General features: G+C 47.4%; 58 protein-coding genes and 1 pseudogene (2 of these 59 cut by a window edge). 22 read left to right on the forward strand and 37 right to left on the reverse strand.

From position 1 onward, the window contains the following. A protein-coding gene (locus tag AC2VDX_RS02435) for an NAD(P)H-quinone oxidoreductase subunit 5 (RefSeq protein ID WP_378178636.1) crosses the window boundary here: on the forward strand, window positions 1–174 show its end. It extends 1,899 nt beyond the left edge of the window; 174 of the gene's 2,073 nt are visible here — the last part of the coding sequence; the start codon falls outside the window, past its left edge; its stop codon occupies window positions 172–174. Window positions 175–317: 143 nt separating this feature from the next. Then, a complete protein-coding gene (locus AC2VDX_RS02440) occupies window positions 318–1,919 on the forward strand; it encodes an NAD(P)H-quinone oxidoreductase subunit 4 (protein WP_378178633.1) in 1,602 nt (533 codons plus the stop codon). A 191-nt stretch (window positions 1,920–2,110) separates the two neighbouring features. Here the strand turns inward: AC2VDX_RS02440 and AC2VDX_RS02445 are convergent, their stop codons facing one another. From AC2VDX_RS02445 to acsF, 3 genes are all read right to left on the reverse strand, one after another. Beyond that, window positions 2,111–4,306, reverse strand: coding sequence for an ATP-binding protein (locus tag AC2VDX_RS02445; protein ID WP_378178630.1), 2,196 nt, complete (start codon window positions 4,304–4,306; stop codon window positions 2,111–2,113). 95 nt (window positions 4,307–4,401) lie between these two features. Next, on the reverse strand, window positions 4,402–5,073 hold the full coding sequence (locus AC2VDX_RS02450; protein ID WP_378178906.1) for a hypothetical protein: 672 nt from the start codon (window positions 5,071–5,073) through the stop codon (window positions 4,402–4,404). 243 nt (window positions 5,074–5,316) lie between these two features. Next, window positions 5,317–6,393, reverse strand: coding sequence for a magnesium-protoporphyrin IX monomethyl ester (oxidative) cyclase (gene acsF / locus AC2VDX_RS02455; RefSeq protein ID WP_378178627.1), 1,077 nt, complete (start codon window positions 6,391–6,393; stop codon window positions 5,317–5,319). Window positions 6,394–6,626: 233 nt separating this feature from the next. Here acsF and AC2VDX_RS02460 point away from each other — a divergent pair, with 233 nt between their 5' ends. Beyond that, window positions 6,627–7,103 (forward strand): TM2 domain-containing protein, encoded by a 477-nt coding sequence (locus AC2VDX_RS02460; protein ID WP_378178624.1) that lies wholly within the window; start codon window positions 6,627–6,629, stop codon window positions 7,101–7,103. Between the two features lie 56 nt (window positions 7,104–7,159). Here AC2VDX_RS02460 and AC2VDX_RS02465 read toward each other — a convergent pair whose 3' ends face one another. From AC2VDX_RS02465 to AC2VDX_RS02485, 5 genes are all read right to left on the reverse strand, one after another. Beyond that, window positions 7,160–7,915, reverse strand: coding sequence for a DUF2996 domain-containing protein (locus AC2VDX_RS02465; protein ID WP_378178621.1), 756 nt, complete (start codon window positions 7,913–7,915; stop codon window positions 7,160–7,162). A 111-nt stretch (window positions 7,916–8,026) separates the two neighbouring features. Then, the gene (locus AC2VDX_RS02470; RefSeq protein WP_378178618.1) at window positions 8,027–8,302 is read right to left on the reverse strand and encodes a MoaD/ThiS family protein; all 276 of its coding nucleotides are present in this window, start codon (window positions 8,300–8,302) and stop codon (window positions 8,027–8,029) included. A 100-nt stretch (window positions 8,303–8,402) separates the two neighbouring features. Then, window positions 8,403–9,695 (reverse strand): threonine synthase, encoded by a 1,293-nt coding sequence (gene thrC, locus AC2VDX_RS02475; RefSeq protein WP_378178615.1) that lies wholly within the window; start codon window positions 9,693–9,695, stop codon window positions 8,403–8,405. 251 nt (window positions 9,696–9,946) lie between these two features. After that, entirely contained in the window at window positions 9,947–10,207 is a 261-nt protein-coding gene (locus AC2VDX_RS02480) for a MoaD/ThiS family protein (RefSeq protein ID WP_378178612.1), read from the reverse strand. Between the two features lie 32 nt (window positions 10,208–10,239). After that, complete coding sequence (locus tag AC2VDX_RS02485; RefSeq protein WP_378178609.1) at window positions 10,240–10,689, reverse strand: late competence development ComFB family protein; 450 nt, start codon at window positions 10,687–10,689, stop codon at window positions 10,240–10,242. On the opposite strand from AC2VDX_RS02485, the gene AC2VDX_RS02490 reads away from it, so the two are divergent. From AC2VDX_RS02490 to AC2VDX_RS02500, 3 genes are all read left to right on the forward strand, one after another. Then, window positions 10,684–10,977, forward strand: coding sequence for a hypothetical protein (locus tag AC2VDX_RS02490; protein WP_378178606.1), 294 nt, complete (start codon window positions 10,684–10,686; stop codon window positions 10,975–10,977). The genes AC2VDX_RS02485 and AC2VDX_RS02490 overlap by 6 nt on opposite strands. Window positions 10,978–11,096: 119 nt before the next feature. Then, window positions 11,097–12,311 (forward strand): NB-ARC domain-containing protein, encoded by a 1,215-nt coding sequence (locus tag AC2VDX_RS02495; protein ID WP_378178603.1) that lies wholly within the window; start codon window positions 11,097–11,099, stop codon window positions 12,309–12,311. A 185-nt stretch (window positions 12,312–12,496) separates the two neighbouring features. After that, complete coding sequence (locus AC2VDX_RS02500; RefSeq protein WP_378178600.1) at window positions 12,497–14,974, forward strand: bifunctional serine/threonine-protein kinase/ABC transporter substrate-binding protein; 2,478 nt, start codon at window positions 12,497–12,499, stop codon at window positions 14,972–14,974. 19 nt (window positions 14,975–14,993) lie between these two features. Here the strand turns inward: AC2VDX_RS02500 and AC2VDX_RS02505 are convergent, their stop codons facing one another. The 3 genes from AC2VDX_RS02505 to AC2VDX_RS02515 form a co-directional block, all read right to left on the reverse strand. Beyond that, window positions 14,994–15,599, reverse strand: coding sequence for a J domain-containing protein (locus AC2VDX_RS02505; protein WP_378178903.1), 606 nt, complete (start codon window positions 15,597–15,599; stop codon window positions 14,994–14,996). Window positions 15,600–15,774: 175 nt separating this feature from the next. Continuing rightward, window positions 15,775–16,371, reverse strand: a complete 597-nt coding sequence (locus AC2VDX_RS02510) for an ATP-dependent Clp protease proteolytic subunit (RefSeq protein WP_378178597.1) — start codon at window positions 16,369–16,371, stop codon at window positions 15,775–15,777. Window positions 16,372–16,484: 113 nt separating this feature from the next. Next, window positions 16,485–17,147, reverse strand: coding sequence for an ATP-dependent Clp protease proteolytic subunit (locus AC2VDX_RS02515; RefSeq protein WP_378178594.1), 663 nt, complete (start codon window positions 17,145–17,147; stop codon window positions 16,485–16,487). A 152-nt stretch (window positions 17,148–17,299) separates the two neighbouring features. Here AC2VDX_RS02515 and AC2VDX_RS02520 point away from each other — a divergent pair, with 152 nt between their 5' ends. Both AC2VDX_RS02520 and AC2VDX_RS02525 read left to right on the forward strand, forming a co-directional pair. Beyond that, window positions 17,300–17,557, forward strand: coding sequence for a hypothetical protein (locus AC2VDX_RS02520; RefSeq protein ID WP_486928085.1), 258 nt, complete (start codon window positions 17,300–17,302; stop codon window positions 17,555–17,557). Between the two features lie 56 nt (window positions 17,558–17,613). Beyond that, window positions 17,614–18,855 carry a vWA domain-containing protein gene (locus tag AC2VDX_RS02525; protein ID WP_378178591.1) on the forward strand — a complete coding sequence of 414 codons (1,242 nt, stop codon included), beginning with the start codon at window positions 17,614–17,616 and terminating at the stop codon, window positions 18,853–18,855. 134 nt (window positions 18,856–18,989) lie between these two features. On the opposite strand, the gene AC2VDX_RS02530 is transcribed toward AC2VDX_RS02525, so the two are convergent. Further along, window positions 18,990–20,069 carry a PIN/TRAM domain-containing protein gene (locus AC2VDX_RS02530; RefSeq protein ID WP_378178588.1) on the reverse strand — a complete coding sequence of 360 codons (1,080 nt, stop codon included), beginning with the start codon at window positions 20,067–20,069 and terminating at the stop codon, window positions 18,990–18,992. A gap of 366 nt (window positions 20,070–20,435) precedes the next feature. On the opposite strand from AC2VDX_RS02530, the gene hemW reads away from it, so the two are divergent. The 3 genes from hemW (at window position 20,436) to AC2VDX_RS02545 (ending at window position 23,421) form a co-directional block, all read left to right on the forward strand. Continuing rightward, entirely contained in the window at window positions 20,436–21,698 is a 1,263-nt protein-coding gene (gene hemW / locus AC2VDX_RS02535; protein WP_378178585.1) for a radical SAM family heme chaperone HemW, read from the forward strand. A gap of 237 nt (window positions 21,699–21,935) precedes the next feature. Further along, window positions 21,936–22,664 (forward strand): rhomboid family intramembrane serine protease, encoded by a 729-nt coding sequence (locus AC2VDX_RS02540; protein WP_378178582.1) that lies wholly within the window; start codon window positions 21,936–21,938, stop codon window positions 22,662–22,664. 550 nt (window positions 22,665–23,214) lie between these two features. Next, a complete protein-coding gene (locus tag AC2VDX_RS02545) occupies window positions 23,215–23,421 on the forward strand; it encodes a hypothetical protein (protein WP_378178579.1) in 207 nt (68 codons plus the stop codon). A gap of 335 nt (window positions 23,422–23,756) precedes the next feature. Here AC2VDX_RS02545 and AC2VDX_RS02550 read toward each other — a convergent pair whose 3' ends face one another. After that, window positions 23,757–24,185 carry a hypothetical protein gene (locus AC2VDX_RS02550; RefSeq protein WP_378178576.1) on the reverse strand — a complete coding sequence of 143 codons (429 nt, stop codon included), beginning with the start codon at window positions 24,183–24,185 and terminating at the stop codon, window positions 23,757–23,759. 869 nt (window positions 24,186–25,054) lie between these two features. On the opposite strand from AC2VDX_RS02550, the gene AC2VDX_RS02555 reads away from it, so the two are divergent. The 4 genes from AC2VDX_RS02555 (at window position 25,055) to AC2VDX_RS02570 (ending at window position 30,777) form a co-directional block, all read left to right on the forward strand. Continuing rightward, window positions 25,055–25,231 (forward strand): hypothetical protein, encoded by a 177-nt coding sequence (locus AC2VDX_RS02555; RefSeq protein ID WP_378178574.1) that lies wholly within the window; start codon window positions 25,055–25,057, stop codon window positions 25,229–25,231. 461 nt (window positions 25,232–25,692) lie between these two features. Further along, window positions 25,693–27,465 (forward strand): S8 family peptidase, encoded by a 1,773-nt coding sequence (locus tag AC2VDX_RS02560; protein WP_378178900.1) that lies wholly within the window; start codon window positions 25,693–25,695, stop codon window positions 27,463–27,465. Continuing rightward, window positions 27,462–27,692, forward strand: coding sequence for a hypothetical protein (locus AC2VDX_RS02565; protein WP_378178571.1), 231 nt, complete (start codon window positions 27,462–27,464; stop codon window positions 27,690–27,692). The genes AC2VDX_RS02560 and AC2VDX_RS02565 overlap by 4 nt, the downstream gene beginning before the upstream one ends. A gap of 526 nt (window positions 27,693–28,218) precedes the next feature. After that, window positions 28,219–30,777: a CHAT domain-containing protein gene (locus tag AC2VDX_RS02570; RefSeq protein WP_378178568.1), complete on the forward strand. Its 2,559-nt coding sequence runs from the start codon at window positions 28,219–28,221 to the stop codon at window positions 30,775–30,777. 117 nt (window positions 30,778–30,894) lie between these two features. Here the strand turns inward: AC2VDX_RS02570 and AC2VDX_RS02575 are convergent, their stop codons facing one another. After that, complete coding sequence (locus tag AC2VDX_RS02575; protein WP_378178565.1) at window positions 30,895–31,572, reverse strand: hypothetical protein; 678 nt, start codon at window positions 31,570–31,572, stop codon at window positions 30,895–30,897. A gap of 368 nt (window positions 31,573–31,940) precedes the next feature. Between AC2VDX_RS02575 and speA the strand changes: the two genes are divergently transcribed. Further along, window positions 31,941–33,998: a biosynthetic arginine decarboxylase gene (gene speA / locus AC2VDX_RS02580; RefSeq protein WP_378178562.1), complete on the forward strand. Its 2,058-nt coding sequence runs from the start codon at window positions 31,941–31,943 to the stop codon at window positions 33,996–33,998. A gap of 79 nt (window positions 33,999–34,077) precedes the next feature. Here speA and AC2VDX_RS02585 read toward each other — a convergent pair whose 3' ends face one another. From AC2VDX_RS02585 to AC2VDX_RS02600, 4 genes are all read right to left on the reverse strand, one after another. Beyond that, window positions 34,078–35,247, reverse strand: coding sequence for a nucleotidyltransferase family protein (locus AC2VDX_RS02585; protein ID WP_378178559.1), 1,170 nt, complete (start codon window positions 35,245–35,247; stop codon window positions 34,078–34,080). Window positions 35,248–35,449: 202 nt separating this feature from the next. Further along, window positions 35,450–36,259, reverse strand: a complete 810-nt coding sequence (locus tag AC2VDX_RS02590) for a segregation/condensation protein A (protein WP_378178896.1) — start codon at window positions 36,257–36,259, stop codon at window positions 35,450–35,452. 26 nt (window positions 36,260–36,285) lie between these two features. Then, window positions 36,286–36,705 (reverse strand): lipopolysaccharide assembly protein LapA domain-containing protein, encoded by a 420-nt coding sequence (locus AC2VDX_RS02595; protein WP_378178556.1) that lies wholly within the window; start codon window positions 36,703–36,705, stop codon window positions 36,286–36,288. 386 nt (window positions 36,706–37,091) lie between these two features. Further along, window positions 37,092–38,177, reverse strand: coding sequence for an AI-2E family transporter (locus tag AC2VDX_RS02600; RefSeq protein ID WP_378178553.1), 1,086 nt, complete (start codon window positions 38,175–38,177; stop codon window positions 37,092–37,094). A 198-nt stretch (window positions 38,178–38,375) separates the two neighbouring features. Here AC2VDX_RS02600 and pdxH point away from each other — a divergent pair, with 198 nt between their 5' ends. Further along, complete coding sequence (pdxH, locus tag AC2VDX_RS02605; RefSeq protein ID WP_378178550.1) at window positions 38,376–39,020, forward strand: pyridoxamine 5'-phosphate oxidase; 645 nt, start codon at window positions 38,376–38,378, stop codon at window positions 39,018–39,020. A 284-nt stretch (window positions 39,021–39,304) separates the two neighbouring features. On the opposite strand, the gene AC2VDX_RS02610 is transcribed toward pdxH, so the two are convergent. From AC2VDX_RS02610 to AC2VDX_RS02625, 4 genes are read right to left on the reverse strand one after another with little or no spacing between them, the layout of a single operon-like run. Further along, window positions 39,305–39,637, reverse strand: a complete 333-nt coding sequence (locus AC2VDX_RS02610; RefSeq protein WP_378178548.1) for a hypothetical protein — start codon at window positions 39,635–39,637, stop codon at window positions 39,305–39,307. Beyond that, on the reverse strand, window positions 39,637–39,996 hold the full coding sequence (locus tag AC2VDX_RS02615; protein WP_378178545.1) for a hypothetical protein: 360 nt from the start codon (window positions 39,994–39,996) through the stop codon (window positions 39,637–39,639). The genes AC2VDX_RS02610 and AC2VDX_RS02615 overlap by 1 nt, the downstream gene beginning before the upstream one ends. 1 nt (window position 39,997) lies before the next feature. Then, entirely contained in the window at window positions 39,998–41,212 is a 1,215-nt protein-coding gene (locus AC2VDX_RS02620; RefSeq protein WP_378178542.1) for an NRAMP family divalent metal transporter, read from the reverse strand. After that, complete coding sequence (locus AC2VDX_RS02625; protein ID WP_378178539.1) at window positions 41,209–41,664, reverse strand: hypothetical protein; 456 nt, start codon at window positions 41,662–41,664, stop codon at window positions 41,209–41,211. The genes AC2VDX_RS02620 and AC2VDX_RS02625 overlap by 4 nt, the downstream gene beginning before the upstream one ends. Window positions 41,665–42,351: 687 nt before the next feature. On the opposite strand from AC2VDX_RS02625, the gene AC2VDX_RS02630 reads away from it, so the two are divergent. After that, a complete protein-coding gene (locus AC2VDX_RS02630; protein WP_378178536.1) occupies window positions 42,352–42,855 on the forward strand; it encodes a hypothetical protein in 504 nt (167 codons plus the stop codon). A gap of 151 nt (window positions 42,856–43,006) precedes the next feature. Then, entirely contained in the window at window positions 43,007–43,279 is a 273-nt protein-coding gene (locus tag AC2VDX_RS02635; protein ID WP_378178533.1) for a translation initiation factor, read from the forward strand. An 84-nt stretch (window positions 43,280–43,363) separates the two neighbouring features. Here AC2VDX_RS02635 and AC2VDX_RS02640 read toward each other — a convergent pair whose 3' ends face one another. From AC2VDX_RS02640 to AC2VDX_RS02655, 4 genes are all read right to left on the reverse strand, one after another. Further along, a complete protein-coding gene (locus tag AC2VDX_RS02640; protein WP_378178530.1) occupies window positions 43,364–44,032 on the reverse strand; it encodes an HAD family hydrolase in 669 nt (222 codons plus the stop codon). A 128-nt stretch (window positions 44,033–44,160) separates the two neighbouring features. Beyond that, window positions 44,161–44,496 (reverse strand): hypothetical protein, encoded by a 336-nt coding sequence (locus AC2VDX_RS02645; protein WP_378178527.1) that lies wholly within the window; start codon window positions 44,494–44,496, stop codon window positions 44,161–44,163. A gap of 16 nt (window positions 44,497–44,512) precedes the next feature. After that, entirely contained in the window at window positions 44,513–46,189 is a 1,677-nt protein-coding gene (locus AC2VDX_RS02650) for a hypothetical protein (protein WP_378178524.1), read from the reverse strand. A gap of 248 nt (window positions 46,190–46,437) precedes the next feature. Then, complete coding sequence (locus AC2VDX_RS02655; RefSeq protein ID WP_378178521.1) at window positions 46,438–46,632, reverse strand: hypothetical protein; 195 nt, start codon at window positions 46,630–46,632, stop codon at window positions 46,438–46,440. Window positions 46,633–47,194: 562 nt separating this feature from the next. On the opposite strand from AC2VDX_RS02655, the gene AC2VDX_RS02660 reads away from it, so the two are divergent. Further along, entirely contained in the window at window positions 47,195–47,539 is a 345-nt protein-coding gene (locus tag AC2VDX_RS02660; protein ID WP_378178518.1) for a helix-turn-helix domain-containing protein, read from the forward strand. A gap of 106 nt (window positions 47,540–47,645) precedes the next feature. On the opposite strand, the gene AC2VDX_RS02665 is transcribed toward AC2VDX_RS02660, so the two are convergent. Beyond that, window positions 47,646–47,897 (reverse strand): hypothetical protein, encoded by a 252-nt coding sequence (locus AC2VDX_RS02665; RefSeq protein WP_378178515.1) that lies wholly within the window; start codon window positions 47,895–47,897, stop codon window positions 47,646–47,648. Window positions 47,898–47,904: 7 nt separating this feature from the next. Then, entirely contained in the window at window positions 47,905–48,135 is a 231-nt protein-coding gene (locus tag AC2VDX_RS02670) for a hypothetical protein (protein ID WP_378178512.1), read from the reverse strand. A gap of 293 nt (window positions 48,136–48,428) precedes the next feature. On the opposite strand from AC2VDX_RS02670, the gene AC2VDX_RS02675 reads away from it, so the two are divergent. Beyond that, the gene (locus AC2VDX_RS02675; RefSeq protein ID WP_486928086.1) at window positions 48,429–48,695 is read left to right on the forward strand and encodes a helix-turn-helix transcriptional regulator; all 267 of its coding nucleotides are present in this window, start codon (window positions 48,429–48,431) and stop codon (window positions 48,693–48,695) included. A 153-nt stretch (window positions 48,696–48,848) separates the two neighbouring features. Here the strand turns inward: AC2VDX_RS02675 and AC2VDX_RS02680 are convergent, their stop codons facing one another. Further along, window positions 48,849–49,055, reverse strand: a complete 207-nt coding sequence (locus AC2VDX_RS02680; RefSeq protein ID WP_378178506.1) for a hypothetical protein — start codon at window positions 49,053–49,055, stop codon at window positions 48,849–48,851. A 224-nt stretch (window positions 49,056–49,279) separates the two neighbouring features. Then, complete coding sequence (locus AC2VDX_RS02685; protein WP_378178503.1) at window positions 49,280–49,462, reverse strand: response regulator; 183 nt, start codon at window positions 49,460–49,462, stop codon at window positions 49,280–49,282. Window positions 49,463–49,735: 273 nt separating this feature from the next. Between AC2VDX_RS02685 and AC2VDX_RS02690 the strand changes: the two genes are divergently transcribed. After that, a complete protein-coding gene (locus AC2VDX_RS02690) occupies window positions 49,736–50,623 on the forward strand; it encodes a hypothetical protein (protein ID WP_486928087.1) in 888 nt (295 codons plus the stop codon). Between the two features lie 288 nt (window positions 50,624–50,911). On the opposite strand, the gene AC2VDX_RS02695 is transcribed toward AC2VDX_RS02690, so the two are convergent. The 7 genes and pseudogenes from AC2VDX_RS02695 to AC2VDX_RS02725 all read right to left on the reverse strand — a co-directional run. Further along, a complete protein-coding gene (locus AC2VDX_RS02695; RefSeq protein ID WP_378178497.1) occupies window positions 50,912–51,253 on the reverse strand; it encodes a cupin domain-containing protein in 342 nt (113 codons plus the stop codon). A gap of 40 nt (window positions 51,254–51,293) precedes the next feature. Then, window positions 51,294–52,081: pseudogene (locus tag AC2VDX_RS02700) on the reverse strand (SMP-30/gluconolactonase/LRE family protein); the annotation flags it as partial. A 79-nt stretch (window positions 52,082–52,160) separates the two neighbouring features. Then, the gene (locus AC2VDX_RS02705) at window positions 52,161–52,301 is read right to left on the reverse strand and encodes a hypothetical protein (RefSeq protein WP_378178494.1); all 141 of its coding nucleotides are present in this window, start codon (window positions 52,299–52,301) and stop codon (window positions 52,161–52,163) included. Between the two features lie 62 nt (window positions 52,302–52,363). Beyond that, window positions 52,364–52,546, reverse strand: coding sequence for a hypothetical protein (locus AC2VDX_RS02710; protein ID WP_378178491.1), 183 nt, complete (start codon window positions 52,544–52,546; stop codon window positions 52,364–52,366). 9 nt (window positions 52,547–52,555) lie between these two features. After that, window positions 52,556–53,725, reverse strand: a complete 1,170-nt coding sequence (locus AC2VDX_RS02715) for a zinc-dependent alcohol dehydrogenase (RefSeq protein ID WP_378178488.1) — start codon at window positions 53,723–53,725, stop codon at window positions 52,556–52,558. A 249-nt stretch (window positions 53,726–53,974) separates the two neighbouring features. Next, window positions 53,975–54,412: a hypothetical protein gene (locus tag AC2VDX_RS02720; RefSeq protein WP_378178485.1), complete on the reverse strand. Its 438-nt coding sequence runs from the start codon at window positions 54,410–54,412 to the stop codon at window positions 53,975–53,977. Window positions 54,413–54,478: 66 nt separating this feature from the next. Then, window positions 54,479–55,390: the 3' portion of a zinc-dependent alcohol dehydrogenase gene (locus tag AC2VDX_RS02725; RefSeq protein WP_378178482.1), read on the reverse strand. It continues 258 nt past the right edge of the window; the window shows 912 of its 1,170 coding nt (coding positions 259–1,170); its start codon lies beyond the right edge, outside the window; it ends in the stop codon at window positions 54,479–54,481.

Genomic DNA, 55,390 nt, shown 5'->3' on the forward strand with positions numbered 1-55,390 from the left:
CAAGTCATGGAAGTAGATTTCCGGGTGGTCGATGGCGCAGTCAACTTGACCGGCTTGGCGACGCTGTTGAGTGGTGAAAGTCTGAAATACTTTGAAACAGGTCGCGTCCAATTCTATGCTCTGATTGTATTTGGGGCGGTGCTAGTGGGCGTGGTTGTCTTTGGTGTGACTTAAATTTAGAAACCGTTCGCTGCGTGTTTCTACCCGCTGTCAACAAAAGATAAAAGGAAAAAGTTTTCAGCTTTTTCCTTTTTCCTTTTTAAGTACACTTACTCATAGCTGACAGCTAAACCTTATTGCTCACGATTTGATATCTCATGAATACAGCTAATTTTCCTTGGCTGACTTTTATCATCCTGTTCCCCATCGCGGCATCGCTGTTGATTCCGTTGGTGCCAGATAAAGATGGTAAGACGGTACGCTGGTACGCCCTAATTATTGGGCTGATTGATTTCGTGGTGATGGTTTATGCCTTCTATACTCAGTACGACTTTTCTAATCCCGGTCTGCAACTGGTGGAAAGTTACTCCTGGGTGCCCCAAATCGACTTAAAGTGGTCGGTGGGCGTGGATGGCTTGTCAATGCCGCTGGTATTGCTCACCGGCTTCATCACTACGCTGGCGACTTTGGCGGCGTGGCCCGTGACGTTTAAGCCGAAGCTGTTTTACTTTTTGCTCCTAGCGATGTACGGCGGTCAGATTGCCGTGTTTGCCGGTCAGGATATGCTGTTGTTTTTCCTGGTGTGGGAACTGGAACTGATTCCGGTGTACCTGCTGCTGGCAATTTGGGGCGGTAAGAAGCGTTTGTACGCGGCTACCAAGTTCATTCTTTATACGGCTGGCGGATCGCTGTTCATTTTAGTAGCCGCCTTGGCGATGGCGTTCTACGGCGATACCGTGACGTTTGATATGAGAGCGATCGCTGCCAAGGATTACCCTCTAACTTTCCAACTCTGGATCTATGCTGGGTTCCTGATTGCCTACGGCGTCAAACTGCCGATTATTCCCCTGCATACCTGGCTACCAGATGCTCACGGCGAAGCGACTGCGCCAGTGCATATGTTGCTGGCGGGAATTCTCCTGAAAATGGGCGGTTATGCTCTGATTCGGATGAATGCCCAGATGCTACCGGACGCTCATGCAGTGTTCGCGCCCGTTTTGGTGATTTTGGGCGTTACCAACATCATCTACGCCGCCCTGACCTCTTTTGCCCAGCGTAACCTGAAACGGAAAATCGCTTATTCCTCGATTTCCCACATGGGATTTGTGCTGATTGGGATTGCCACATTTACTGACCTGGGTTTGAGCGGTGCGGTGCTGCAAATGGTTTCCCACGGTTTGATTGGGGCAAGCTTGTTCTTCCTCGTGGGAGCCACTTACGACCGCACCCACACCCTGATGCTGGATGAAATGGGCGGCATCGGGCTGAGGATGAAAAAGATGTTTGCCATGTGGACTACTTGTGCCCTAGCGTCATTAGCATTGCCAGGGATGAGCGGATTTGTGGCAGAGTTGATGGTGTTTGTCGGCTTTGCGACCAGCGATGCTTATAACCCCACTTTCAAGGTGGTGGTGGTCTTTCTAGCCGCTGTTGGCGTGATTCTGACTCCCATTTACTTACTCTCGATGCTGCGGGAAATTTGCTACGGCCCGGAGAACAAGGAATTAGTGGAACACGAAGCCTTGATCGATGCGGAACCGCGAGAGGTGTTTATCATCGCCTGTCTGTTGGTGCCGATTATTGGTATTGGCTTGTATCCCAAAATTCTGACTGAGATTTACGACGCAACCACTTTGCAGCTGACGGCGCGACTGCGAGATTCAGTACCGACGCTGGCGAGTGGGCGACAGGTTCCGACACAGGCACAGGCGGATATTCCCCTGTTGTCATTGCGGGCACCAGAAATTGGCGATCGCTAGAAAATTAAAAGAGGAGGACTTACGCAGAGATCCCCCTAACCCCCGATAAATTGGGGGGAACCGGAAAAGTCCCCCAATTCATCGGGGGATGCAAGGGGGATCTGTGCGTAAGTCTAATCAATAATCCTTTTCGGGGCGGAATTAAATGTCCGCCCTTTTTGTTAATAATTAGTAATTAATTGGCGATTAGATCAAATTTGTGATTGCGGATGTAGGGGAATTTCTATCACAAATTCTGCCCCTTGACCGGGCGCTGAAATACATTTGAGTTGACCGCCGTGTTTTTCGACCACAATTTGGTAGCTAATCGACAAACCAAGCCCTGTGCCAATGCCAACTGGCTTGGTTGTGAAGAAAGGCTCGAAAAGTCGCTTTCTGACTTCCTCTGTCATTCCTGGCCCATTGTCGGCAATTTTGATCGCTACTCGGTTACTTGTAAGCACTTCGGTACGAATCCGAATCATGCAGGCGTTGGCTTTGATTTGTTCAAGCGATCGCTTTTTGTTGTACTCATCCAAAGCATCAATTGCATTGGTGAGAAGATTCATAAATACTTGGTTGAGCTGTCCCGGATAGCACTCTACTTCGGGTAGGTTGCTATATTCTTTGATTAGCTGGATAGGGGGATGCTCCGGTTTGGATTTGAGGCGATTTTGCAGAATTAGGAGCGTACTTTCGATACCTTCATGGATATCTACTTGTTTCATCTCGGCTTCGTCAAGGCGAGAGAAATTGCGTAAGCTACGCACAATCTCACAAATGCGCTCTGCCCCCACATTCATTGAAGAAAGTAATTTAGGCAAGTCTTCGATCAGAAAATCTAGGTCAATCGCAGCAATTTCGTCTTGAATTTCTGGCGTTGGATGAGGATATTGCTGTTGATACAGTTGTAGTAAACCAAGAATGTCTTGAGTGTATTCGTTCGCAGGGGCTAAATTGCCATAGATGAAGTTAACGGAATTATTGATTTCATGCGCTACTCCAGCAACTAGCTGACCCAAACTGGACATTTTTTCACTTTGAACGAGTTGGGACTGGGTAAGTTGGAGTTCCTGAAGTGTGGTTTCGAGCCGGGTGGCGTGCGCTTGAGCGATCGCAGCGGCTTCAAGAGTTTGAGTATAAAGTTCTGCTTGGTTAATGGCGATCGCGATTTGGTCACAAACCGCCGAGAGCAGTTCCACTTCATCGTCATGCCAAGTTCGGGGACTACTAAATTGACCGCAGGCAACTACACCGAGTTCACCCGTGCGAGTCATTATCGGAAAATTTAGTATAGAAGCGTACCCCAGCGATCGGAAGAATTGCCATGAATCGGGGTCGGTTAAAGCTTCAACATTATCCAAATGGATGATTTCTCGGTTTAAGAGTTGTCTGGCTGGGAAACTGGTTGGTTCCGCCGGATAGGAACCCAAAAAGCTAGGCAAATTGTCTACCTTCGCTTCATGCAATACATCCCAAATTGCCGACTCACCATCGGGACGATACCACATGAAAAGGCACTGCTCAATTTGCAGCAATCTGCGGATTTCCTGCACAGCTGTTTCCAGAATGGTATTGAGATCCAGCGAACTGCGAATTTGGCTAGCAAGACGGTTGAGTAGTTCTTCTCGCTGCGCTAGTTCTCGAAACCGAGTTTCTGATTGCCGCAAGGCTTCCTCAACCTGCTTGAGAGCGCTGATATTACTTGCTGTGCCGATAATTCGATAGATGCGACCCGCAGCATCCCGCAGTGGAGTTAAAGTGGTTAGCCAATAAGTGTCTACACCCTGCAAGGGAATGCAATCCTCATAGAAAGTACATTCCCCAGCGACGAGACATTTTGTATATCTCTGGTGCAAAGAATTACCCAAATCTGAACCAAATAGTTCTTGGGGAGTCTTGCCCTTAGCTTGGGCACTACTGATGCCAGTAACGAGCGCTATGGGTGGATTCCAGCTAAGGTAGCGAAAAACTCCTTGTGCGTCCACATCTAAAACAAAGATGGCGTTTTCCACGCCTTCGTAGATGGAATGGAAAAATTCCTCACTCTGGATCATCTCTGCCGACAGGATCAATCCACCCCTTTCACCGCTAGGGTGCTTCCAAGGATGCAGGCTCCACTTTACCGGCACGCAGGAACCGTCAGGGCAAACAAAGCTACTTTCCTGCGACTCCCCTAAACTCGCCCCAGTTAAAACTAGCTCAGCCTTGTGCCGCCATTGGTCGGGAAGGTGAGGAAAGACTTCGTAATGCGATCGCCCAATGATATTTTGGTCATCTAGCCCGTAATCGATTAGCCACTGACGAGAAGCGAGCAAGTAGCGCATCTGGCGATCGCACATCGCTACAGCAGCGGGTGTGTGTTGCAAAAATAGCCCGAACAGCTCTAAATTGTCTGAGGCGTTCATAGGTCGGCAAAGGCTCTTTTTGTAATGGCATTCTATATTGAGATATTTTTAAGGTTAAATGTCGTAAATATTGAAATATCCAATTATCCAAACATTCAAGGCATCCACTCTAGTACGATGCCAACCCGGCTATCTTTGTGTTGTCTGGCATTTTGCTTCTCAATGTCTGTCGATAAGCGCAGGTTACGGGTAAAGGCATAGCCTACCGAAAGCTTTGTGATACCGACTTCTTCATTCGTTGCTGGAGCAACCCAACTCTGAGTTAAGGAGATATCGGCTGCACCAGTGCGAGATAAAACTAACATCAGCCTAGCACCGACATTTAAGCCATTTGTTGAGTATCGGTCAGTTTCTAAATGCCGATAGCCCACGAGGGGGGCGATGTTGACGTAGCCGCCCAAGGGAAGTACATAGTAACGTAAATCTGCTCCATAAGCCTCGCGCTGACTATTGAACGCAGTCTGATAATCGCCGCTGACGGTTAAGCCGGTGCGACCAATAAACACGTCCTCCACACCAATATTGGCTCCCCCAGCTTGCCCAGATGAAGGAAACTGGGAGTAGCCGAGGCGCACCCTAGTCCGAAAGCTGGGGTCATTGCGAATTTCTTCTAACACATTCGGCACGTCTCGCCGCCAACGCTGCAAAACGGGACTATTTTCAATCATTTCTGGACTTAAATCCAACTCGCTAGCCTCTGGCTTGGGCGTTCCTGGCGGCTGGGTTTGAGTCTGGGTTTGAGCCTGGGTAGGCGAGATCCCCACCATTAAGCAAATGCTGATTGTTACTAGCCAGATGGGTCGTTGAAGGGTGTTTTGAGATAAATTCATTTCCAGCAAAAATCTTGAAGTTTCAACGCAGAGGTACGCAAAGGGAACAGCAGAGGTACGCAAAGGAAGATGGATCGTGACTCCTTTGCGTAAACCTCTGCGATCGCTTGGGTTTCAATTTCTAAAAAAAGTGGCTCTGCTTAGTGCAGAACCACTTTAGTTGAGGGAAGATGCTCAAAATTAGCGGGCTTTACCTTGCACAGAAGTCATATCAATCGGCTTGATTAGGTACAGGCGCACCAGCTGCCAAGCATTAGAAGCATAAAGGGGTAGCTTCTGGAAGAATTGCCGGAATTTGGGGGTGTTGGAGTTAGCGATCGCACTCAGCTTCTCATTATTGTTGATGCACACGTCTAGGCGCTCGTAAAATTCTGGTTTCTCTACATCCAGAATTACTGGGAATACCCGTCCTGCGGTTTCATTGGTTTTCTGAATTACGTGAATGTCATAATCCCGTGCATTCAGACCGAGTGTTGCATAGAATTTGGAACGCTGGATGTCGTTGAGATACATCGTCGCAAACACTGACAGCAGGAAGAAGCGACACCACAGCTTTGCCTTCCAATCATTCAAGAATTGGGGCTGCGCTCTCATTACGGCGTCGAAGAAGTCGCCGTGTCGGTTTTCATCCTGGCACCAGTTTTCAAAGAAGCGGAAGATGGGATAAATGCGGTCTTCGGGATGTGCTTCTAGGTGCCGATAAATGGTGATATACCGCCAATAGCCAATCTTCTCGGACAGATAGGTAGCGTAGAAGATAAATTTCGGCTTAAAGAAGGTGTATTTGTGATTCTTGGTCAGAAATCCCAAATCTAATGACAGATTGAAGTCTGACATCGCTTTATTCAGGAAGCCAGCATGACGAGCTTCATCCCGCGACATCAAGTTAAAGCCTTCTGCCAAAAGGGGGTTTTTGTCCTTCAACCTGCGTCCGAGTTCTTTGTAGAGTAGGAAGCCGGAAAATTCCGCCGTGCAGGAACGCTCTAGAAATTCAATGAATAACTGGCGCGTCTCCCCATCGATATGATCCCAGGATTGTTCAAACTCGGCATCCCGCACGAAGTGGTGACGGTTGTAGTCAGCGCGGAACTCTTCCAGAAGCGCCTTGAGTTCATCTTCATTTGGCGACAGATCCATCTTCGCCATTTCATCAAAGTCGGTGGTGTAGAACCGGGGCGTCAGTAGGGTTTCTTTCGCAGGTACTTTCACCCCTGGTCTTAATTCTTCAAAGCTGGGTTTTTTGAGGGAATCCACCATATTCTTTGTCTCTCTTGTTTCTCTTATTATTATGATTCCGTCGCTTTAACTCAAGGCTTGCGTTCCAGTCTACCAATCTACAGGAGAGCGATCGCACTTGTTACGTTAAGACTTGCTACACGCTGTCAAGTTTTGTGACATCTTGAGAGTTCTCGCTGCTCAATTCCTAGATGCAAGAGTTAAGAACAAAATTCTATGATTGAAGTTAGGACATCTCAAGCGCTAGGAATCTTATGAAGAACGTCTCGACTGCCTATGTTCTTTGGCTAGCTTGTTTGTTGTCCCCACCGATAGCGGGGCTGCATCGCCTGTACAATGGCAAAATTGGCACGGGTCTGCTGTGGCTGTTTACGTGGGGTTTGTTTGGCGTCGGGCAGTTCGTGGATTTATTCCTGATTCCCGGCATGGTGGAAGAACATAACGCCAACTCGCAAAACCGCTTGGGGGTATCCTCCACTGGCGTACCTCTATCGCCACCAGCGATCGCTCTTACCAAACAGGATCTTACCCGCGATCAACTGATGGTTAAACTTGTGAAAGCCGCTGCTGCTAGAGGTGGCAAACTTTCCGTTACCCAAGCGGTGATGGATACAGGTGTGAGCTTTGCCAAGGTAGAAGCCACCTTGAAAGAAATGCTCAAAAGTGGCTACGTCATGGTTGACAATCACCCAGAAACTGGCGTTGTCATTTATGAATTTATTGAGTTGTAATTGGTCATTAGTCATTAGTGATTATCTAATGACTAATGACTAATCACCTTCCCCGACTAATTTCTTTCCAGCCACTTTTGAGCATTCAACCGCTGCGTCACGCCAAACACCATTAAATCCAGCGTAATCTTGCGCTCATCGCACAAGAAAGGCTCAATTATACTGGGTCTAGAGCCTTCAAAACAGGAAAAAGCTCTTTGTTTTTGGATGTCTTCTTCGGGAAAATAAAGGTTAAAGTTCCGCTTTCCCCCTTGCCAGCTCCCGTTGACTTGCCAGCATTCTGAGCTTTCTTGAAGCGGTTTCTTGTCAAACTTCAGCTCTAAATTTTGGACGCCCTTTTTCTCAAGTGCTGTTTTCAAAGCTGGTAAATAGTCTTGTTGAATAAACTCAACAAAAGGCTTGTCTTCTACCGCAGGTGCCTTCTCTTTTTTAGCCGCTTTAGCAGCTGGCTTATCCCCTTCTGGCGACTCGTCCTTTTTAGCAGCTTTGGCACCTGTTGGCTTATCTGCTTTAGCAGCTTTGGCACCCGTTGGCTTATCCTCTTTAGCAGCTTGAGCGGTTTTTTGAACATCTGGTTGAACCTGAGCCGAGTCATCTGGGGTTGATGCCTCTGTAGAAGATTTCTCTCCAGCCGCATTCGGATTCACCTCTGGATTCACAGCTTCTGGAGCGGGTGCGTTTGCTGTCGGAATGTCGGTTGCTACGTCAGAATCCGTACTGGGAGCATTTTCTTCAGCCACACTAGGAGCCTGCTTGTCAACAGTGCTAGGAGCCACCTCTCCGGCGTCATTGTGATTCGTTTCTTCTGCCATTGGACTTATCCGCAAGTTGGTGATTTTTTTAAATGTATGCAGCGTGAATGGGGATAGGATTAAAAATCCCTATTCGGGATGGAAATCCTTTACTGCTCATCCTAGCTTGGATCAGCCTCCCGCCTGCGCTGCCACAATGCTCACCTCATCACCCTCATTTAGGGGTGTCTGAGTTCCTTCCAAAAAGCGGATGTCTTCGCTATTGACGTAGAAATTCACAAATCTACGTGGCTCACCATTTTCATCGCACAAACGCACTTTGATGCCAGGAAAGCTTTGCTCTAAGGATTCGAGCAATTCACTAATCGTACTGCCATTGCCTTGAATAGTGGCTTGATTGTTTGTAAGCTTCTGGAGAGGAGTAGGAACGAGAACTTTGACTGTCATAGTTAAAGATTATTCAGTAGTCATTCATCCGTAGTCATGAGTGATAAGTCATTAGCAACCCAGTAGGAACTAATGACTCATCACAAAAAACTGATAGCGATTAAACCAGGACTTGCTGCCAGTCGAGGCGTTCGAGTGTCCGAGAACGCTCTAATGCACGCTCGAAACTCTCCAGCTTCGCCTCAATTGTCAGGGGTTCCCCGATGTATCCTTGCACCGCTTCTTGGGTTTTCAGTCCGTTGCCGGTAATGTAAACAACGGTAGTTTCTTCGGGATCAATTTTACCCGCTTCTACCAATTTTTTCAGCACGGCGATTGTGGTGCCGCCAGCAGTTTCGGTAAAAATACCTTCGGTTTCAGCTAATAGCTTGATGCCGTCCACAATTTCAGTATCGTTGACTGATTCGATGTTGCCATTGGTTTTCCTGGCTACTTCTAGCGCATAAACCCCGTCGGCTGGGTTGCCAATGGCAATTGATTTGGCAATTGTATTCGGCTTCACGGGGGTTACGAAGTCGCGTCCTTCCCGATAAGCTTGGGCAATGGGGGAACAACCTTCGGCTTGGGCACCGCTGAAGCGGACGCTCTTATCAGCAACCAGTCCAACGTTGATAAATTCTTGGAATCCTTTGTAGATTTTGGTGAACAGAGAGCCAGATGCCAGCGGAGCGACGATATGATCCGGCAGTTTCCAGCCTAGCTGTTCTGCTACTTCGTAGCCGAGGGTTTTGGAACCTTCTGAGTAGTAGGGACGCAAATTTATATTGACAAATCCCCAACCTTGTGTATTAGCAACTTCGCAGCAGAGGCGGTTTACTTGGTCGTAGTTGCCCTGAACTGCCATGACGGTGGGACCGTAGATGAGTGTACCCAGAATTTTACCTGCTTCCAGGTCGGAGGGAATGAAGACGCAGCAGTCTAAACCGGCGTAGGCAGCGATCGCTGCGGTAGAATTCGCTAAATTACCCGTACTGGCGCAGGACACCGTAGTGAATCCTAACTCCTGCGCTCTTGTTAAAGCTACCGACACCACCCGATCTTTAAAGCTCAAGGTGGGCATATTGACGGCATCGTTTTTAATATAAAGATTTTTAATACCCAGACGACGAGCTAAGCGATGGGCTTTTACCAGTGGTGTCATGCCAGTTCCCACGTCAATCGGCGTTTCTGTGGCGACTGGCAAGAAGGAACGGTAGCGCCAAATTGAGTTTGGCCCTGCCTGAATGCTTTCACGAGTTACGGTGCGGCGCAGAGCATCGTAATCGTAGGTTACTTCCAGAGGGCCAAAACAGAACTCACAGACATGAGTTGCCTTGAGTTCGTATTCGGTGCCGCACTCTTTACACTTCAGCGCTCTAAAGGTTGCCGTTGTTGACTGGGTTGCCTGGATCATGGGTATTTACACTCCTTACGTCCGTCGTTCGGTTGATACTAACACAGGCAAAAATACCCGTCAAACATATCCGACTCTTTTAGTCGGGATTAAATGTTATTTAGGATACAAAATTTAGCCCTCAGTCTGAAGGCTGGGGCTATGCAAACGAACTCCGCAGTCGCAGATTTGAGAAAAAGAGGTAATTAAAGCGGATTTGGGATGAATTGGGATGAAAAGACCGAATTTCTTGCTTTTAACTTTTGCCTTTCCTAACCGCCGCTAACGGGGGGAATCAGCACGACTTCATCGCCATCATGCAGAATGGTGTCTGGTTCGACAAATTGAAAATTAACGCCAAAGCGAGTAATTTGACGCCATTTGTCAAGCTCTGGATGTTCGGAAGCAAATTTATTTAGTATCGCTGAAACGGCTGTATTTGGAGGGATTTTCAGCACCAGTTCTGAAACGCCATAAGCTTCTTGATAGGCGGCGAATAATTTGACGGTGACAGCGATCGCTTCAGTGGACATAGGAACTGATACTAGAGGGTGCTGGCATTAGATTAGCGCTTTAGCCGACCATCCGCTTTGTTAATACCCCCTAATCCAAAAAGCGATCGCACCCAAGAAAGGAAGAAATCGGGGCTTTTGGCTTCTTCAACATCCGCATCAGATGAATCAGATGCACTTTCTTCGATGTTTTCAGCGTTTTCTGCAAAGTTGAGGGGAATTGCCACGTTCAAGGGATCTTGTTGCACAGCCGCCAATGCTTGACCTACCGCCACGACAATCTGAGGTGCTAACTTAGCTTTAGCCCGTTGCTGCTGTAGATACCATCCTCTGGGACTGGTCGCATACAGGGCAGGCAGACGATTCAGGGCGTAGGCGATCGCTTGTGCTGGATTGATATACTTGACCAACTTTGGCGGTAGCTGCTGGAGTTGCCGGTGTACTTCTTGAGCAACTAGCAGTTCCATGACATTGCAGTAGGTTAGGGCTTGATTCGGTTGCATAATCTTCTTAAAGACCGGACTGGCGATCTCTGTAAAGAAGGACAGACTTCCCAGAAGGCGAGCGATCGCGTTAACGTTGCCATGTGCGATCGCGCTAGATTTGTCTGCAAAACAGCTAGTGGATATCACGATGATTCTGCTACTCGCACTATTACCTCGACCAATACTGGGATGCTGCTTGCCATACTCTCAGATTGCCAGAGACGCTTCAGCTTCACGGCTCACTTTTTTGCTGACTCTTTGGCTCAGTTTTCAGGGTACTGCTGCGATCGCTGCACCGAAAGGTGAGCCAGAATAAGCGAGAATTGTGATAAAGAGCTTAACGTATGGCGGGTTCCGAGAGAGCATCTGCACGCGGACTAGAAAGCGTTGATAAAGCCAGAAAAAGGAAAGGCTGGACAAAAACAATGACCGTTTCTTGGTGGCAGGCTGCCCTGACTACGCAAGCAACCTTGAAACGGTTTTGGCAGAAAAAACCCATTCAGCAAGAGACTTTTATTAATATTTGCGAAGCTGTCGGTATCGGCAACTGGAAGGAGATTGTTGATGCAGGTGCAGTTGAAGAACCAGAAGCGCGTGAGATGCCCATACTTGATTGGGGTGAAGCGCCTGATGTCTCTGGTTTCTATGGGCGCACAGAAGAACTGACTCTGCTTGAGAAATGGATTGTCGCCGATAATTGCCACCTAGTAACGCTGTTCGGCATGGGGGGAATTGGCAAAACAGCCCTGTCCGTGATGCTAGCCGAGCAAATTCAGAATGAGTTTAATTATTTCATCTGGCGATCGCTACGTTCTGCCCCATCATTAGAGGACCTTTTAGCAGACTTGCTCCGATTTCTTTCCAACGGGCAGTCAATCGATTTACCAAAAGATATTGGTCGCGGAATCTCCCAGCTAATTGAGTCTCTGCGATATCCCAAAGGGACGACTCTTTCCACGGGTTCGCACCGATGTCTGCTGATTTTGGATGAAGTCGAAACAATTCTAGGTGCTGGTCAAGCAACTGGGTACTATCGAGAAGGATATGAAGGCTACGGCGAACTATTCAGACGGGTGGGAAGAGAGCGCCACAACAGCTGCTTAATGCTAATCGGTCGGGAGCAACCTAATGAAGTTGCATTAATGCAGGGAGAAACCCCACTCGTTCGTTCATTACTCCTGTCCGATCTCAATGATACAGACGCTTGGCAAATATTTAGAGCCAAAGGTTTGTCAGACGAGAACCACTGGAAAAACCTTTTTCAAATCTATCGAGGGAATCCCTTAATTTTAAATATTATTGCCAGTTATATAAAAGCCTCCTTTGCTGGTAAAGTTTCTGATTTCCTAAAACTAGAAACGATTTTTTTAGGCGACATCCATCTAATTTTAGATACTTCCTGGCAACGATTATCAAATTTTCAAAAAGAAATAATGTTTAATTTAGCTACTAATCTCAATCCCAGCTCCATCCTTAAATTAAAAGGAGAAATCAATGTAAAGGTTTCAACTTCAGAAATTATGGAAGCGATTCAAGCATTAGAACGTCGTTCGCTGATAGAAAAGCAAATCGAAGGCAATGAAGTTATTTATACGCTTCAGCCAGTTGTGAGAAGGTATGTTAAAAGAAAGATTAATTAACGAGCGGTTGAACAATAAAGTTATTTGGCGCTATGGCAATCCTATTTAAGTTGTGCGCGAGTATTCGCCTTAGTGTAGAGACGCGATTAATCGCGTCTCTACAGGGAGAGTGCAAATCATTTAGGATTGCTATAGAAGTTATAATTCTATAACATTCCCACTCAAATCGGGATAGTGTGTTTGCCGTGAGTTATTGCATTAATCCCAACTGCCGCAATTTCAACGAACCAGGTAATCAAAGCACTTGTCCTGACTGTGGCTCCGAAAGTTTAGTGGAAGGGCGCTATCGGGTCATCCAACGTCTGGGCAAAGGAGGCTTTGGTCAAACCTTTGAGGTGGAGGACGTGCGTCGGGAAGGCACAAAAAAAGTCCTGAAAATTTTGCTCACTGATTATGAGAAGGCAATCTGCCTATTCCAGCGGGAAGCCGAAGTTCTAAAGAAGCTGAATCATCAAGGGATTCCCAAAGTAGAGGCAGATGGATACTTCCAGCTATGTCACCTAAATAGCGAAAAGCCCTTGCACTGCTTGGTGATGGAGAAAATTGAGGGGATAAACTTAAAAGAATGCTTGAGCAGTCGGAACCATCAACCTATCAGCCAAAAGCAAGCGATCGCCTGGTTGAAACAACTGGCAGAAATATTGCAGCAAGTTCATCAAAGCAACTATTTCCACCGGGATATTAAGCCGTCTAACATTATGCTGCGACCTGACAATCAACTGGTGTTGATTGATTTTGGCGCAGTCCGGGAAGCCACAGAAACCTACTTGCACAAGTTAGCCGGAAGGGATGGCACAGTAATTATTTCCCACGGCTATACACCCCCAGAACAAGCCGATGGTAGAGCTGTTTCCAAATCTGATTTCTATGCTTTGGGGCGCACCTTCATTCATTTGCTGACAGGCATACATCCCCACGATCTGCCTGAAAACCCCAAAACAGGTCAGTTGAATTGGCGAAACAGTGCCCCACAGGTTTCACCAGAGTTGGCAACTTTAATTAATGACCTGATGGCTCCCTTCTCAGGGAATCGACCTAATAATGCCCAAGAAATCGTGCAACGCTTAGAGGAAATTGAAACGCAAATCAACAGTTGTCGGCGGACACCACCTTCCGACGATACTCTTACTTTGCCTCCTGGCGACAATCGTTCAGACGAAGAACGTACAAGAATTTTGAACTCAGGAAATACAAAGCTTGTACTAATTCTAGTAATGAGTGCAATTCTTCTATCAGGAGTAGTAGCAGTAATCTATCGGTTCGCGATCCTGCCACCTCAGAAACCTCAGAAACTTTCGACAGCTACAGCTTGTGATTCAAAGCTTGAAGACGATTTAAGTTGTGGGGAAGAAGTTTTGATTCCAGGTCATGAAGTATCGTTTAAGCAACAGGGGGTACAAAAATTTGCCCGTGGTAAATATGCACAAGCCGTTAATTTACTAAATAAGGCACGGGACGAACAGCCAAGCGATCCTGAAACTTTAATTTACCTGAATAATGCCAGACTTGGAAAGCAAAAAGCTTACATAATCGCTGTGGTTGCTCCTATAGACAAAAGTCCAGACACAGCTATGGAAATTCTGCGAGGAGTCGCCCAAGCGCAGGAGGAAATCAATCAGGGGAAAAAGATTAATGGTGTTGGTCTTAGAGTAGTGATTGCAGATGATGCTAATAACCGCAATCAAGCTAGACAAATTGCAGAGAAACTGGTGTTGAAAGAGGATCTTCTAGCGGTCGTCGGTCACTATGCAAGTGAAGTGACGCTGGCAGCTATGCCTGTTTATCAAAAGCACGGGTTGGTAGTGATTTCTCCGGGTAGCACATCGGAAGAACTTTCACAATGGGGTACTATTCCCAATCATGTTTTCTTTCGCACTGTAGCTAATACGCAGGTGACTGCCAAATTTTTAACTAACTACCTAATTAAAGAAGCCCGTCAGAATACAGCAGCAATCTTTTACGCTCCGCAGAGCAGTTTCAGCCAATCTTTAAGAAATCAATTTCTACATAGCTTCACAAATAGCGGCAAAAAGGTAGTGATGGAGTTTGATTTGTCTAATCCTCTTTTCAATGCCGCTGCTGCGATCGCTCACGCAAAAAAACAAGGAGCTACAGCGTTTGCCGTATTTCCCGATGGTGGAACCACTACTTATGGCGTTGATAAAACCTTAAAGTTAATCAAAGCTAATCAGGGTCGTAATTGGATAGGGGGAGGCAGTACTCTCTACAATCCTGAGACTTTACAACTGTTAGGGAAAGATGCCTCAAACCGTTTCGTGGTAGTTGTACCTTGGCATCAAATGGACAGCCCCAACCAAGAATTTCCCCAGGCAGCTAGAAAGTTATGGAAAGGAGATGTAAGTTGGCGTACTGCTACGGCTTATGATGGAACTCTTGCCTTGATAAAGGCTTTAGAAAAACCAACACAATCATCACCGAGCCGTATTAGTGTACAACAGGTTTTAGCAGACACAAACTTCCAAGCCCAAGGAGCTACAGGTGTGATTAGTTTTCAAGGTGGCGATCGCAAAGAGCCTATTTCTACCCTAGTAAAAGTAGTGCCACCTAACTGTGCGACTGATAGTTACACCTTTGTACCTGTAGACTATCCCCCAGATAAAGTTAAGAATTTAGGAAATTGCAAACCGGAAAAATCATTTTGATTTCCAGGTCGCTAAAGCCTCAAAAAATCTGCTCTAAGCGGCGAAAATCTCGTTCTACTTCTGCCCAGAGAGAGCGATTGTGGGGGTCGGTTTTCAGGGCTTTTTTTAGATAAATTCTTGCCTTTTCCAGTTGCTTTTCAGCGATCAGCTGACGCCCCCAACGTTGATAAGCGATCGCTTGCCACTGACGCACTTCTGGATCTTCTGGCAGACGTTGAGCGAGTCCTTCGATGAGGGCGATCGCGCGGGGAAATCGGCGATTTTTCAGCAACTGCTGCAACTGCTGATAAGAACTCCACTTCAGCTGTTGCTCAATTATCGACAAGTCGGGAAGTTTTTGAACTGGCGTCTCTTTGCGAGTCACCTTCGTAACGGCGGGTTGAGGAGGCGGTGCAGCGGTCTGTTCTTGATGGGATACTTTCTCAACCGTCTCAGACTTATCTACCACGCCAAGTAGGAACTTGTAAGCCTCCGTCAACTCTATAAATTTATCCTGCGCTTGGCGATCGCCAGGATTTGCGTCGGGATGATACTGCCGTGCCAAACGTCGGTAAGACGCTTTAATTTCTGCAAAAGATGCCCCTGATCTTAACCCCAACACCCGGTAACAATCTGCGAGGTTCATCAGAGGAATCATCTAATCAATTAGTCTTTAATCTTTGTTGATAGTCGGGAGTTTATTTCTAGCCATTAGCTTTTAGCGGTTAGCTATTAGCTTTTGAGAATCTTGTCGGAAGCCCAAGTTTACAATTGCGGCTACCTACCCGTCAAGCAGCTAACAGCTAACAGCTAATCACTCATTACTTCGGACGTTCTTCGATAACACGGTCAATTAGACCGTATTCCTTCGCTTCTTGGGCAGACAGGAAAAAGTCACGATCCATGTCCTTCTCAATTTTCTCAATAGGCTGACCCGTCCGGTCAGCATAAATCTGATTCAGCTGGCGACGAATCCGCAGAATCTCTCTCGCCTCAATCTCAATATCTGTGGCTTGTCCCCGCGTACCACCAGAAGGTTGGTGAATCATAATCCGCGAGTGAGGCAAAGCGAGACGTTTGCCTTTTGTCCCAGCGGTCAGCAGGAATGAACCCATTGATGCCGCTAAGCCTACACAAATCGTCACCACCTCTGATTTGATGTGCTGCATGGTATCATAAATCGCCATGCCAGACGTGACTACGCCACCCGGAGAGTTGATATAGAGATAGATGTCCTTGCCCGGATCTTCCGAATCCAGATAAAGCATCACGGCAATTATCTGGTTAGCCATTTCATCGTCAATGTCTTCGCCCAAGAAAATAATCCGTTCCCGGTAAAGGCGATCGTAGATGTTAATCCACTCGGTATATTGTCCCCCTGGCATCCGGTAGGGAACTCTAGGGTAGCCAATAGGCATGATGTAGAACTCCGTTCGTAAAAAGTGAAAATTGGTATCCAAAGAATTAAAAATGCAAAATTAAAAATTAAAAATGAAGACATTCAAATTTTTAATTTTTAATTTTTAATTCTTCAGATGACACCAGCGGGAAGCGGTGTTGGTAAATCTGATTTAGACTCTAGAACCCGATCGATCAAGCCATATCCTACAGCTTGCTCCGGTGTCATGTAGAAGAGTCGATCCATATCCTTAGCAATTTTTTCAGGGGTCTGACCTGTATTGCGCGATAGGATATCCAGCATGGTTGTCTTATTAGCCAGCACTTCTTTGGCTCGGATTTGAATATCCGTCGCCTGACCGCGAGCGTAGCTCTTGGTCTGATGCAGGATAATTGTGGCATGGCGCAGACTAGCGCGATAACCTTTAGTCCCAGCAGATAGTAGCATTGCTGCCATTCCCATTGCCGAACCGATACAGATGGTATGAATGGGCGGCTTGATGTAGTTCATCGTGTCACAGATGGCGAAGGCTTCGGTTTCAAAGCCAATCGGTTCGCCGTCGTAACGCGAGGTGCCAGTGGAATTGATGTAGATTTTGATCGGTTTTTCAGAATCTTCGTACTGCAAAAACAGCAGTTGGGCGATGATTAGTTTCGTTACCTCTGGCACCAATGGCGTTCCCAGATAGACAATCCGCTCCTTTAAGATCAGGGACGGTAAGTCTGGAGGCGGTGTCCGGTAGAAGCTATCGCCGCCGTAGTAGGGAGCTTGAACAGCCTGGATGGGTGAGTTCATGGCGTATCGGAAAGCTGCAATAGTGGTGCTATCTTTAATTTGACATTAAATTCCGGTGTGCCCCACCGTACTGACTGGATTCTAGCAGTTTTACTCCCTTTACCGCTTTTAGTAAGGTTGAGGGTGGCTTGATGTCGCTTTAGCTGCTGTAGGTGGGCTTTCTGGGACGGAACGCCGGAAAGTGGGTCTTCAAATCTCCCAATTTTTGGGTTTTTAAACAGGGAAACCTGAGTTTAAGTGTCGGTTTTTGCGAAAGGCGATGGGTAAAATCCACCCCAGCGATCGCGTTTTCTGCAAAGAGTTGCGATCTTTTGACTGACCGCTTCCGCCATGTTGGGCTGCAAGCTATTGTAGAAAATAAGCCCGGTCGCGGTTGGGGTAATTTTACGGTTCCCTTTCCGGAGCGTTAGCGTTTAGTCTTGTGGTTACTCCGATCCCTTCTTGTTCTGCCAGGAATGAGCGTGCTATGAGAGTTGGTTTACAGCCTGCTTTGAATGATATCAATATTGACGCGACTCAAGCGAGTAGCCAGCGTCAACTAGAAATTTCGATTTCTGCGATCGCTGGGGATCTTGAAGATCGTGCCCCGCTCAATTTATGTATAATTCTCGACCACAGTGGCTCGATGAATGGACGCCCCCTGGAAACGGTGAAACAGGCAGCGATCGGTCTTGTGGATCGTCTCGCACCGGGCGATCGCATCTCTGTTGTCGCCTTCGATCACCGAGCCAAAGTTCTTGTCCCTAACCAAGTCATTGACAACCCAGAAAACATTAAAAAACAGATAAATCGGCTCAGTGCGGATGGCGGTACTGCGATTGATGAGGGTTTAAAACTGGGAATTGAAGAACTGGCGAAGGGCAAAAAGGAAACGGTTTCTCAAGCTTTTCTGTTAACAGATGGCGAAAATGAGCATGGCGACAACAACCGCTGTCTGAAATTTGCCCAAGTGGCGACTGGCTACAACCTGACGTTGAATACATTGGGATTTGGCGCTCACTGGAACCAGGATATTTTGGAAAAAATTGCCGATGCGGGTGGCGGTACGCTGTCGTATATTGAGCGTCCCGAACAGGCAGTCGATGAGTTTGGACGCTTGTTTAATCGGATCTCTGCGGTGGGGTTGACAAATGCCTACCTGTTGCTTTCCTTGATGCCGAAAGTACGGTTAGCAGAACTCAAACCCATTGCCCAAGTTGCTCCAGATGCCATTGAACTGCCGGTGCAACCAGAAGGAGAGCGCTATATGGTACGTCTGGGAGACTTGATGAAAGATGTACCGCGAGTCATTTTGGCGAATCTTTACGTCAGCCAGCTGACCCCAGGGCATCAAGCGATCGCTGAGGTACAAGTCCGCTACGACGATCCCGCCCAGGATAAAATGGGGCTACTTTCTCAACGGGTCTTAGTCGAGGCGAATGTTGTCCAGAGTTACCAACCCGCACCCAATCCTCAGGTGCAACAGTCTATTTTGGCGTTGGCGAAATACCGACAAACTCAGTTAGCAGAGGCGAAATTGCAACAAGGCGATCGCGTGGGTGCGGCGACGATGTTACAAACTGCTGCCAAAACTGCCCTGCAAATGGGAGATAAGGGAGCCGCGACGGTTCTCCAAACCAGCGCCACGAGGCTGCAATCGGGTGAAGAACTTTCGGAAGCAGATAGGAAGAAGACGCGGATTGTGTCTAAAACTATTTTGCAGGAGTAGGATTTTTTAACGCTCTCGGTACGCAGAGGAAGCAATTTACTTCTGCGTACCTTTCTTGGCGTTGATAATTTTAAGAGTGCAGCTAAGAGTGCGGCTTCTGGGCTTTCTAGGTGCCACCAGTAGCGATCGCCACTTCAAGCCACAACGGACGCTTGAGGGCGAGCAAAAATCATTCGCCCCGCCGAAGTCTGCAAGGCACTTGTTACCACTACTCGGATTTCGCCACCCATGTAGTCGCGCCCGTCTTCCACAACCACCATTGTGCCATCGTCCAGATAGCCGACGCCCTGAGCCGGTTCCTTGCCACCCTTGAGAATTTTGATGTCCAGGCTATCACCAGGCAGATAAATTGCCCGAATTGCCTGAGCCAAATCGTTAATATTCAGCACCGGCACTTTCTGCAAAGTGGCAACCTTACTCAAGTTGTAGTCGTTGGTTAGCAAAGTACCATTGATTTCTTGCGTCAAACGGACTAACTTCGCATCCACCTTGGGAATTTCATCGTAGTCGGCGGAGTGGATCACGATCCGCTCTGAGTAAGCATCCTTCATTTGGTTCAGGATATCTAGCCCTCGCCGTCCCCGGACTCGCTTCAAATCGTTGGAACCATCTGCCAGCTGTTGCAGTTCCTGCAAGACAAAATGTGGTACGAGGATTTGACCTTCGATAAAGCCAGTGTTCAGCAGTTCTTCAATGCGACCATCTATGATACAGCTGGTGTCTAAAACTTTGGTCGAGGCAGCTTTGAGGGTTCCTTCTGCTACCAACATCGTTTCTACGCTGTGGGGGCTAATCAGCCTCAAGAAGGAACGACCGTGAGTATCTGCTAAAGTGACCCCCAAGTAGGAAAACATTACGCTGCCTAAAATGGCAACGAGGGGCTTAATAAAAGCAAAATCGAAGGGCATTGGTAGCAAGAAAACGGGTGCCAGCATCAAGTTTGCGACTAATAAGCCGATCACCAAGCCGACTGCTCTGGTCAAAATGACCTCGATCGGCATTTCTCGGACTCTCTTTTCCAAGCGTCGATAGGTCGTCTGCACGAGTAAACCGGCAGCACCCCCAACCAGGGCGGCAAACCCGGCGAAGATCCAGCGTAAAGCGTCCTGATTGCTGACTTGATGTAGGGCACCGCTGGGCAGTAATTCAATCGCGTCGAACCCGATTCCCGCCGCTGCTAGGATGAATAAAAGAATAATGATTGCGTCAAGCATTTTTTCCAGTTGTTTGGGATGATTGCTTCAATTCCTGAAAGCGGCTCTCAGGAAATGATACAAATTTACATTGGTTTTATTATATCTTTTGTGTTATTGCCTTCACCCTTACGGATGACAATTGATTTAACATCAGCATTTAATCCAATTTGAGTTATTTTGATGAAGCCACTTCTTTTTTATTAAAAAGAACAACTCCGAAAAATTAGCCAATTATATTGCTTCCAGAAGGCAGGAAACAATAATGGGTATAGGCTTGGCGTATTATTGCTAGGATAAGAAAAGAACTGACAACGATTCAGTAAAGTAACAACTGTTAATCAAATATTTAAGTATTTCATCGCTATATTGAGTATTGATGCAAACATGGTATTAAATTATTTAATCCCGGACAGAAAAAATATTGATTTGGGTATTCCCAGCTCTGCTTATCTCCACATTCCATTTTGCAGACGCCGGTGCTTTTACTGTGATTTTCCAGTGTCTGTGGTAGGGGATCGCAAGACTGGTAAGAACTCTGGCACAATTGAGCAGTATGTTAAGGTATTGTGCCAAGAAATTGAAGTTACACCAGCATGGGGAAATTCCCTAAAAACAGTTTTTTTTGGAGGCGGTACTCCTTCGCTGTTATCGGTGCAACAACTAAAGCAAATTTTGACTCAACTTGATGCTTGCTTTGGCATTGCCACCGATGCTGAGATTTCAATGGAGATGGACCCAGGCACCTTTGACTGGCAACAACTTCAAGGCTACCGCTCAGATGGAGTGAATCGAATCAGTCTGGGGGTACAGGCGTTTCAGCCAGAACTGTTGGAAGTGTGCGGGCGATCGCATGGTGTCTCTGATATCTTTGCAGCTGTGGAGCTAGTCCGCAAAGTGGGGGTTCCCGAATTCAGCTTGGATTTGATTTCTGGTTTGCCGCATCAGACTTTGGAACATTGGCAGGAGTCTCTAGAAACGGCAGTAGCGATCGCTCCCACTCATATTTCAATTTACGATCTCCAAGTCGAACCCGTCACTGCCTTTGGGCGTCAGTATCAACCCGGTGCCAAACCTCTTCCCACAGATGAAATTGCTGCCGAGATGTACCGACTGGCGCAGCAAGTTCTCACCAGTGCCGGTTACGAGCATTATGAAATTTCTAATTATGCCAAACCCGGTCATCAATGCCGCCACAATCGAGTTTACTGGGAAAACCGCCCCTACTATGGCTTTGGCATGGGTGCCGCCAGTTATTTGCAAGGGTGCCGGTTCACCCGTCCCCGCAAAACACGGGAATATTACGAATGGATGCAACAGATAGTCAAAGCAGGTGGCGTGTGGGATTGTCCTCAAACATTGGCATCTGAAGTACTGTTGGAAACATTGATGCTGGGGTTGCGTCTAGCAGAGGGCCTCAGTTTATCAACCTTAGCCGAACAGTTTGGCAAACAGACGCTGCAACAAATTTGGACGTGTTTGCAACCCTATTACCAGCAAGGTTGGGTAGAAATTGTCGGCGAAAGCGGGGAAGCGATCGCGCTTGACGCCCAGAAACTCGCACCAAATGGACGATTGAGATTAACCGATCCGGAAGGATTTTTATTTTCTAATGTTGTTTTGGCAGATTTATTTAGTCAGTTGGGATAAGTTGTCTTTTTTGAAACGCTCTCGTTACGCCAAGGAAAGCGCCAAGAAAACGCCAAGAATTTAGAAAGTCAATAATCTTTTACTTGGTCAGGACTTACGCAAAGCTTATACATATAACGTTTTTTCGGGTTCAATCCCCCTGTGGTTGCCTCAGATGTGGTGATGTTGCGTAAGTCCTGTTGGTGTACCTTTGCATAAACCTTTCTTGCCCTTTGCGTTTCCAGAAACTACCAATCTATGATTCCTATTGCTGATAACATCCCCAGTCGCAGCAAACCGATTGTTAATTACGCCCTGATCGGAATCAATGTTGCTTTGTTTCTGTGGGAGCTAAAACTAGAGGTTGCAGGTAAACTAAGCGCTTTTATCGAACACTGGGGTATCGTTCCTGCCCGAATAAGTGCTGTGATTTCAGATGCCCTCACTGGGGAAAATCCAGCAGCGTGGGTTGCCTTGCTGATGTTTTCCAGTTCCCTGCTATGGGCGATGTTTCTCCACAGCAGCTTTGGTCAAATTTTGGGTAATCTCCTATTCTTATTTGTTTTTGGAAAGAGTGTGGAGAATCTTCTCGGACATAGGCGGTTTCTGCTACTTTACTTGCTGGGTGGCATTTTGACGGGCATAGTACAAGTTTTGCTGGACTCTACTTTGACGATGCCATTAATTGGAGCCAATGGCGCGATCGCATCTGTCCTCGGAGCCTATTTTCTGAGTTTTCCCCAGGCAAAAATTGATACCATCCTGCCACTGGTAATTGTGTTTATCCCCATTGAACTGCCAGCTTTGTTTTATCTATTCTGGTGGTTTATTCAGCAGATGTTTTATGGAATCGGTAGCTTAAATATTTCCGGTGGCGTCAATCCCGTGGGCGTTGGGTATTGGGCGCATGGTGTGGGGTTAGCAATGGGTGCGATTCTTGTGTTGTTGTTGAAAAGAAGTATCGATAAGAAGCGATTCATAAAGTAAATATTAAAAACAAAAATCTTTACTTTAGGCGCAGGTTCCCCCTAGCGCCATACGATTCACTTAAAGCTAAAAATCCCAACCTACGTAGGGAATGGTTGAGGGAACGAAACCCAACACTCATAAGCATTTGTTGGGTTTGATCGCTCAATCCAACTTACAACGATTCGGTAGTGAACTGTATTTCCCCCTAGGGTACCTTAAAAAGAAGCCGGAATCTTATTGCCACCCTTAAAAAGGAGAATTAAAGTAATCGGATTTTCTTTATAAATTTTCTCTAACCAATCGACAACCGTTTGTTTGGGAGTGGGAGAATTTTATCCAGTCTATAGAATGCTTGATAACAGTTAGTTTTGAGCAATGTTGCAATTGCTTAATCTATGGTAAGTTACTGCTCATGTTTAAGTTAAGCAACTTAATGACTTTTTATGATGAAATGCAATGTTTTAAGTGGATATCGTACAAGTTATAGCTGATTGTAAAAATCAGATCGCATACTTTATAAAGACAGATCAATCTTGCTTTTGAAATGGTTCCTCAAAGGAAATACTTTATGAAACCCTTAAATTCGCCAGTTTCAGCCTGTCGCTATTGTCAATTTTATAACCCGATGGGACGACGTGGCGGCTGTTGTCAAACCCTTGGCGTAACAGTTCAAGGTGGATGGCAAGGTTGTCAACTGGGAATTCCTCGGTTTAAACTTTCCTACGAATATTCGCACGAAGATCCGCAGAAACGAGCTGAAGCAATTGTAATTTAAAACACACTCAGAAAAACGAGTAAGTTGAAAAAGTCTGAAAGTTAGGAAGCCAATTTTTTTAATTTCTCCTTTACTAGCACACTTCTGTTTTACGGATTGTCGGAGGCTGAAAAAGCAATTTTCTCAAGCAGAATCTATGCATAGCAACCCGTATATGATGTCAAGTCCATGAAAGAAGTTCTTTAATAGTTTAGTTTTTCCCTTTAAGTAGTGCGATCGCTTATAAACCCGTTAATACGGGTTTTTTTGGCGCTGACATTCCATACATCGGAGAAATGAGCGATCGCCATCCCATAGAAGTCCAAAACCCGCCTTGCCTCTTTGCCAGAGAATCGCTACACTTTCCCCTCTGCCAAGTTTTGTAATTCCTGCTGTAGAAACTTTCCCCATTCGGCGGCGAGGGGGATTTCAGTAAAAGGGATTTTCACCGAAGCTGCTGGTGCAAAGACAAATTCCAACGAGGCGACACGACCTTTACTGGGCAGTGCTTCTAAATCTGTAGGCTTGTCATCTACCAGCAGCCGAATCGCTTTGACATCCTTCAGAGAAAACGTTTGCACCTCCACCGGACCTTGGCGCGTGGGTTTTCCCCAGGTCAAATTGCTGTCATTTTGAGCCAGCACCGCATAGATATCGTACTTAGATCGCTCAAACTGCTGTGCCCAGAGGCGATAAGCTTCAACTTTTTGATACTCATTCCAGCCTTGCCAAGCCAGCCAGGTAAACGCTGCCAGTAGGGGCAGCCACAACAAACCTCTTTCCATTGTCGGATTTTCGCCCTTTCACTATTCTGATATCTTGCAGCCTAACAGACGATTGCATCTATCCCTGGTTAGCTCCCCTTCGGCTATCTGCTAAGTATAAATGCTGGGTATAGAGATTCTCAGGTTGAGGGTGAAGCATTCGCGCCTTGTACAAGTCACTTCAACAGGACTTACGCAACTTGCGCGACATCTGAAAGACCCAACTACAGGGGGATTGCCCCTACAAAGCGCTATATGTAAAGCTTTGCATAAGTCCTGTTCAACCCAAATATTTCTGCGCGAATGCTTCACCTCTACATGATTTCAACAGATTTGGGTAATGCATAGTTATTCTGAAGAGGAGTAAGGGGGTTGGCGTAGCCGCGATCGCGAACATCGCTAGATATTTTGGCTCTGATTGGGATGCACCCGGTTTCTAGCTACGATCGAGATCACAAAGCCGTGAAGAGCCAGTCACATTTTGTGAGTCAAGCCCATCACTCAAACTTGGGGATTTCAATCAAATATTTACAGCAATAATGTCACATTTTGCTATAGGTTTCTATCACTAGATGCTCTTTATAAAACCTTCATAATTAAAAGCATCGAGTTCAACAAAGCAAGATGCAATCTCACCTTTATCTACCCCAGTTCACCATCGAGCAAGTGATTTATCAGACATTTGTTACTGGTCGAATTTCTCGCTTGGAGCAACAAAGGTTGATGTCAGCGCTATACCTAACATATTTAATTAGTATATAAGATAAAACTCTATTTGAAAAACTATTTAAAGTAAATCATCCAGTTTATTAGCATAAGAACCTAGAATTTATAACCAAGAAATCAAAAAATAGCATTTAAACCCATTTTCCAAAACTAACAAAGATTTTATGGGTCATCTACTAATGAAAATCACAGGTATAGTTATCTTAATATTTTGTTTGCAACTGCTCAATATTAAAGTTAACTTCACCAGCAGAACTCCCGATAATACTACACAAATTCAAACCTACGAACCGCCCAATCAAGGGTTCTCGGACAATAGTCAAGGCGCAGGAACGCGCTAACGGCAAGGGAATGTCTTTCTCACCTCAAACTGAGTCAGGACTTACGCAACTTGCGCGACATCTGGGGCAACCACAGGGGGATTGAACCGACAAGAAGGCTATATCAGAACTTACGCAACTTGCGCGACATCTGAGGGCAACCACAGGGGATTGAACCGACAAGAAGGCTATATGTATAAGCTTTGCGTAAGTACTGTATATGTATAAGCTTTGCGTAAGTCCTGTGAGTATTAGACGCTCATAGGCTGAAAACCCACAAGTACTCAGTAAGAATAAGGGCAGGGTTCTCCCGCTTCTAGAGAACTTTTGCAGCAGCAAGCAGCCTGATTCGGATCGCTTGCTACTGCAAAAGAGCGGTATTACTCCAAAAAACAAAAATTAATAACTAAAAACTAAATACACCACGAGGCAGATGCATGAGTTATCGTGGGGAGAAACTGGCGCTCACAAGACGGGTGAATATGAGAAAGCTTTTGATAGCGTGCTTGTTTTTATTGGGGGTAGGTTTTGCCCTGTTTAACTTCAAGGGACTGGCAGCACAAGGTGAGTTTGACTCGATTGTGCTGGATTTCCGCGAAGACGTACCAGCAGAGGTGGTGCAACAGGTGCGATCGCTTGGCGCTCAGTACAACAGCGAATTCTCCGAATCGGATCATTTGTATATCATTAAAGGCGATCGCAATCTGCTGAAAGCTCTGAAAAAATCGCCTTTAGCCAAAAAAACCGAATATATTGAACCGAACTATGTCTACAAAGCTCTGGAAGTCCCCAACGACCCAGAGTACAGCAAGCAGTGGAACCTACGGAGTATCAACGTAGAATCTGCTTGGGACGAAACCAAAGGCGCAGGTATGACAGTTGCCGTCATTGACACCGGCATCAGTCGCGTTCCTGACTTGAAAGATACCAAGTTTGTCCAAGGCTACGACTTTGTTAACAACCGCGACGAGGCGGATGACGACAACGGGCACGGCACCCACGTTGCCGGTACCGTTGCCCAAGCCACCAATAATGGCTATGGCGTCGCTGGTATTGCTTACGAAGCCAGCCTCATGCCTCTGAAAGTGTTGAGTGCAGAAGGCGGCGGCACCGTTGCCGATATTGCCGAAGCAATCAAGTTTGCCGCCGATAACGGTGCTGATGTCATTAACATGAGCTTGGGCGGTGGCGGCGAAAGTCAGGTAATGCAAGAAGCGATTGATTATGCCTACAACAAAGGCGTCGTCATCGTAGCCGCAGCAGGCAACTCTAATGAGAATTCTGCCTCCTACCCAGCTCGATATCCCCACGTTATCGGTGTTTCAGCAATTGATTCTGCCGGTGAAAAAGCCTTTTACTCCAGCTATGGTGCCGGTGTGGATATCTCAGCCCCTGGTGGCGCAATCACCGGAGAAAATCCATCGGGTGGGATTTTGCAAGAAACCATTAGCTATGACGAAAATGGTAAGTTGATTCCCACCTTTGCTGCTTTCCAAGGCACCAGCATGGCGTCTCCCCACGTTGCCGGTGTCGCGGCTTTAGTTAAAGCCTCTGGCGTGACAGAACCGGAAGAAGTATTAGGCGTCCTCAAAAAGTCGGCACGGGTGATTCCAGATGACGCTCTCAACTACTTTGGTGCCGGTCATCTCGATGCCTCTGCGGCTGTAAAACTGGCGGTGCGCGGGCAAATTACCTTCCGCGACTTCTTCCGCTGGTTGCGCGATAATGGCTATCTCAATCCTCGCTTCTGGATTGATGGCGGTGCGGTGGCACTGTTACCCAAGATTGCGATGGTATTGGGTTCTTATATCCTCGCGTGGTTCTTGCGGAATTATTTCCCCTTTGGCTGGAGTTGGTCGCTAACCAGCGGTCTGGTTGCCGGTAGTTCTGGATTATTCTTCCTGCGCGGCTTCTATATTTTCGATCTTCCCCAGTGGCCTTTCCGGATGATGGGCAGTTCGATTCCGGAACTGGGCAATACGATTCAAGGCAGTGATTTATTGAATCCCATCTTTGCCAGCGTGTTGATTCCTTTTGCATTAGTCGCATTGCTACTAGGACACCGCAGTTGGAAGTGGTTTGCGATCGGCTCGACCTTGGGCGTGGCATCCTGTTTATTAGTGAGTGCCGTAGCAGATCCGGCGATGTTGTGGTTAGGTAATGGCGCGATCGCTAGGCTATTCCTAATTACCAATGCCCTCCTGTGTATCGGACTCGCCTATTTATCCAGCAAAGGAGAAGGGCAAACAGCATGAGCATTAGCGTAGAAGGTACCATCGAACGCAAGGGACTCGGTCCAGGCACCTGGGCACTGGTCACACAAGAGGGTCAAACCTATGAACTCCACAAAGCTCCAGAAGATTTACGCAAATCGGGACTAAAAGTGAAAGTCAAAGGTGAGGTGCGAAACGACGTGATGACCTTCGCGATGATTGGCCCGGTTCTAGAAGTTAAATCTTTTGAGGAAGTCAGTTTAGATTAGTCATGAGCGATCGGCGATCGCTCATTCGTTCAAAGCGGTGGGAGCGATCGCTAATCTGCTACGTGCAACTTTTTCTTAGCTTGTCTTTTTTCTAGCGCAACGGCGCTCCCATCGCAGGGGTTGGGGATAGAAATGTCAAGCAAATTTTGCTCTTCTCCCTCTACCCACCCTTGAAGCCGGGAGAAATACAGAAAGTTGTACACCGCGTAACGAATCACAAAAAAAATCCCCGGCTCAAACCGGCGAGCCAGGGGATGTCAATCAGGGTGCATCTACCAATCTACTCTTCTGAAGGATTCCTCAACTATCCGGATTAAGTCGGGGCAAATTTAACGATTAAATTAGAAATTTTCTCCCTGCTCTTCCCGGCATCCATCAACAGCATCTGCGTTCAAAAAAAACGAAATTGCTCTTCATGGAAACTTTAAGTAAATTGAATCAATCTAGGAAGAAAGGGAAACAATTCCTCCTCCAGGTCAGAAAAGCAGCTAGAGGGTTCTAACTGAAGCAGGAGTGCATAGTAGCAGTGGCTCAGGAATTTCATATCTCTGTAAATCCCTTAGGGGAAAATAAATATTGGGTGCGGACAGAATGGGTTGCCGCACCGGGTGCCGTCCCATTTGCTGAAGAGCAGGTAACGTGGCAAGTGGAGGATTGGTTGGCTCAGGCGAGGCACCTGATGAATGATCCTTTGCTGATGGCTCTGTCTCCTAGCGATACTTCTCGATCGGGTTCCCCGAACCGAGAAGTTACTCAATCTTCTCTTAACTTGGTGGCGCTAGGGCAGCAGCTTTACGATGCTTTGTTCCAAGGGACGCTGCGAGATAGTTGGATGATCGCTCAAGCGATCGCTCAAGACCGGCAAGAAGTATTGCGGCTGCGCTTGGGATTGAAAGATAGTCGCTTACTCAGCTTGCCTTGGGAAGTATTGCACGATGGCGATCGCCCCCTAGCGACGGTCACCGATGTTGCCTTCTCCCGCTACCAGACGAGTACAAGGTTGAGAAGTCCCACCGTCTCGTTAGGTTCTGGGTCAAATCAACCGTTGCTGAAAATTTTGATGGCGATCGCCGCCCCCAACGACCAGGAAAGTTTGGCGCTCAAACAAGAAGTCAGTCACCTGCAAGCAGAACTGAGTCACCGTTCCCGGAATGGCTTACCAGAAATTCAACTCACCGTTCTGGAACAACCCGGTACGGAGCAGCTGACGCACGAGTTGGAACAAGGTCAATATCAAGTTTTCCACTACGCAGGTCATAGCGACCAAGGAGCCTACGGCGGCAATCTCTACCTAGTGAGCCGCCAAACCGGGCTGACGGAGATGTTAAGCGGGGATGACTTAGCGGGGTTGCTCGTCAATAATGGCGTCCAGCTAGCAGTGTTTAACTCTTGTCGGGGCGCTCATACCGCCGCCTCAGATCCCAGTGACGGTGCGGCAGAGGGGAATTTGGCAGAAGCGCTCGTCAAACGCGGAATCAAGAGCGTGCTGGCGATGGCAGAACGAATTCCGGATCAAGTCGCTTTGACCTTGGCGCGGCGGTTTTACGGCAATCTGAATCAAGGTTATCCGATTGACCTCAGCCTGAGTCGAGCGCGGCAAAGTTTAATTTCTACCTACGGTTCTCGCCAGCTTTACTGGGCTTTACCCATCCTCTATCTTCACCCGGAATTTGACGGTTACTTGACACCGGGTCATCATGCCATCAATGCCAAAGCAGAGCGACTTCAGTTGCCTGACGCAACTGGTGCAGACCTGGCTTGGGGAGGGCTTGGCTCTACGCTTTCTAATCGGGAGGAAGAAGCGGTATTCACGGCACCGGCTGTGTCTAGATCCGGTTTCTTAAGCACCGACGAGGCTTCAGACGTTTCCTTAGAGGATGACTTATACGGGTATGACGATCCCGACTGGGTCGATCCGGTTGATGATTTGGAGTATGACGATATTGGCTACGAAGACGACTCAGCAATGGTAGCGGATCTGTTTCGCCAGCTGAAGCCCGAACCTTTAGCAGCAGAGGCGCATAGGGAAACAGAAGCAGACCAGCAGAGGGACAGACCAGGAGAAAGGGAGAATTTGACGACCATCACCGCTCACCCGCTACTCGTGTCGAAAACATCCCCTCAACCCGTCACTCCAGCGATCGCTGCTCAGTCAGCACCTAAAAACGCGGGGTCGGAAGAATCGCTACTGGGATATGCTGCCCGGAAACCCTGGCAGCGATTCTGGCAGCGTGGGGACGGGAAGGACGCACAGCGACGAGTCAAGCGTGTCCCACTCCGAGCCTTGCTGGCGTTAGGATCGACGATGGCGATCGCGCTTTTGGGTTTCTGGTTATTGCAACGTCGTCCGCAACCTTCAGACTTGTTGTTCTCTCAGGAGAAACCGATCACCTCGCTTCCGGCGCTCCCTAGTCCCAACCTCAAAAATGTCAATCTCCAGACAGCCAATACCCCGACTGTCACGGCGATCGCTATTGAACAGTTCAGTCAAAATAACTTATCCGCCGCAGTGGTGGCTGTAGAAGAATTGCTCAACCGAGGAGCGTTACCGCAAGCCCAAGGGGCGCTTGACAACGTTAGCAAACAGAAAATCGATGACCCAGCCATTAGCTTCCTGAGAGGGCGTCTGGCGTGGCAGTCTGTTCAAACTGGCAGCAAGGATTACAGCTTGGATGATGCCCGTCGATTCTGGGAGCTAGCTGTCAAAAAGCAACCCAAGTCTGCCAAATACCTCAATGCCCTAGGGTTTGCCTACTACTTAGAAGGGAATCTCGATCGTGCTAACCAAATTTGGTTTGATGCGTTTTACTTGATAGAAGAAAAGCCAGCCGCTGTCGCCGGATCGGTTGCCCAACAAGAAGCTTTGACCACTTATGCAGGATTAGCGATCGGGCTTAGTAAATTGGCTGCATCCCAACCCGCTGATAAGCAAGCAAAACTTTTGGATGAAGCGCGTAAGCTGCGGCAAAAGGCGATCTCCGAAGACCCGGTTAACTTGCAACCCGAAGCCCTTAGTAAAAACTGGCTCTGGTCAGAAAAAGCAATTAAAGACTGGCGATCGCTACTTTCGGCAAGTCAAAAGTAATTAGCTAAAAAATATTTACTTGCATCTTGAATTCTGGTATTTGGTAAAAAAATTTGAGTTTTGAGTTTTGAATTAAAAACTTTCTTCAAACTCAAAACTCAAAACTTTCATTAACGATTACTTTTTGAGCAACGAAGAGAGAGACTGCCGCTTTCGCATATCCATGATTTCTGCCAGACTATCCTCGCCCCAATCCAGAGGATGATTTTCGTCTGGAGGCACCACTGTTACCTCAGTCATCCCATAATTTGTCATCATTAGGGGCACTTCTTGAGGTTTAGGGAAGTCTTCTGCCGCTTGCTTTGGCGGCATGGGACGACGCTTTTGAGTCGGGTGGGGTGTTTTTTTGCGGACGCTTGCAGTCGGCTTTGACCGTTTGAGAGATTTACGCTGCGATGAACGACTCAGGTTCAGCGCTATCAACAGCGTTCCAGTGACAAAGCCCAATGCGATCGCACCATACAACCACCGTGGCACTTCCGGTTGCTTCGGAGCTTCCGGAACCACTGTAAAGCTTGGCAACGGGGTCTCGGATGACTGACTGGTTGTGAAGCTTGGCAGTGGTGGTGTCTCTGGTTCTGGAACCGTCGTTACGGTAGGCATTGGTTCAACAGGTTTAGATTCCTCCGGCTCGACGGGGCCTGTACTAACTAGACCTAGCGCTGCTACTGCGGCGATGGTAATCACGGACGCCCACAAACCACCCCAAAAGGCGAGTGGGTACTTCTGAACCATCTGGTACAGAAAAACAAGGCTAAAGCGCTGTATAGGAGGCTTATCGGGCTGATTGAGCATTGAACGCCCTCAACTAGCACGGCTGATAGATATTGGGTAATTTATATCAAAGTTTTATCAAAATTTGAAAAACTCGGTATAACTCACTAGAGGCAGATTTTAGCAAAAATTGTCTGCCATCTTTCAGACAAAGAAATTTAGTAACCAGGAAAAAGAGGTGGTTGTAGCAGGCAAGAAGCCGAGCTTTTGCAGCTTTGAGAGTTTTCAAAGCAGAGAATTACTCATAGACAATCCCCAAGTGCAAATTTTGGAATGGGAATTAAACAGACATCCAACCGCAGGTACTGATTCAAGACAACACGCCTGCCTATGATGAGTGAATGCGATAGACTAGCTACTCGACAGGGGACAGGGAGGATAGATAAAAAATGGGCGAGCAGTTTACGCCAGCAATTGAAGAAGAGCCATCACAGGAAGAAATTGTGGCACAGAGTTCATCGAATAACCCTGGCACCTCCGGTGCCCTTGCCCGGAGAAATGCAGGACGGGAAAAACATGACATGGCTTTGACGCGGATAAGCCGTGAAAGCTCGCCCCCATCCTGGTCAATAGAAGAGAGTGAGAACCTGTATCGGATTGAAGGTTGGGGTCAACCGTACTTTTCGATTAATGCAGCCGGTCACGTTACAGTTTCTCCGAAGGGAGAGCGTGGTGGTTCTCTGGATTTATTTGAACTGGTCAATGCCCTGAAGCAGCGGAATCTGGGGCTGCCACTGTTGATTCGCTTTTCAGATATTTTAGAAGACCGGATTGAGCGATTGAACGCTTGTTTTGCGAAAGCGATCGCTCGTTACAACTATTCCGGTACTTACAAAGGCGTCTTTCCGGTCAAGTGCAACCAGCAGCGGCACTTGGTTGAGGATTTGGTGCGATTTGGTAAACCCCATCAGTTTGGCTTGGAAGCTGGCTCGAAGCCAGAGATGATGATTGCTTTGGCGATGTTGGATACGCCTGGGGCATTACTCATCTGCAATGGCTACAAAGACCGGGAATACATCGAAACGGCGATGTTAGCTTCTCGACTGGGGCAAACGCCGCTGATTGTGTTAGAGCAGGTTGAAGAAGTACAACTTTGTATTGACGCCAGCCGTCAGTTGGGAATTCGGCCAATTTTGGGCATCCGGGCGAAGCTGAGTACCCAAGGTGTGGGACGCTGGGGAGGATCTACGGGCGATCGCGCTAAATTTGGTTTGACCATTCCCGAAATTATCCAGGCAGTCAACCAATTACAAGACGCTGACTTGCTGGATTCGCTGCAACTGTTGCACTTCCACATTGGCTCTCAGATTTCTGCGATTAACGTCATTAAAGATGCCATCCAAGAAGCTAGCAAGATTTACGTCGAGTTAGCCAAGCTGGGAGCTAACATGAAATATCTCGATGTCGGCGGCGGTTTGGGCGTGGATTACGACGGCTCTCAAACCAATTTCTATGCTTCCAAAAATTACAATATGCAGAACTATGCCAACGATATCGTGGCAGAGTTGAAGGAAGCTTGTGCCGAACACCAGATACCCGTTCCTACGCTGATTAGCGAGAGTGGGAGAGCGATCGCTTCCCATCAGTCGGTGCTGATTTTTGATGTCCTCGGCACTAGCGACGTGCCATCCGGGGCACCCGAACCCCCAAAAGAGGGCGAATCTCCGATTATTAATTATCTCTGGGAAACCTACCAATCCATTAATGAGGAGAATTTCCAAGAGCTATACCACGACGCCACTCAATTCAAAGAAGAAGCCATCAGCCGATTTAATTTGGGGATTTTGCGCCTCACCGAACGAGCTAGAGCCGAGCGTCTTTACTGGGCTTGTTGTGAAAAAATTCTAGCGATTACCAGGAAGCAGGAATACGTTCCCGACGAACTGGAAGACCTGGAAAAAATCATGGCTTCCATCTACTATATCAACCTGTCTGTCTTCCAATCAGCGCCGGATTGTTGGGCGATTGACCAGCTGTTTCCCATTATGCCGATTCATCGGCTGGATGAGGAACCAACGCGGCGCGGAATTTTGGCAGACCTCACCTGCGACAGCGATGGCAAAATCGATCGGTTTATCGACCTGCGAGATGTCAAGTCGGTTTTAGAACTGCATACGCTGAAGTCTGGCGAACCTTATTACCTGGGGATGTTCTTGAATGGAGCTTACCAGGAAATTATGGGCAATCTGCACAACTTATTTGGCGATACCAATACGATTCACATTCATCTGACCCCCAAGAGCTACAGAATTGAACACGTCGTCAAAGGTGACACCATGAAGGAAGTCTTGGGTTATGTACAGTACGATTCCGAGGATCTGATTGAGCAGATTCGTCGGTTATGCGAACAAGCACTCCTAGATAAGCGCATTACCATCCAGGAATCCCAGCGATTGCTGCAAAACTACGAGCAGAGTTTGAGTCGATACACTTATCTCTCGTCGTGATGGGGAATGGGGGATGGGTAATGAGTAGAGAATTTACTTGTTATCGACTACCCATTACCGATTACCGCTTCCCGATGACTTAAATCGCTTCCATCCCCAGCAGATCGGCGATCGCTTGCCGTTCTGCTGGCGGATTAGAGGGCAGAACTTGACGAGCATCGTTAATCAGCCAATCGAGGGCTGCGGCTTGGACATCAATCGTGGCACCCGTCTTATCCACGCAGTAGCGTCCAAACACCAGCTTATCGACTAAGCGCACTCCTGGGCCTAGGCGGGAGTATTCAAAAATTACGCTATTTTCCACCTTCGCGCCGCTGCACACCCAGCAATTGGGTCCAATGTAGGTGGGACCGACAATCTTGGCTCCATCTTCAATGCGCGTCATGGCACCGATGTAGACAGGACCTGTGATGTCAACGTTGTCCCAGTTCACCGCCACATTCAAGCCCGTATAAATACCGGGAGCCACTTTCTGTCCGGGAATTGCCACATTTTTGACTTCTCCCAGTAACACGCTGCGAATTGCCCGCCAGTAGTCCGGCACTTTGCCAATATCCACCCACTGGAAATCCATCGGGATGCCGTAGAAAGGCGCACCCATTTCTACCAGTTTGGGGAACAACTGACCACCGATATCGTACTCCTGACCAGAGGGGATGTAATCCAAAACTTCTGGCTCGAAAATGTAAATCCCGGTATTGATATTGGTACTGAGCGCTTCCTCCACTGCCGGTTTTTCTTGGAAGGCTTTGATTCGTCCCTCTTCGTCGGTGACGACGACTCCGTAACTGGAAACCTCATCCCGTGGCACTGATTTCATCACAATCGTCGCGATCGCGCCTTTTTCTTTGTGCCACTTCACCGCTGCGGTCAGATCCAAGTCAATCAGCGCATCTCCACACAGCACCACAAAGGTGTCGTCAAAAAACGGAGAAAAATCTTGGATGCGCCGCATCCCACCAGCCGAACCGACCGCTTCGCCGATCAATTCGCCATTTTCTTCAATCCGGCCTTCAAAGGAATAGCCAATTTGCACCCCAAAACGCTGACCATCCCGGAAATAGCTTTCAATTTCGTTAGCAAGATGGCTGACATTGACCATGATCTGGTCAAACCCATGCTGCCTGAGCAGTTCCACCAAGAACTCCATCACTGGTTTTTGCAGAATTGGAATTAAAGGTTTGGGAATGGTGTAGGTAATCGGACGAACGCGGGTACCTTTACCAGCCGCCAGAATCATGGCTTTCATGAATATTTTTTCCTCAACCTAGGCCACTTTGTTTTCGTGCATTTAGCTGCATTCCATCCCTTGACTGAAGGCAAAGGATGGCGGGTCAAACATTTTAGTCGATTGACCTTGTCGATATTCTAGATGTTTCTACCCCTAGCGTTTAATCAACGTACCGGCAGTCGCTGAATGCGCCCCTGTGAAAGTACAGAATCATCATTCGCTAAAGCGTTCGGATTTTTAGGTCTTGGTAGAACTCCTCTTGGGCTAACTCTACCTTAGACTGAGCAGACAGGAGTAACAGCGCCCAAAAAACTCCCACTCGGTCATGGTGTTTCGGCGCAGTATCCACCTCTTCAGGCAATTGATGCGCGTTTAACGGTGCTGAGAGTTGTCTTACCCCTGCCCATAACTCTAGCAGCTGGTCTAATTCCAGCCAATCCTGACCAGGGGGCATTTGGGGCCAATGACCGCTCAAAAAGCGCTCTAACTGAGCTGCGGTTTCGGTCAGATTTTCCTGGTGAGCGAGGGCAGCGATCGCGCGGGCGGCTTGGGAACGGGACTGGGCGCGATAACTGGGGTCTTTGGTCGCGTTTGGGCCAGCAGGTTTTTCTTCCAGTACAGTGGCTATCTGCTGTAGCTGTTCGATTAATTCCTGTAGGGTGACGCGACGAGTTTGAGGAGGCATTGCTGTCCCTCGGCGTCGCAAATGGCGTTCCAGCCGCGTTGGCAATTGTCTGGGATCGGCGGCGGTGTCGTCCAGCTCGTCGGTGGGATCGAGATTGTCTGGGGTCGATTGCGTAAAGAGCGTATCCGCCTTGAGTAACACCAGCATGGATGCATATAGAAAAGCCTGCCCGGATTGGGACAGTTCTACTTCAAAGGTGCCAGAGGGCTTGTTCCCGGCTTTCTCCAGTTCCAATAAGCACCGATCGATCGCCTCAATCACCTGGACATCCCAGGGATCAATTTCTCCCCGCTGAGCCAAATCGATTAAAAGGGCGATCGCTTCCTGGGCTGGGCCAATGGTCATCGGCATAAACTCAAGCTCAATTGAAGCTAAATTGATTGGGCAAGGGCTTCCTGTTCTTTTGCTGCCGCGAGACTAGCTAGCTTCCCCCCATTCGCCTCTGTGTCTTCAGTCTGGAGGGTAGCGTTTAAGGGCAGGCTTTGTTTCTCTTCGATTTCTGCCTTGTAGTGTTCAATATTTTCCTCTAATTCTTGGATGCGCTCGTCTTTGGCACGCATCTGACGCAATTGTTTTCCGGATTCTAAACTTCGCAGCAACCGCGTCCAGATACTAAAAATCCACGCTAAGGCAGCTCCAAGACCTGTCGCCAGAATCAGTTCAATACACAAGGGCGCTTGCACTTCGACACCTTGAACAATTTGAATGGCGGCAGGCTCGGTATTTTCTAAGCTGAATAAAACTAGCGCTAGTAACACCGCGAAGATCAGCAAAAAATTAATCTGTCGCATCAGTTAACTCCTAAACAATGCAGATTCATTGTTAATTTTACAAGGAAGAACAGGATGAATTAGCTATTTAAGGATGAGAATGAGTTGAGCCTCACCTATCCTAATCTACGTCCACGCCAAGTGCATATACTCTTCAGTTTTGAGAAAATAACGAACCAAAAAGCTGCAACTGTTAATGTTGTCTGAGTGCAGGAGCGATCGCGCTGATTTTGGATGACAGTGGAAGCCGATTTCTCCTCATAGAACAAAAATAAAAGTGTTGAAATGACACGAGACAAACCAATATTGAGGATCGTGCAGAATCTTTTTTTAGTTCGCCAGCGCATCCTAGCTTGGTTTGTTGTGCTGATAGCTTTTAGGGCGGGGGTATCTATTCTGGTAATCCTTCAACTGTCATTGGGGTTTCGAGAAACAGTCTGTGTCGTCACAACTGAGGGCTGACGCAAAAGGCGGATGGTATCGATAGTGTCCTTAATCGTACCCGCGAGGGGCACAGACACCAGAATCCCGACCAGTCCAGCTATCTGACCTCCTATCAATAAAGCGATAAAGATCCAGATCGGATTGAGTCCGGTGAAATCGCCCATTAACTTAGGAGCAAGGAGGTTATCTTTGATCTGCTGCATGAAAATCGATGCGATCGCTACCCAAACGGCTAGCCAAAAATCTTGCAGCATCACCAGAAGCGTCACCAAACCAATCCCCAAGGTAGCGCCGATAAAGGGAATAAGTTCGGCAACCCCAATCAGCAAGCCAAACAAAAGGGCAAACGGCAGGTTCAGACTCAAAAAAATTGGCGTCAGCGTTGCCATCATAAACAGTCCTAGGAGGACTTGGGTAATGAAAAAGTTCTGAAAGTTCAGCCGCAGGGATTCGCTCAATGGCAGACCGATTTGAGGTGGGAGAAGGTTAAACAAACTTTTCCACAAGCGATCGCCATACAGCAACATATAAAATGCCAGCACCACCACGAACACGACATCAATTAATCCGGTCAACGTTCCTAGCGCCACGCCAAACGCCTGACTAGCTAGAGCCTGCGCTTGGTTTTCGATCTGATAACTGACGCGACGGCTAAACCCTTTGAGATCCAAAGGCAAACGACGAGTTTTTGTCCAAGTGTCCAACTGATCTAGATTTTGATTGCTTGCCTCTAACCAATCTGGAATGTTTTTTAACAGTTGAGTCGTTTGATCTACCAATATCGGTACCAGGGTCACGCCCAAAATGACAAGTAGCGTTAAAGTCGCCACCAAAACGATAATTACCGCCTGCGTCCGATTGAAGCGAACCCGCTCTAACATCCGCACCGGGTAATTCAGTAAAAAAGCCAGAATTGCCGCAATGGTGAGGATGGTAATTAGATGCTCAAAATAGCGAAATATCTGGGACAGAACCCAGATATTTAGAGCCACAATCGGGCCGGTCAAACCGAGAATCAGCAGGCGTTGAAGATTGGCTGAACGGCGCATCGCACTCACAACCTCTAGCAGTGGCTCCCTGGGTACTCGTAGAACGACTGGCTAGACTTTAAACTCTAGCCCATAGACAGTCTAAAGTCTAAAGTCCATAAACATAGCCGCAAGTGATAAGTTTTTTTGTAGGATGTATGAAAACTGGGGTCAAGCAAGGCTTGAAAATACTTAATTAGGGATTGAAAAAACATAAAGATGGATACAAGCGTAGCCGATCTGCGTAAAGATTACACCCAATTTGGACTTAGCAAAGCGGATAGTGACCCCAATCCCTTTCAACAATTTCAAAAGTGGTTTGACCAAGCACGGGCAGCTCAGCTTCTTGAACCCAATGCCATGACTGTTGCGACCGTCGGGGCTGATGGCAAGCCTAGCGCCAGAATGGTGCTGCTCAAGGACTTCGACGAACAAGGCTTCGTGTTCTACACGAACTACGAGAGTCAAAAAGCACAACAACTTCTCGTCAATCCGTGGGCGTCCTTGGTCTTCTGGTGGGCGGAATTGGAACGCCAAGTGCGGATTGAGGGACGGGTGGAGAAGGTGTCAGATGCTGAATCAGAAGCCTATTTTCACAGCCGTCCGCTCTTAAGCCAGCTAGGGGCTTGGGCTTCGCGGCAAAGCCAAGTCATTGAAAGCCGCGAGGTACTTGAGCAACGGTTGCAGGAACTCAAAGAGCAATATGAAAATCGGGAGATTCCTCGACCGCTACACTGGGGAGGCTTCCGAGTCATTCCCACAGCAATTGAATTTTGGCAGGGGCGTCCGAGTCGGCTGCACGATCGCTTGTACTACCGACGGCTTGACGATGGCAACTGGGTAATTGAGCGATTATCACCTTAACGAGGAACTGTAGAGGGCGCAGAGGAAGAGGGATTTCTCTGCATTCTCTGTCCTGTGCGGTTCGTTTATAGCGGGTCTCAGTTGACTCAAATACAAGACCTAACGGTTCTTGTATTTGTAGGTTGGGTAGAGCGTAAGCGAAACCCAACAAATGCTTATGCTACCTTTTTTTGGATTTTTAGCTCCCAAGTTAAAAATTCTTTTCCCATTCCTAATAGGAGGAGTTGGGGAGAGGTCACAATATAGGGCAATTTTGCTGTGATGGTCGCAAAATCTCCAATTTCCTACTGCGAATTTGATTGCTCCAATGTCTTCAATTCTTCTAGAGTACAGCGCAAGCGCGGCTTTTGAGGGTCAGCCAAATCCATCTGTTCCCACGGCACCTCATACCCACCGTGCAAGTTACGCGCTCCCAAACTGTGCAAAATCGCTAACCCAATTGTCCAAGTTGATAACCGTTCTAACAGAGCGGGAACCCCAATCAGGTATCTCCGGACAATCCATTCATCGCCTTCCCGTTCGGCTCGCACCTCCTCAAGGCGTCCGACGGGTTTGCCGGTCGAATCTAGCACTTGTTTGCCCAGGAGCAGTTCTAGATGTATTTCACTATGAGCCATTATTTTGCCCCTGGAATCCGCCCAATGATGCGATCGCGCAGCCATTGTTCGTAGGCTAACGCTGGCGTTGCTTCGGCTTCGAGATCGACTTCGACATCAATGCCAACGTCGCGCACCTTGGATAGAGGAATCCGAAACGGTTGGCTGTGCTTAGCACCCCACTTGTTTAAGATTGCTGCTACCCAACGTTCCAATCGCGGGTGCAACCGTCGCGCCAGAACTGTTGCACCTACTTCGATGTAAGCCAGTCGTGGTGGTTCTCCATCTCGCAATTCCATTACAATCCCGTCAATTTTGCCCATTTTCTGCTGATTGCGATCAACTAGCTGGTTATCGAGAACATCTCGAATGATATCCATCTCAGCCTCCAATAATTTCTAGGGGGATGGCAACAATTGCTAGTACAAAAGCTAGCGCGATCGCCAAGATTACAACGCTGTTACTAATCCAACCATTACGATACTGACCGACATAAGATTCATCATTCATTAAAACCAGAAAAGGCAAAATCACGGGTGGCAAAATCAGCGTAGTGATCGCCATTGAGAAGAGAGTCAATTGCAAAGGATCGATACCAAATACCATCAGCAGTGAAGCGAGAAAGACGAACGCGGTGTAGACGAAACTAAACCGTGCGGCATCTTTCGGGTGCAGATTTTCGCCCCAATTCCACCCCATCGCTTGAGCCACAATGTAGGCGGTGTCGAGGGTAACTTCCAGGGCTGCGCCAAAGCAGGCGATGCCCAACGATGCTGCAAACAGGATAAAGCCCCAGTAACCAAAAGGTTGTGTTAGCATCAGCGCTGCCTGTTCGTAGCTATCCACTTGGATGCCTTGGGGATAAAGGACAAGTGCCGCCACAATTAACACTCCAAGCGATACAATGCTGCCGAAGCCCATGCCTAAGATCGCAACGGCGCGATTCACACCGATATACTTTTCATCCCACTTGTCTTCTACTACACCGGATGAGTAGAAATAAAACAAATAAGGGCTGATTAATGCACCCAAAATGCTAACAGCAATAAATAAATAATGTGCGGTGTCATGTTTGGGTAGGGTTGGCAATAAACCCGTGCCAAGTTCTGTTAGATTTGGATGCAGTTTGAAGGTGGCGACGACAAAAACAAGTGTAATTAGTCCTAGGAGTGAAACGCCATTTTCGATGAGACCAAAGGTTCCTTTCCACAAAAGTAACCAGATGGCAAATGCAACGGGTAGAGCATACCATTGAAAACTAATACCCGTTACCAGTTGTAGGGCAATACAAACACCACCAATTTCAGCGGCTAGCACCAGAAAATCAACCAGGATTTCAGCAATTAGTGGAATGATATAAAAATTGAACCCAAACCGTTCGCGTACTGCATCCGCTAGAGTATGTTTGCTGACGGCGGCTAATCGTCCTGACATTTCTACTAGAAACATTACACAAATGGTGCCTAGGATAATTACCCAGATTAGTTGGAAACCAAATGTAGAACCTGCTTCAGATGCGGTGGCGATCGCTCCCACATCCAAGAAACCTCCGATACTCGTAACAATTCCGAGGGCGATTTCTAGGATTTTACTCATTGCTGTACACCTACACTTTTTGCCTGCGTGTTAAGCGCGTGATTTTCCTTGGTTAATTCTTGGATTTGTTGAGCTACATTCGGGCGATCTTCCCGCTCAATTCCCTGCGATATCTGACTCAGCGTGACCTCAAGATGATGTAGCTCCTCCAGAAGTTTTCGCTCTGGTTCTGTGGAAGCTTGTAGTGTTAGCTTACTTGTTTCTTTTTCGAGTTCTTGCTTCGCTTTTTTCAGTGTTTGTTTGGTATAGGCTGTGGGAACAGCACCGCGTATCCAAGCATTACTCACCATTTGAACTGTTGCTGCCCACGAGGTGACAACTTGTAGATCCTTTGTTATGTTTTTAGTGGAGGATTGACTGCTACAAGCGGTTAATAATGTCAACAACAATAAAGGACTACCTACCCGTATCCATTGCATCTGTTTTGACCGTTTCACTAAGGCAGCATTCATAAGACTATTCTTGTCTGCCTGGAACTGTCATTATGTATACCATTTGAAGGATTTCCGAGGAAGATTGGTTGATTATTGAAGCATACAATAAAATCGGGCGATCGCTTCACGGAGCATTTATAGCAATTCAAGGGTTGGGTGCAATACATCTGTAGGGGCATTTTGATTGCCATGCCCCTACTAAACGTGAGAACGGCAATATATTCCACCCAACTCTGGAAACGCTATATTTGCTGGTTTGTATATTTTTTTATACAGTTTTGCCTAAAAAATTGACATAAGGCATCAACAGAGCTAATTAGTGATTGTAGGCGATCGCTCTCCCGATGACTCCGCTGGCACATCAACCGAACGATAGGGAGGCAAAACCCCTATTAGGAGGCAATTGCTTGTTGTCAAATACTGACTAATTTATGACTAACTTTCGGGTCTATTCCTTTTGGATAAAAGACTAGCCAAAATTTCTATCTAGAGTTGTAGACAATTGTCAATAAATTGGTTCATGATTCAAGGGAAACAAAAATACTGTACTTGTGCTGTTGTTCAGTCATTTGCAAATGTCCCATTTCAACTGCTTGTTGGAAATTAATTGACATTGCCTAAAAAAGTGTTTTTGCAACAGCGCCAGGTTTTCCCATAACAGCTCGATAAAAAGGCATCCTGAAACGGAGGGAGAACAGGAAATCGATGAATACAATAGCCCCGCAGGGTAAAAGATTTTTACGCCCAATGGCGCTGCTGCTTTCAGCGTTGCTAATGGTTCCGTTTTTAAATGCTTGCGGAGAGTCGCAGACTAGCACTCCGCCGCCACCTGTTGACGATACGCGGGGTGGAACAGTGACCAATCCTGCCCCCACAAACCAACCCCAAGCCAAGAAAGGATTATCAACGGGTCAGAAAGTGGCAATCACTTTGGCGGGTGCAGCCGCACTCTACTATCTTTACAACAAGAATAAGAACAAGCAACAGCAGGGGGCGCAGGGGAAATACTACCTTTCCAAGAACGGGCGCGTTTACTACCGCGATGCCCAAAATCGCGCTCACTGGGTAACGCCACCAGCTGAAGGAATTCGAGTTCCGGAGGAGGAGGCGCAACAGTATCGTGACTTCCAGGGCTATAATAACAGACCCACGGGGCGCGACCTGAAGGGACTGCCTGAAGCGAGTGAAGCCCCAGTCCCAGCACAGTAAGCGCTGCTATCCCTGCGTTGCAAATATGCGATCGCACCACTAGCCACGAAAAACGCCCGAAAAACGCCCGTAAGATACACAACGGCAATGTGGAATAAATCCGTACCCTCTACACAGCCGTTTCAACACCAATTGAAAAAGGAGACAAATCATGGTAGATGGGTTTTTTAAAAAGGTGCAGGATGCCGTGCTTGGGTCTAATGACGACCAAGACGCTACCAACTACGACGATCGGGAAGTCCGCCCCGCCAGCGAAGATCCGTTTGGCGATCCGGCGGATTCCGGAGAGTACGGCGATGTCCGCCCCGCCAGCGAAGATCCATTTGGCGATCCGGCGGATTCCGGCGAGTACGGACAGTTTGGTGATGTTCGTTCTGCTAGTGAAGATCCTTATGGCGATCCCGCAGACGAAGAATACGCTTAATGGTCAGGCTTTCGCCACCATTTCCGACATAAAACCGTAAAAAAAAGGCAGTGGCGAATGATGCTGCTGCCTTTTTGACTAGAGTTATATAGATGGGTTTAAGGGAGAACTGGCATAATTTGCTAACAGATCGGCTGGGTTGTCGTAGATAGCGATCGCATCCTTGAGTTGATTATCGTCAAAGCCACCACAGCGCACCGCAATTACACCCACGCCAGCTTTATTCGCAGATTCAATATCGTAGGGTGTATCGGCAATCATCACTACCTGATTTGGTTGCATCTGGATCTTCTTCAATGCTGCTTCCACGATGTCTGGTGCTGGTTTAGAGGCATCGGCGTCGCTAGATGTTGTCGCTTCATCAAGTAGATCGTCAACTTGTGCGGCTTTCAGCAGCGGGGAGAGTTCTTGACTCGATGCAGAGGTAGCGATAATCAGCTTTAATCCAGCCTGCTGCATTTGCAAGATCAGTTCTCTCGCGCCCTTTGTAGGAGGCAATGTTGGTGCAAAGCGGTTGACCATCAGTTCTCTACGCTTCTGGGAAACGGCTTTCCCATCTCCTTCTTCGTCATTTAATTCCGGCACCATTTTCGGGATAATGTGATCGCCACCCATCCCAATCAGCGGTCGAACTTTATCGAAGGGTACGTCATAACCATACGCTGCAAATCCCTCAACCCAAGCTTGGGCATGAGCATCATTGCTCAGAACCAGGGTACCATCGACATCTAAAATTACGCCTTGCAATTTCATTGTTGTATTAATTTGGGATTTTGTGTTTGTCCCCCTTTTTTAAGCGGGATTTTCTTGGCTTTGATTACCGCTTCCATCCCTTCAACCCCCCAATTCCTAGGGAGGCGAAGAAAAAGTGCGATCGCTTGCTAATTTGACACTACCGCTGGCAGCACTTCCGGGTCATCATCCAACGAGAGGAGGAATTGAATGATATCAGTCTGATCTTGGGGAGTGAAACCAGCCTCGGTGTCTACCCAATAAGCGTGTCCGCTGCCGTCTACATTCGACTGTTGTAAGTCAGAATTCTCTCGGTTAGCGGCTACCGTGGCTTCGCGCAGGTGGCGATCCAGCAGCACTCGCAAGCTAGCGCTGGGATCGGGCTGGATATTTTTGAGCAACGTACCTGCCATACCCAGCCGATTGGGATCGGCAACGCTAAAGCCATCTTCATCTCGCTTCAGTGCTTCGGAACTGGCTGCCACACCGCCATCATGGAGATTAAGGCGCGGTTACGGCAAGCCCAATTAAGCTAGGCACCTTGTAACCGCCAGCTGGGTTGCTGATGGCAAAGGCTAATTCTAGCGATCGCTGTGGCGTGATATCGGTCGGCACTGATAACACGGGCGGATCGGGCGGCAGGGGGACTGGGACGTTACTGGGATACGTCTGGGGTGCTGTCAAGATGCGGACAAAGGAAGACTGCGCCGGACCCCGTGAGGGCTGAGTTCCAATCTCATTTGCTGCAATCACTTCATGGTTGGTGAAGTAGCGTCCGCTATGACACTCAACGCAACTAGCTTTTGAGAAGATTGCTGCACCCCGCTTCAGGGTGTCTGTGCTAGCAGTTTGAACGGGGGGCGGTGCCAAACTATTCTGAAAAGCTGACATTCCGTTAAGTTGTTCGCCGACAGGGAATCCGGGTGAATTTGCCATCAACCCATCCAAAATAAAAGGCGAACCTTTCGGGTATCCAGGCATCTTAATCACCTGGTTCATTCCCGGTTCCCCTGGTGTGGGATCGATTTTTTCAAAGAATTCTGATGGTTTTGCGCCTTCTGGCAACCGGAAAGCTTTATTGGCTGAATTTTGGAAAATAATTCCCAAATATGTCTCTTTGTCAATATTCAGTAACGCTTGACTGGAATCAGCCCCGGTTGTTGCGTCGGAATTGGTGGCGTGAACGTTACTGTTGAGGGTAGTCAGTCCGTGAAACCAGCCAATAGCAGCGTTTCCACTCCAGCCGTAGGGCCAAGCTTTGTGGGTATAGGAGGAAGGATTCTGGGAGGGATTGTTGACCATGTTTCCGGTAGAATCAAAGCTACCCGGAGGCCAAGCGAGCAAATCGGCATCGACGGCATCTTCTACGGCTTTGACATCTGGGAGACGGGCGATTGCCCCATCAGCGTTAATGTAAGTGCGATCGCCCAAGGGGAGTTTGCTGGGATTTACACCCGTCTGGTGGAACATCGCTGCGGAGTTGGTAGCCATCGCTAAGACTAAGCCTGGATCGACATTGTTGTTCGGCGCACCTTCGATAACGCGCCCACTTTTGCTATCGATTGCTGCATGACACAAGGCGCAGGTGATGCCGACTCGAACCTTACCCTTCTCAATGCTGGTACGCATTCCCAGCGGCAGAATTGAACCAGCAGGCACGTCCATTCCGGTGTTCAGCAAGGTTCCGGCGGTAAAAGTTCTCCCGCCGATGGTGACATCTTTATCGATGGGAATCTGGAGGTTCGTGGTATGTTTTCCTCCTAGTCGCGCGATCGCTTTCGTCATCGTCACTAGGTTGATTGGCCCATTCAGCGCCCCGACTACATCAGTCTGAAAGACCTGATCTTTAAAAGTTTCTGAGTAAAAAGCCTTGCGTCCCAGGTTAATCAAGTCCTCTGTAACCGCAACCGCCCCATTTTCTGCTTGAAGTTGCTTGCGCCCATCCTCAGTTTCCAGCAGGCTTTGTGCTTCGTCTTTGGCGATCGCGTATCCCAACACATCATAGGAGCCGATCTCCTGCGGTGCAGGCTTCGTGAGGGGTGTAAAGGTGTTGTAGAGACTGGGTGTTGCGGGAATGGCTAGCTCAATTTGAAAAGCCAAAAAGCCGATGACGACGACAACTAAAGCTAGCAGGAAAATTGGGCGCGATACCTTCGGCAACACCTTCATCAAACGCATGATGCCTCGCAGAGCAATCAATTATCTCTGCTACTTTAAAGGTACAAACGCCGTCTCTCGTCTGTCTGGAGGCTGAACCGCCTGAGTGTAGATTTTTACCCTCACAAAAGCAGAGGTAACGCTTAACAAGATAGCGGAAATGGCGCTATCAAGCCAACTGGGAAAAGTAGAACAATTATTTAATTTGGCAAAATAAAACTCTCATCATCGCTTCAGTTGATGTGAGAGTTTTATTGGGGTGATTTTAATTAGGTAGTTGCATCGGCAGATTTTATTGCCACGTCGAAAACGATATTGTAGCTCACGCCTGGACCCATGCGCTGGAGAACTCGCTGATGGGCTTCTGCGTCACAGCGGCGGCGAAAACGAGCGACAACCGAGGTTTGCAACTTGGGTAGGCGACGCATCAGGCACCAAGGGTGAAGCTGGTTAAAGTAGGTCATAAAACTTTCCCGATGATACCTAGGTTTTTTTTGGTGAATGTGCTTTGAATGATGGCGATGAGGGTGTAGCGATCGCTATCGTTCTTTTGCGAGTGCAGTCTCCATCGGCTGATGGGAGTGCGCTGAAATGCCAGTTAGTATTGGTTATCTGTAACCCAGACAGTCCAGATGGGCTGTTTATGGAGGAAAGCAGATGCGATCGCCGCGTTGGTTCAGTGCTGCTTTGATGGCAGCAATTCCCGGTGCTACCCGCAGTGCTTCTGTCGCTTTGGATTTGTTCATAGATATTTGATTGGGTAGATGCGTACAGGCGTGCGAACCTTGTAGTTAGCACAAACAGCACTCATCTGGCTTAATTTCCAGCAGCTATGAGCTGGAAATACTACTTCGTTGGGGATTACTGGAAGGTTAAAAGGTTAACCCTTGTTTATAACATTGTAACATAAAATGATTCAAGTTACTAACTTGAAAAAAATAGTCGCAAAGTGAGGCATAATAGCTTAGCTTTAGGCAGTAAAGGCGATTACTGGCAGTTTTACCTGTAAGAAGGAAGAGAGAGTCGTTGAGACGAAGGTTTACAGATGAAGGACTGCGGCAGATGGGCAACTTCTTACGAGCCTGTCGGGAAGCGAAAGGCTTTAGTGTTCATAAGTTGAGCGAACAGACGAAGGAGTATGAGGCCCACTTCTATGGAGAGTTGGGAGAGTCATTGCCTAAAGTTCTTGGGGTGAGCATTGCAGCCATTTCGAGAATTGAGAATGGAAACCTGAATAAACCAGCACCTGATATTTTGTGGATACTCTTAGACGTTCTCAAACCCGAACACCCGACTGAGAATCGGATTCTGACGCTGGAAGAGTTGCTGCTGATTGGTACGGAAGCTTGGAACCCAAATTTCCGTGACTAAGCGTGTCAATTGCGATCGCTCTTTTGCTAGTTTTAACCAGAAAGCGAATGTACATCGCGCCGTCGCGGCACTTCATGCCAACCGACTGGTGAGATCATCCCTGCGTTTAATCCAGATTTGGCGCAAGTCTTCCAGGGTTGTACAAGTTTGAATCAGGGAAGCGATCGCTTGTATCCACACTCACCAGTTTACGGTAACTGATGAATTGTCCACCGCGATCGCGCCGATGAACAAACAGAATATAACGCCAGCATTCAGCGCGTACAATCTGGGATTGAGGAATGCCTAAGAATTTGGCAATCAGGTCAAAGGCGATCCGAAATTTGAAAGGTTTAATCTGGCGAAACAATATCGTCATAATCGCTTCAGTTGAGGTGAGGATTGGGTTGGGGTAATTCCATCTCGTTAGTCTGGTCGGCGGGTTTGGGTGTCACGTCGAAGATGATTTCGTAGGTGACGTTGGGGATGGTTCGCTTGAGGATTTGCAGATGTGCTTCCGCGTCGCCGCGACGACGAAAACGGGCAACGACAATTGACTGTAAGGAAGGCAGTGGGAGGATGATGCACCAGGGATGCAGCTGGTTAAAGTAGGTCATAAATCTTTTATGGACACGACAAAGATTGCCAAGGCGAACGATTTGGTCGCATAGGCTGTTAAACTTTTTGTTCTGATACCAATTCACTCTGAGTGATGACACATTGAAGATCCCCCCAACCCCCCTTAAAAAGGGGGGCAATGGTCGGATCTGTTGTAGCCATAAAGTGAAATGGTGTGAGAAACAACTATTCCGGGCAGCTAACTAGCCAAATGACGGCTTTTTGAGCTGTCTGCTTGTTGTTCTGTGTAAACTAACGCTTGAATAAACCGTTTAATTCGAGCGGTTTTATCATGTTAATGGCAAGACCAAAGAAAAGTCAACCAGAGGAGACTGATTCTCCGTTTAAAAAACTGCGTTTGGCAGCTGGACTCTCTCAAGAAGACTTGGTAAGACTGATGGGCGTGTCAGTTTCAACCATTCGCCGTTGGGAACGGGGATTGGCAGAACCGACGATGACGGTTTGGCAAATGAAGGCTTTCTGTAGCGCAGTTAACAAGAGTTTGGACGATTTGCCTAATTCGTTGATAACGCAGCGATCGCATTCAGAAGAGGATTAGGCGATCGCTCTTTTCGCTCGTTTGTCTGTTTAGAGCGATCGCATCCTCCGCAAAAATCCAAATCTGCCAAAATAACCTGTACGGCGATCGCATCCTTCCCGATGCAATAAAAAAGGGCGCGATCGCACCCACGAAGACAATTATTAGAAAACTTTAGAATCTTGAGCCGCAGATAGATTGCACAACCGCTTCAGGCTCATTTCGATGTTGCTCTCGGCAAATTAAATTCTTAGCCAAACGTTGCTCAGCATAGGCTCGATGCGTAAACCAGCCGATCGGCGTCCCAGCGATCGCGCCGAGCAACAGACCCGTTAGCAGACTAGAAACTAGATGCTTTCGAGTAATCCTATTCTCTTTCATTTAAAAGTTTCTCCTAATTGCTGACCCATTCTAAAGAAAGCAAAATTTAGGATAAATTTACGTCCCTCTCCTTGCTTATATCCGAAGTCGCACCCGTGATGGTATACCGTCTTTGCGCCTATCTCATACCACAGAGGAGGAAACTATAAGCTAAAAGCATTCGCTATACTTACGCTCGTTTTTGGCATTTTGGGTATCTGAAACTTTTGTCGCTGACGATGAAATTAGACATTTCCAGTTCGTCCGACAAGGGACACGACGACCGCAATTAACTCAGCGGGTTCAACTGGTTTAGCGACATGAGATTGAAAACCTACCGAAAGGGCTGCTTTCTGGTCGTCTACTCTGACATAAGCCGTCAACGCCACAGATGGAATTTGTCCTTGTTCCGCCTCTAGCGCCCTCACCCGGCGAATTAGACTGTATAACTTGCAGCCTGCCCCTGATTATGAAGATTATGTCAAGAGTAATCCTGACTATTTTAAAGATTTAATAAACCTTATGCCTAAAAATCTTCACCAGTGAAAATTCCTTGTATATTTACTGACAAAACAAGTGAGGTGCATTGAAGAGGTTCAGTAATTATACGTTTATCGGCAAAGAGCCACCGTAAAATTCGGAACGTTACTGGGATAAAAAGTTACATGGTATACCAGGGATAATGCTGAAACTTGTTACTTTTGCGAATAACTTATCTGTGTAACTTAATTATGGCGGCTAAGACACCAAAGGTTTGGTCATTCACTGAGAGGGCAACATTAGAATTTTGGGTAGAAGATCCACGACGGGGTGAACGACTAGAAGACATTCATCTGGATTCTGAGCAATGGTTCCAATGGCTTAACTTACCAAGTACTAAGTCATTTAAATTTGAGCCAGTCGATCAACGTACATCTGATTTCATAGCTAGCAAAGAAACTAAAACCGATGGAGATTTTTGGTCCGCCTGCAAGAAAATAAATGGTGAACTCTATCACTGTTACATCGGGCTTAGTAAAGATTTAACGTTGGTGCGACTCAGAGAAGTCGGGTTGCAATTGCTACAGACTGCCAAAAATGATAGTCCTTCCAGTCAACAAAGTTATATACAAGAAGTCCATTTAAATTTCCCTGGTGAATCTCAGGAAGTACACCAGCTGAAACAGGATATTCAGAAGCTACAGGATGAACTGGCGAACTCTCGCCTAGAGCTTGAGAATAATAAGAGTGTTTCCAGTCAACAAAGCGCTCCAAAAAAAGTTCATTTAACAACCTCGGTTGAATCCCAGGAATTAGAGCAGCTGAAACAGGACATTCAGAAGCTACAGGATGAACTGGCGAACTCTCGCCAAACTTACCTGATAGCTTGTCAGGAACATAAGGAAGCGATTCAACAGCTACGCCATCAAAATCAGCGGCTACAGACCGAGTGCGACCAGATGAATGAAGAGATCAAACAGCTCTATGCTAAATATGGCGACCTGAAACTGGAAAAGTTAATCCGGCACCAGGAAAGTGAAAGAGTAAAACCCCGGACGAGTTCGCCAGACCAGAGGGTAAAGCTGTCAAACACTGCGTACAGCATTTAGACATGGTGGAGTAGAGAGCGATCGCCTTCAACAAAAAAAGGGCGAGTGCGATCGCCCTTGTCTGAATAATTAACAATTAGCTGCCAGTTTATCTAGCGATCGCTAATTTTCAACAATCATCTATTATGTATGTTTTGCCCGTTATTTTGTGTCTAATTGATGATGGATTCTTTAAAATGTAAATCATATTAATGCTTAGTGATTATTGCCAAACAAAAACCTGTTCTCTAAAAACAAACAGGTTTTTGTTTGGTACTATTCAAGTAGTTTTGCTTAATTAATGTTGGATTAAGCTTCGTCGCGTCCGTGAACTTGGGCGGGTGGAGAGGTTGCCTCAACTGCCGTGAAAGGCTCCAGAATTTTGTAGGTGTGGGATGTCCCTTTTGGTACAGTCCAAGAGTTGCCTGGTTCTAGCAAAATTATTTGACCTTCCAGGTGCAACTCAGCGCGACCGTTGATCACATAACCAACAGTCTCATATTCCCGCGCAGTTGCTTCTTTTGGTTCGTCGGGTTGCTCATTTTCCCAAAGGCGCATCGAGATAGTTTTGCCTGATGCGAGATACTTTTGACCCATTTCACCTTTGGGGGAATTGGTAGAATCTACTTTCATTACAGTTGTATCAGTCATATTTGCCTCTTCTTTGTTCAGATATGTTGTTTAAATGCTCTTAGCGGAGCAAGATTGGATTCCCATCAATGCGGACTCGAAATAGACTGTAGGGCTTTTCTCTTAAATCTCTGCCGCTATGATAATTCGGTTGGCGATGCAGTTGATTGGCAGTGAAATAGAGATAGCCGTCTGATGCAACAGAAAGCGTATCGGGCCACAAAACACGAGGATCGTGAACGAGAGTTTCATACATTCCATTTGGTAGGCGGCGAAGAATGGAATTGTGTTCGTAGTTCGTCAGGTAAACTCGGTTTTCGGCATCTGATTCCAGTCCATCTGAGGCACCACTTTTATCGCCGAGATCCACCACAGTTGCCGTTACTTGCGACTCTGATAACTGCTCATTTGCTAAAGCATCAATGCTGACGCTGTATAAGCGGCGACCCGCAAGAGGACAGTAAAATAAGCGATCGCCATCAGCACTAATCGCAATACCATCCGCACCGATTTTAATATACAGCACTTTTGAAGCTAGTGAGGTACGAGGATCGCCTAAAACCTTTGATTTTGGAAGCTTGACTGTACCTCATCCAGAAAGAAAACGCTGTAGCTGGGTGGTTGATTGGGCTTTCGCATCATCAACGGTTGTCCTTCGACGCTGGGCAAAAAATTTGGTTCGGCTTTGGTGGAGGGATGATTGTTCAGCCGTCGCCAACTTTTCCCAGAAGCGAGGTCTACGACAATAATTGCATTTGGCCCAGAATCAGAAGAATCGGTAATGAATGCCATTCCTTCTTTGCCGCGTCGCAAGTCAAATCTGACATCGTTTAAGTAAGTCGTTGGCAGCCATCGCACGTTTCGCACGTTTCTCTCCAGATACTTCACGGTGTCAGCACCACTGACTGAAAAAGCAGTTGATATCCAGTTACATAAACACTGCCAAACCAAAGAGAATCGCGAAGTGAGTTCCGCACCGCTTCGGTAACGCACCCCGCAACGCCACCGTCCACCAGTGACGCGCTAACAGGCTTCCGATGCCCCGTCTTCTGTTAGGGTTTGACATCATGGCTTCAACTCACTCACGAGACTCAATCAATCGGCATCTCTACCAGAGAACTGACAAAACAACTATTTCTGTCCAGAAGATTGACCTTCAGTGGTGAGAATTTCGCCAGCTTCTATCTCTTGTTGGAAACGCTGGCGATTTTCTTGTGCCTCTTGTTCGAGTTGTTCTACCAAGTGATAGACTTCTTCAAGCAAATTATTAATCTTGACGGTGTTTTCACCCTGAGTAGATCGGTCAAGTTCCATAGTTTGACCTTATGGTTTAAGTACAACCTTGATGCAGTTGTCTTTTTTATTCTTGAAAATTTCGTAACCGTGCTTTGCTTCTTCTAAAGGCAAGCGGTGTGTGATTACGAAAGATGGATCGATATCGCCATTTTGGATATGTTCCAATAACGGGCGCAAGTATTTGTGGACGTGCGTCTGTCCCATCTTGAACGTCAAGCCTTTGTTGAAAGCTGCACCCATTGGAATCTTGTCGAGGAAGCCACCGTAAACACCCGCTAGCGATACATGACCGCCTTTGCTGCAAGCGACAATGACTTGCCGCAGGGCAGTGGGGCGATCGGTTTCCATTCGCACGGCTTGCTTAACTTTGTCGTAAAAAGCATCAGGTCCGGTGCCGTGTGCTTCCATGCCGACTGCATCTAGACAAGAGTCGGGTCCGCGTCCGCCAGTCATCTCTTTGAGTGCTTCGCCGACATCGATTTCTTCATAGTTGAGAACTTCTGCCCCGCATTGTTCTTTAGCCATTTGCAGGCGTTCGGGAATGCGGTCGATGGCGATAACGCGATGGGCACCCAGCATGAAGGCACTTTTGATGGCGAACTGTCCGACTGGCCCGCAACCCCAGACTGCTACAATATCGCCGGGTTTAATGTTGCAATTTTCCGCTGCCATGTAGCCGGTCGGGAAAATATCCGTGAGGAACAGTACCTGTTCGTCTGTCAATCCATCGGGAATTTTGAACAAACCGACATCGGCAAAAGGCACCCGCGCATACTCCGCTTGACCTCCAGCATAGCCGCCGAACAAGTGGGAGTAGCCGAAAAGACCCGATGGTGAATGACCGTACATCTGTTCAGCCATCCAGCCGTTCGGGTTGGAGTTATCGCACAGCGACCACAAATCGCGGTTGCAGAACAAACAGTTACCGCAAGAGATAGTGAAAGGAACAACCACGCGATCGCCTATTTTTACATTCTTGACGGCGCTGCCAAGTTCAACCACTTCCCCCATAAATTCATGACCGAGGATATCTCCCGGTTGCATTGTCGGGATATAACCATCGTAAATATGCAGATCGGAGCCGCAAATCGCTGTTGACGTAATTTTGACAATAGCATCGCGCGGGTTGAGAATTTTTGGATCGGGTACATTATCCACCCGCACATCGTTGTTTCCATGCCAGCAAACAGCTTTCATTAAATTTTTCTCCTTAAGTCATTCGTCATTAGTTATGGGTTATTTGCCATTAATCATTAGTCATCATCAATAACTAGGAACTATTCACTAACGACTAATAACTACACATACGCCATGTGCAACTTCTTCTTAGTCCTCCTTGTTAAGGAGGTTGGGAGGATTGAAATGTCAAGCAAACTTTGTCAAATCCCCCCACTACTCCCCCTTGTCAAGGAGGAAACTACATAAGTTTACACGCTGTATTACAGATTATTTTGAGTAAGAGCCAGTAACGTTATTCGCCGCATCGTTGAAACCTTCCCGCGCCCCTTGAACTGTCTTGTCAACTACATTGTCAGTTTTGTCTTGAACCTGATTGAAAAACTTTTTGGTACTGGGAGGCGTCGGCTCATCAAGATTCAGCTTTTCCTTGACATTTTCAGCAGCTGCCCCAATTTTTTCCAATAAATTACTGCCTGTATCTTCAGTCTGGTCTTTTAGCGTTTCAGCCCTAGCATTGACTGAACCATCAGCTCCTTTGACTTGGTAAGAGTTCGTTTCCGGTGTCAATGTCGTGTTATTAGCGAGGGCTTGCAGAGGGGTGCCGTAACCAAAAGCCTGTATCACAAAAAATGCAGTACTAACCAGAAATACAGTGGCAATCTGGCGTAGACGGATACCTTGCAAAAAAGAAATTACTTGGTTCATGAAAACACTCCAGTTTATTATTTGATTATTCGTAATCGGTCAATCTTTACTTCCCAATTACTAACTTCAAGGCTTCAGCACAACTTTGATACAGTTGTCTTTTTTGTGCTTAAACATTTCGTAGCCGTTCTTGGCTTCTTCTAGGGGTAAATGATGGGTGACGACGAAAGATGGATCGAGTTCGCCATTCAAAACTTTGTCCAGCAACATCTGCATATACTTCTGCCCGTGCATTTGCCCCATTCTGAAGGTCAAGCCTTTGTTGAAAGCAGCACCAAAGGGCAGTTTGTCCACAAAGCCACCGTAAACACCCATGATTGAGAGCGTGCCGCCTTTGCGACAAGCGACCATCATTTGCCGCAGGACGTGGGGACGGTCTGTTTCCAGTCGGACTGCCTGCTTCGCTTTGTCGTAGACCCCTTCAACCCCCATGCCGTGAGCTTCTAATCCCACCGCGTCAATACAGCAGTCGGGACCCCGACCGCCGGTCATTTCTTTAAGCGCTTCGCCAGCATCAACTTCTTCGTAGTTAATCGTTTCCGCTTTCGCGTGTTCCCTAGCCATTTGGAGACGTTCGGGAAAACGGTCGATGCCGATGACTCTCTCGGCACCCAGCATATAGGCGCTAATCATGGCAAATTGTCCGACAGCACCGCAACCCCAGACGGCTACAGTATCTCCTGGCTGAATATCGCATAACTCTGCGCCCATAAAGCCGGTGGGAATGGCATCAGAGATAAACAATAATTTCTCGTCGGGAATTTCTGCGGGAACATTGACGACACCAACATCGGCGAAGGGAACGCGCACATATTCAGCTTGAGCGCCTGCATAGCCGCCGAATAAGTGAGAGTAGCCGTAAATTGCTGAAGTGACGTTACCGAAGAGCTTTTCTTCCATCCAAGCGTTCGGGTTGGAGTTGTCGCACAGCGACCACATATCGTGGTTGCAATAGTGACAGTGACCGCATCCGATAGT

The sequence above is a fragment of the Coleofasciculus sp. H7-1 genome, assembly GCF_057473865.1.

What these genes read in the sequence shown, in the direction of transcription:
- AC2VDX_RS02440 (WP_378178633.1), top strand. Translation starts at nt 318, where the DNA reads ATGAATACAGCTAATTTTCCTTGGCTGACTTTTATCATCCTGTTCCCC.
- AC2VDX_RS02445 (WP_378178630.1), bottom strand. Translation starts at nt 4,306, where the DNA reads ATGAACGCCTCAGACAATTTAGAGCTGTTCGGGCTATTTTTGCAACAC.
- AC2VDX_RS02450 (WP_378178906.1), bottom strand. Translation starts at nt 5,073, where the DNA reads ATGGTGGGGATCTCGCCTACCCAGGCTCAAACCCAGACTCAAACCCAG.
- acsF (WP_378178627.1), bottom strand. Translation starts at nt 6,393, where the DNA reads ATGGTGGATTCCCTCAAAAAACCCAGCTTTGAAGAATTAAGACCAGGG.
- AC2VDX_RS02460 (WP_378178624.1), top strand. Translation starts at nt 6,627, where the DNA reads ATGAAGAACGTCTCGACTGCCTATGTTCTTTGGCTAGCTTGTTTGTTG.
- AC2VDX_RS02465 (WP_378178621.1), bottom strand. Translation starts at nt 7,915, where the DNA reads ATGGCAGAAGAAACGAATCACAATGACGCCGGAGAGGTGGCTCCTAGC.
- AC2VDX_RS02470 (WP_378178618.1), bottom strand. Translation starts at nt 8,302, where the DNA reads ATGACAGTCAAAGTTCTCGTTCCTACTCCTCTCCAGAAGCTTACAAAC.
- thrC (WP_378178615.1), bottom strand. Translation starts at nt 9,695, where the DNA reads ATGATCCAGGCAACCCAGTCAACAACGGCAACCTTTAGAGCGCTGAAG.
- AC2VDX_RS02480 (WP_378178612.1), bottom strand. Translation starts at nt 10,207, where the DNA reads ATGTCCACTGAAGCGATCGCTGTCACCGTCAAATTATTCGCCGCCTAT.
- AC2VDX_RS02485 (WP_378178609.1), bottom strand. Translation starts at nt 10,689, where the DNA reads ATGCAACCGAATCAAGCCCTAACCTACTGCAATGTCATGGAACTGCTA.
- AC2VDX_RS02495 (WP_378178603.1), top strand. Translation starts at nt 11,097, where the DNA reads ATGACCGTTTCTTGGTGGCAGGCTGCCCTGACTACGCAAGCAACCTTG.
- AC2VDX_RS02505 (WP_378178903.1), bottom strand. Translation starts at nt 15,599, where the DNA reads ATGAACCTCGCAGATTGTTACCGGGTGTTGGGGTTAAGATCAGGGGCA.
- AC2VDX_RS02510 (WP_378178597.1), bottom strand. Translation starts at nt 16,371, where the DNA reads ATGCCTATTGGCTACCCTAGAGTTCCCTACCGGATGCCAGGGGGACAA.
- AC2VDX_RS02515 (WP_378178594.1), bottom strand. Translation starts at nt 17,147, where the DNA reads ATGAACTCACCCATCCAGGCTGTTCAAGCTCCCTACTACGGCGGCGAT.
- AC2VDX_RS02525 (WP_378178591.1), top strand. Translation starts at nt 17,614, where the DNA reads ATGAGAGTTGGTTTACAGCCTGCTTTGAATGATATCAATATTGACGCG.
- AC2VDX_RS02530 (WP_378178588.1), bottom strand. Translation starts at nt 20,069, where the DNA reads ATGCTTGACGCAATCATTATTCTTTTATTCATCCTAGCAGCGGCGGGA.
- hemW (WP_378178585.1), top strand. Translation starts at nt 20,436, where the DNA reads ATGGTATTAAATTATTTAATCCCGGACAGAAAAAATATTGATTTGGGT.
- AC2VDX_RS02540 (WP_378178582.1), top strand. Translation starts at nt 21,936, where the DNA reads ATGATTCCTATTGCTGATAACATCCCCAGTCGCAGCAAACCGATTGTT.
- AC2VDX_RS02545 (WP_378178579.1), top strand. Translation starts at nt 23,215, where the DNA reads ATGAAACCCTTAAATTCGCCAGTTTCAGCCTGTCGCTATTGTCAATTT.
- AC2VDX_RS02550 (WP_378178576.1), bottom strand. Translation starts at nt 24,185, where the DNA reads ATGGAAAGAGGTTTGTTGTGGCTGCCCCTACTGGCAGCGTTTACCTGG.
- AC2VDX_RS02555 (WP_378178574.1), top strand. Translation starts at nt 25,055, where the DNA reads ATGGGTCATCTACTAATGAAAATCACAGGTATAGTTATCTTAATATTT.
- AC2VDX_RS02560 (WP_378178900.1), top strand. Translation starts at nt 25,693, where the DNA reads ATGAGAAAGCTTTTGATAGCGTGCTTGTTTTTATTGGGGGTAGGTTTT.
- AC2VDX_RS02565 (WP_378178571.1), top strand. Translation starts at nt 27,462, where the DNA reads ATGAGCATTAGCGTAGAAGGTACCATCGAACGCAAGGGACTCGGTCCA.
- AC2VDX_RS02575 (WP_378178565.1), bottom strand. Translation starts at nt 31,572, where the DNA reads ATGCTCAATCAGCCCGATAAGCCTCCTATACAGCGCTTTAGCCTTGTT.
- speA (WP_378178562.1), top strand. Translation starts at nt 31,941, where the DNA reads ATGGGCGAGCAGTTTACGCCAGCAATTGAAGAAGAGCCATCACAGGAA.
- AC2VDX_RS02585 (WP_378178559.1), bottom strand. Translation starts at nt 35,247, where the DNA reads ATGAAAGCCATGATTCTGGCGGCTGGTAAAGGTACCCGCGTTCGTCCG.
- AC2VDX_RS02590 (WP_378178896.1), bottom strand. Translation starts at nt 36,259, where the DNA reads ATGACCATTGGCCCAGCCCAGGAAGCGATCGCCCTTTTAATCGATTTG.
- AC2VDX_RS02595 (WP_378178556.1), bottom strand. Translation starts at nt 36,705, where the DNA reads ATGCGACAGATTAATTTTTTGCTGATCTTCGCGGTGTTACTAGCGCTA.
- AC2VDX_RS02600 (WP_378178553.1), bottom strand. Translation starts at nt 38,177, where the DNA reads ATGCGCCGTTCAGCCAATCTTCAACGCCTGCTGATTCTCGGTTTGACC.
- pdxH (WP_378178550.1), top strand. Translation starts at nt 38,376, where the DNA reads ATGGATACAAGCGTAGCCGATCTGCGTAAAGATTACACCCAATTTGGA.
- AC2VDX_RS02610 (WP_378178548.1), bottom strand. Translation starts at nt 39,637, where the DNA reads ATGGCTCATAGTGAAATACATCTAGAACTGCTCCTGGGCAAACAAGTG.
- AC2VDX_RS02615 (WP_378178545.1), bottom strand. Translation starts at nt 39,996, where the DNA reads ATGGATATCATTCGAGATGTTCTCGATAACCAGCTAGTTGATCGCAAT.
- AC2VDX_RS02620 (WP_378178542.1), bottom strand. Translation starts at nt 41,212, where the DNA reads ATGAGTAAAATCCTAGAAATCGCCCTCGGAATTGTTACGAGTATCGGA.
- AC2VDX_RS02625 (WP_378178539.1), bottom strand. Translation starts at nt 41,664, where the DNA reads ATGAATGCTGCCTTAGTGAAACGGTCAAAACAGATGCAATGGATACGG.
- AC2VDX_RS02630 (WP_378178536.1), top strand. Translation starts at nt 42,352, where the DNA reads ATGAATACAATAGCCCCGCAGGGTAAAAGATTTTTACGCCCAATGGCG.
- AC2VDX_RS02635 (WP_378178533.1), top strand. Translation starts at nt 43,007, where the DNA reads ATGGTAGATGGGTTTTTTAAAAAGGTGCAGGATGCCGTGCTTGGGTCT.
- AC2VDX_RS02640 (WP_378178530.1), bottom strand. Translation starts at nt 44,032, where the DNA reads ATGAAATTGCAAGGCGTAATTTTAGATGTCGATGGTACCCTGGTTCTG.
- AC2VDX_RS02650 (WP_378178524.1), bottom strand. Translation starts at nt 46,189, where the DNA reads ATGCGTTTGATGAAGGTGTTGCCGAAGGTATCGCGCCCAATTTTCCTG.
- AC2VDX_RS02655 (WP_378178521.1), bottom strand. Translation starts at nt 46,632, where the DNA reads ATGACCTACTTTAACCAGCTTCACCCTTGGTGCCTGATGCGTCGCCTA.
- AC2VDX_RS02665 (WP_378178515.1), bottom strand. Translation starts at nt 47,897, where the DNA reads ATGACGATATTGTTTCGCCAGATTAAACCTTTCAAATTTCGGATCGCC.
- AC2VDX_RS02670 (WP_378178512.1), bottom strand. Translation starts at nt 48,135, where the DNA reads ATGACCTACTTTAACCAGCTGCATCCCTGGTGCATCATCCTCCCACTG.
- AC2VDX_RS02675 (WP_486928086.1), top strand. Translation starts at nt 48,429, where the DNA reads ATGTTAATGGCAAGACCAAAGAAAAGTCAACCAGAGGAGACTGATTCT.
- AC2VDX_RS02680 (WP_378178506.1), bottom strand. Translation starts at nt 49,055, where the DNA reads ATGAAAGAGAATAGGATTACTCGAAAGCATCTAGTTTCTAGTCTGCTA.
- AC2VDX_RS02695 (WP_378178497.1), bottom strand. Translation starts at nt 51,253, where the DNA reads ATGACTGATACAACTGTAATGAAAGTAGATTCTACCAATTCCCCCAAA.
- AC2VDX_RS02705 (WP_378178494.1), bottom strand. Translation starts at nt 52,301, where the DNA reads ATGATGTCAAACCCTAACAGAAGACGGGGCATCGGAAGCCTGTTAGCG.
- AC2VDX_RS02710 (WP_378178491.1), bottom strand. Translation starts at nt 52,546, where the DNA reads ATGGAACTTGACCGATCTACTCAGGGTGAAAACACCGTCAAGATTAAT.
- AC2VDX_RS02715 (WP_378178488.1), bottom strand. Translation starts at nt 53,725, where the DNA reads ATGAAAGCTGTTTGCTGGCATGGAAACAACGATGTGCGGGTGGATAAT.
- AC2VDX_RS02720 (WP_378178485.1), bottom strand. Translation starts at nt 54,412, where the DNA reads ATGAACCAAGTAATTTCTTTTTTGCAAGGTATCCGTCTACGCCAGATT.